The organism is Paenibacillus glycinis, from assembly GCF_009909185.1.
In the GTDB taxonomy this organism is placed as follows: domain Bacteria; phylum Bacillota; class Bacilli; order Paenibacillales; family Paenibacillaceae; genus Paenibacillus_Z; species Paenibacillus_Z glycinis.
In genome coordinates, this window is record NZ_JAAAMV010000032.1 from 57,672 (window position 1) to 114,890 (window position 57,219).

General features: G+C 53.1%; 42 protein-coding genes and 2 pseudogenes. 33 read left to right on the forward strand and 11 right to left on the reverse strand.

Translation table 11 applies throughout. From position 1 onward, the window contains the following. Window positions 1–333: 333 nt before the first annotated feature. From GT019_RS28705 to GT019_RS28720, 4 genes are read right to left on the reverse strand one after another with little or no spacing between them, the layout of a single operon-like run. The gene (locus GT019_RS28705) at window positions 334–1,812 is read right to left on the reverse strand and encodes an ABC transporter substrate-binding protein (protein WP_161746885.1); all 1,479 of its coding nucleotides are present in this window, start codon (window positions 1,810–1,812) and stop codon (window positions 334–336) included. A 29-nt stretch (window positions 1,813–1,841) separates the two neighbouring features. Then, a complete protein-coding gene (locus tag GT019_RS28710) occupies window positions 1,842–2,960 on the reverse strand; it encodes an efflux RND transporter periplasmic adaptor subunit (protein WP_161746886.1) in 1,119 nt (372 codons plus the stop codon). 22 nt (window positions 2,961–2,982) lie between these two features. After that, entirely contained in the window at window positions 2,983–3,840 is an 858-nt protein-coding gene (locus tag GT019_RS28715) for a carbohydrate ABC transporter permease (RefSeq protein ID WP_161746887.1), read from the reverse strand. A 14-nt stretch (window positions 3,841–3,854) separates the two neighbouring features. Then, window positions 3,855–4,736, reverse strand: a complete 882-nt coding sequence (locus GT019_RS28720; RefSeq protein WP_161746888.1) for a carbohydrate ABC transporter permease — start codon at window positions 4,734–4,736, stop codon at window positions 3,855–3,857. Between the two features lie 156 nt (window positions 4,737–4,892). On the opposite strand from GT019_RS28720, the gene GT019_RS28725 reads away from it, so the two are divergent. Both GT019_RS28725 and GT019_RS28730 read left to right on the forward strand, forming a co-directional pair. Next, window positions 4,893–5,555 (forward strand): response regulator transcription factor, encoded by a 663-nt coding sequence (locus GT019_RS28725; protein ID WP_201755639.1) that lies wholly within the window; start codon window positions 4,893–4,895, stop codon window positions 5,553–5,555. 68 nt (window positions 5,556–5,623) lie between these two features. After that, entirely contained in the window at window positions 5,624–7,177 is a 1,554-nt protein-coding gene (locus GT019_RS28730; RefSeq protein ID WP_161746890.1) for a sensor histidine kinase, read from the forward strand. Between the two features lie 856 nt (window positions 7,178–8,033). On the opposite strand, the gene GT019_RS28735 is transcribed toward GT019_RS28730, so the two are convergent. Then, window positions 8,034–8,312 carry a hypothetical protein gene (locus GT019_RS28735; RefSeq protein ID WP_161746891.1) on the reverse strand — a complete coding sequence of 93 codons (279 nt, stop codon included), beginning with the start codon at window positions 8,310–8,312 and terminating at the stop codon, window positions 8,034–8,036. 163 nt (window positions 8,313–8,475) lie between these two features. Further along, window positions 8,476–8,917, reverse strand: a pseudogene (locus GT019_RS32160) (bifunctional acetaldehyde-CoA/alcohol dehydrogenase); the annotation flags it as partial. A gap of 54 nt (window positions 8,918–8,971) precedes the next feature. Here GT019_RS32160 and GT019_RS32165 point away from each other — a divergent pair. The 5 genes and pseudogenes from GT019_RS32165 to GT019_RS28760 all read left to right on the forward strand — a co-directional run. Then, a pseudogene (locus GT019_RS32165) lies at window positions 8,972–9,289 on the forward strand (cytochrome ubiquinol oxidase subunit I); the annotation flags it as partial. A gap of 255 nt (window positions 9,290–9,544) precedes the next feature. Beyond that, window positions 9,545–10,081, forward strand: coding sequence for a DoxX family protein (locus GT019_RS28745; protein ID WP_161746892.1), 537 nt, complete (start codon window positions 9,545–9,547; stop codon window positions 10,079–10,081). Between the two features lie 27 nt (window positions 10,082–10,108). Then, window positions 10,109–10,666 carry a hemerythrin domain-containing protein gene (locus GT019_RS28750; protein WP_161746893.1) on the forward strand — a complete coding sequence of 186 codons (558 nt, stop codon included), beginning with the start codon at window positions 10,109–10,111 and terminating at the stop codon, window positions 10,664–10,666. 31 nt (window positions 10,667–10,697) lie between these two features. Continuing rightward, entirely contained in the window at window positions 10,698–10,805 is a 108-nt protein-coding gene (locus tag GT019_RS32745; protein WP_161746894.1) for a universal stress protein, read from the forward strand. A 43-nt stretch (window positions 10,806–10,848) separates the two neighbouring features. Then, on the forward strand, window positions 10,849–11,106 hold the full coding sequence (locus tag GT019_RS28760; protein WP_161746895.1) for a universal stress protein: 258 nt from the start codon (window positions 10,849–10,851) through the stop codon (window positions 11,104–11,106). A gap of 50 nt (window positions 11,107–11,156) precedes the next feature. Here the strand turns inward: GT019_RS28760 and GT019_RS28765 are convergent, their stop codons facing one another. From GT019_RS28765 to GT019_RS28775, 3 genes are read right to left on the reverse strand one after another with little or no spacing between them, the layout of a single operon-like run. Then, complete coding sequence (locus tag GT019_RS28765) at window positions 11,157–12,266, reverse strand: PAS domain-containing sensor histidine kinase (protein WP_161746896.1); 1,110 nt, start codon at window positions 12,264–12,266, stop codon at window positions 11,157–11,159. Beyond that, entirely contained in the window at window positions 12,259–12,912 is a 654-nt protein-coding gene (locus GT019_RS28770) for a response regulator transcription factor (protein ID WP_161746897.1), read from the reverse strand. The genes GT019_RS28765 and GT019_RS28770 overlap by 8 nt, the downstream gene beginning before the upstream one ends. A 46-nt stretch (window positions 12,913–12,958) precedes the next feature. Next, window positions 12,959–13,423 carry a GAF domain-containing protein gene (locus GT019_RS28775; protein ID WP_161746898.1) on the reverse strand — a complete coding sequence of 155 codons (465 nt, stop codon included), beginning with the start codon at window positions 13,421–13,423 and terminating at the stop codon, window positions 12,959–12,961. A 271-nt stretch (window positions 13,424–13,694) separates the two neighbouring features. Here GT019_RS28775 and GT019_RS28780 point away from each other — a divergent pair, with 271 nt between their 5' ends. The 8 genes from GT019_RS28780 to GT019_RS28815 all read left to right on the forward strand — a co-directional run bounded on the left by GT019_RS28780 (window position 13,695) and on the right by GT019_RS28815 (window position 24,464). After that, entirely contained in the window at window positions 13,695–14,231 is a 537-nt protein-coding gene (locus GT019_RS28780; protein WP_201755637.1) for a DoxX family membrane protein, read from the forward strand. Window positions 14,232–14,273: 42 nt separating this feature from the next. Beyond that, the gene (locus GT019_RS32750; RefSeq protein ID WP_161746899.1) at window positions 14,274–14,399 is read left to right on the forward strand and encodes a universal stress protein; all 126 of its coding nucleotides are present in this window, start codon (window positions 14,274–14,276) and stop codon (window positions 14,397–14,399) included. A gap of 905 nt (window positions 14,400–15,304) precedes the next feature. Next, entirely contained in the window at window positions 15,305–17,224 is a 1,920-nt protein-coding gene (locus tag GT019_RS28790) for a family 43 glycosylhydrolase (RefSeq protein WP_161746900.1), read from the forward strand. A 301-nt stretch (window positions 17,225–17,525) separates the two neighbouring features. Next, window positions 17,526–18,470: an ABC transporter permease gene (locus GT019_RS28795; RefSeq protein ID WP_161746901.1), complete on the forward strand. Its 945-nt coding sequence runs from the start codon at window positions 17,526–17,528 to the stop codon at window positions 18,468–18,470. After that, complete coding sequence (locus tag GT019_RS28800; RefSeq protein ID WP_161746902.1) at window positions 18,464–19,360, forward strand: carbohydrate ABC transporter permease; 897 nt, start codon at window positions 18,464–18,466, stop codon at window positions 19,358–19,360. Before GT019_RS28795 ends, GT019_RS28800 begins: the two co-directional genes overlap by 7 nt. Window positions 19,361–19,471: 111 nt before the next feature. After that, window positions 19,472–21,076, forward strand: a complete 1,605-nt coding sequence (locus GT019_RS28805; protein ID WP_161746903.1) for an extracellular solute-binding protein — start codon at window positions 19,472–19,474, stop codon at window positions 21,074–21,076. A gap of 115 nt (window positions 21,077–21,191) precedes the next feature. Continuing rightward, a complete protein-coding gene (locus tag GT019_RS28810) occupies window positions 21,192–22,631 on the forward strand; it encodes a response regulator transcription factor (RefSeq protein ID WP_161746904.1) in 1,440 nt (479 codons plus the stop codon). 165 nt (window positions 22,632–22,796) lie between these two features. Continuing rightward, the gene (locus tag GT019_RS28815; RefSeq protein WP_235949575.1) at window positions 22,797–24,464 is read left to right on the forward strand and encodes a sensor histidine kinase; all 1,668 of its coding nucleotides are present in this window, start codon (window positions 22,797–22,799) and stop codon (window positions 24,462–24,464) included. Here the strand turns inward: GT019_RS28815 and GT019_RS28820 are convergent. After that, window positions 24,394–26,418, reverse strand: coding sequence for an MGH1-like glycoside hydrolase domain-containing protein (locus GT019_RS28820; protein WP_235949576.1), 2,025 nt, complete (start codon window positions 26,416–26,418; stop codon window positions 24,394–24,396). The genes GT019_RS28815 and GT019_RS28820 overlap by 71 nt on opposite strands. Before the next feature lie 876 nt (window positions 26,419–27,294). On the opposite strand from GT019_RS28820, the gene GT019_RS28825 reads away from it, so the two are divergent. The 12 genes from GT019_RS28825 to GT019_RS28880 all read left to right on the forward strand — a co-directional run bounded on the left by GT019_RS28825 (window position 27,295) and on the right by GT019_RS28880 (window position 50,360). Continuing rightward, the gene (locus GT019_RS28825; RefSeq protein ID WP_161746907.1) at window positions 27,295–28,203 is read left to right on the forward strand and encodes an AraC family transcriptional regulator; all 909 of its coding nucleotides are present in this window, start codon (window positions 27,295–27,297) and stop codon (window positions 28,201–28,203) included. A 246-nt stretch (window positions 28,204–28,449) separates the two neighbouring features. Next, window positions 28,450–29,520, forward strand: a complete 1,071-nt coding sequence (locus GT019_RS28830) for a Gfo/Idh/MocA family protein (protein WP_161746908.1) — start codon at window positions 28,450–28,452, stop codon at window positions 29,518–29,520. A 12-nt stretch (window positions 29,521–29,532) separates the two neighbouring features. Further along, window positions 29,533–30,678, forward strand: coding sequence for an SGNH/GDSL hydrolase family protein (locus GT019_RS28835; protein WP_161746909.1), 1,146 nt, complete (start codon window positions 29,533–29,535; stop codon window positions 30,676–30,678). A gap of 44 nt (window positions 30,679–30,722) precedes the next feature. Beyond that, a complete protein-coding gene (locus GT019_RS28840; protein WP_161746910.1) occupies window positions 30,723–33,137 on the forward strand; it encodes a hypothetical protein in 2,415 nt (804 codons plus the stop codon). After that, complete coding sequence (locus tag GT019_RS28845; protein ID WP_161746911.1) at window positions 33,137–33,928, forward strand: sugar phosphate isomerase/epimerase family protein; 792 nt, start codon at window positions 33,137–33,139, stop codon at window positions 33,926–33,928. The genes GT019_RS28840 and GT019_RS28845 overlap by 1 nt, the downstream gene beginning before the upstream one ends. 71 nt (window positions 33,929–33,999) lie before the next feature. Then, on the forward strand, window positions 34,000–36,336 hold the full coding sequence (locus tag GT019_RS28850; protein ID WP_161746912.1) for an AraC family transcriptional regulator: 2,337 nt from the start codon (window positions 34,000–34,002) through the stop codon (window positions 36,334–36,336). A 188-nt stretch (window positions 36,337–36,524) separates the two neighbouring features. After that, window positions 36,525–37,427, forward strand: coding sequence for an ABC transporter permease (locus GT019_RS28855; RefSeq protein ID WP_161746913.1), 903 nt, complete (start codon window positions 36,525–36,527; stop codon window positions 37,425–37,427). A gap of 11 nt (window positions 37,428–37,438) precedes the next feature. Next, complete coding sequence (locus GT019_RS28860; RefSeq protein ID WP_161746914.1) at window positions 37,439–38,347, forward strand: carbohydrate ABC transporter permease; 909 nt, start codon at window positions 37,439–37,441, stop codon at window positions 38,345–38,347. A gap of 76 nt (window positions 38,348–38,423) precedes the next feature. Further along, a complete protein-coding gene (locus tag GT019_RS32570; RefSeq protein WP_161746915.1) occupies window positions 38,424–40,067 on the forward strand; it encodes an ABC transporter substrate-binding protein in 1,644 nt (547 codons plus the stop codon). Between the two features lie 92 nt (window positions 40,068–40,159). Further along, on the forward strand, window positions 40,160–46,270 hold the full coding sequence (locus GT019_RS28870) for an Ig-like domain-containing protein (protein ID WP_161746916.1): 6,111 nt from the start codon (window positions 40,160–40,162) through the stop codon (window positions 46,268–46,270). A 34-nt stretch (window positions 46,271–46,304) separates the two neighbouring features. Then, entirely contained in the window at window positions 46,305–48,872 is a 2,568-nt protein-coding gene (locus GT019_RS28875; protein WP_161746917.1) for a beta-mannosidase, read from the forward strand. Between the two features lie 42 nt (window positions 48,873–48,914). Continuing rightward, window positions 48,915–50,360, forward strand: a complete 1,446-nt coding sequence (locus GT019_RS28880; protein WP_161746918.1) for an L-fucose/L-arabinose isomerase family protein — start codon at window positions 48,915–48,917, stop codon at window positions 50,358–50,360. A gap of 279 nt (window positions 50,361–50,639) precedes the next feature. On the opposite strand, the gene GT019_RS28885 is transcribed toward GT019_RS28880, so the two are convergent. Then, the gene (locus GT019_RS28885) at window positions 50,640–51,875 is read right to left on the reverse strand and encodes a hypothetical protein (protein ID WP_161746919.1); all 1,236 of its coding nucleotides are present in this window, start codon (window positions 51,873–51,875) and stop codon (window positions 50,640–50,642) included. Between the two features lie 697 nt (window positions 51,876–52,572). Here GT019_RS28885 and GT019_RS28890 point away from each other — a divergent pair. The 6 genes from GT019_RS28890 to GT019_RS32575 all read left to right on the forward strand — a co-directional run bounded on the left by GT019_RS28890 (window position 52,573) and on the right by GT019_RS32575 (window position 57,147). Then, a complete protein-coding gene (locus tag GT019_RS28890; protein ID WP_161746920.1) occupies window positions 52,573–53,295 on the forward strand; it encodes a hypothetical protein in 723 nt (240 codons plus the stop codon). Further along, the gene (locus GT019_RS28895) at window positions 53,292–54,038 is read left to right on the forward strand and encodes a hypothetical protein (protein WP_161746921.1); all 747 of its coding nucleotides are present in this window, start codon (window positions 53,292–53,294) and stop codon (window positions 54,036–54,038) included. The genes GT019_RS28890 and GT019_RS28895 overlap by 4 nt, the downstream gene beginning before the upstream one ends. A 25-nt stretch (window positions 54,039–54,063) precedes the next feature. Then, window positions 54,064–54,534, forward strand: a complete 471-nt coding sequence (locus GT019_RS28900; protein WP_161746922.1) for an NUDIX hydrolase — start codon at window positions 54,064–54,066, stop codon at window positions 54,532–54,534. 160 nt (window positions 54,535–54,694) lie between these two features. Then, the gene (locus tag GT019_RS32755) at window positions 54,695–55,171 is read left to right on the forward strand and encodes a VanZ family protein (RefSeq protein ID WP_407945113.1); all 477 of its coding nucleotides are present in this window, start codon (window positions 54,695–54,697) and stop codon (window positions 55,169–55,171) included. A 273-nt stretch (window positions 55,172–55,444) separates the two neighbouring features. Continuing rightward, window positions 55,445–55,954 (forward strand): DinB family protein, encoded by a 510-nt coding sequence (locus GT019_RS28910; RefSeq protein WP_161746924.1) that lies wholly within the window; start codon window positions 55,445–55,447, stop codon window positions 55,952–55,954. 452 nt (window positions 55,955–56,406) lie between these two features. Continuing rightward, complete coding sequence (locus tag GT019_RS32575; protein ID WP_201755638.1) at window positions 56,407–57,147, forward strand: barstar family protein; 741 nt, start codon at window positions 56,407–56,409, stop codon at window positions 57,145–57,147. The last annotated feature ends 72 nt before the right edge of the window (window positions 57,148–57,219 follow it).

Sequence of the window (57,219 nt, forward strand, 5' to 3'; positions counted from 1 at the left end):
ATTGGATGGTAACGTTTCGTTTGAGAACGGTGAATACGCCGCTACATGGATACCGAAGGCCGAGAACTATTGGATGGAGGGCGAGGACCATTTTGGCTTCTGGCTGAGCCCTAAATCTGAACAGTTCCAAGAGACGGCAAGGGCATTCCTACTGCGGCATTCGCCCGAAAGGTAGAACGCCGGAGCACGACGACGACAAAAAAAGGAATGGCTGTTGTCAGGTGACAAAAGGTAGTAACAGTGAAGCCGTATCAGTTGCGACACTGACGCCATTCGCCGGCCGTCTGGAGTTATCCTCCAGACGGCCGGCGATCAGATGCCCAGGCGTCCCGGCTACTCGTTCAGATAGGTCGAGACCCGGTTCTGGATCGACTTTGCAGCGTCCTCCGCCGATTTTTCTCCCTTGAAGAAAGCGTCCGCCTCATCTTCGACGATCGTCATGACCTGCGCATCCTCATAGACATAAGTGCCGACCCTCGCGACCGTCTCCTCGACCAGCTTCTTGTCTTCGTCGGTGATGGTCGGCGCCTGCGATGAGGAACTTTCACCGTCTTTGGTCCGGATCTGGACACTGCCGCCGCCGAGCTTTGAGGCGAAGGTGTCCAGCATGTTGCGCAGGGAGGACTGCCGCACGGGAATACCCGTCATGCCGGGGTTCGACTGCACCTCGTCCGAGAGCAGAAATTGCAGAAACTGCCACGCTGCATCCTTGACCTCCGATTTGCCGTTCATCGCGAACATCAGATCGGGCATAAACGTCAGGCTGCCGCCGCTTCCCTCGCCGGGTGTGGAATACACCTGGCTTTTTCCGCTGTAATACATTTGCGGGAAGAGCATCAGCGTCATCGGCGAAGAAACATTTAGCCGCTTGAACAGATCGTTAGCCGCTTTGTCCATCCCTGTGTGAATGAGCCCTTGATCGACCATCTCCTTGATCGAACCGAGCATGGCGGAAAATTCCGGAGAGTCGAAGCTTGCTTTCCTAGCTGCGGCGTCCACGTAGCTGCCGTAGCTGCTGCGCAGGATGGAGGAGAAGAGCTCGAGTTCGCTGCCCACCGTCAGTATGGCCTGCGGCCCACCGCCGGCGTCGATGATCTGCTTGCTGGAATCGAAAAATTGGTCCCACGTCCAGCCCGCGTCGTCGATTTTGACGCCGGACGCTTCGATCGCCTCCCGGTTGCCGAGCAACAGGTTCAATTCAAAATTGATGGGCAGTGTATAAGTGTGCCCGTCTCGCTTCATTGCGTCCAGCACCGGCTTGCTGACGTCGCCCTTGCCGATTTCCCCGTCCCCATCGATATAGGGTCCAAGGTCGGCGAGCAGCCCCTTGTCCGCATAGGCGCCGTAGTTCAGATCTTGGACGGTAAACAGATCGTCGGCCTTGCCGGACATAATGGCGGTGTTGACGGTCGTCCGATATTTCTCGACGTCTGGATTGACTTGGCCGGGCTGCTTTACGACGTTCATGACATTCTGTTTGTCGACCGTCTCTGTGGAGATAGCGTCAATCCGGATATCGATATCCGGGTGAGACTGCTCGAACGCTTGCTCCGCTTGCTGCATGAGACGGTTGTTCGTCGGTACGGCCACGGTGACAACCGTCCTGCCGTCGCCGCTTGAAGCTGTCGTTGACGACGGGCTTGGCGCATCCTCGCCGTTTTCGGACCCGGCGAAATCGCCCGAGCCCCGGACGGAACCGGCTGAATTCGCGCTGCTGTCGGAGTTCGCGCCTCCGGAATTAGAGCCGCAAGCCGTAAGCGCCATCGCCGCCGTTAGCAGCAGAATGGTCGAAAACTTCGCTTTATTATTCATCTCGTACCCTCCATAAAATAAAATGCAAATTATCCTGCTCGCACCCGATCACCGTCGCTCAGCGGAGCGGAGCTGTCCGTAACGATCTTCTCGGTTGGCATCAGCCCGCCGGTTATCGCGGTGCTCGTACTATCCGAATCGCCAACCGTCACATAGGCAATCTGTACGGTGAACTCATCGCCGAGCGGCTTCTTCTCTTCCTTAAGCACGAAGATATATGTCCCTAGGTCATCTTCGTGAAGAGCACCCTTCGGTACGAGGATGGTTCGCTCGCCGCCAGACTCCGTCCATTGGAAGCTGGCTTGCTCGCCGCCGAACAGCGAAGCGTCCTTCACGGTCAGTGTCATCAGCTTGCCGCCTGGGGAGGATGCTCCAGAGGCCGGGGCATCCTTCAGCTCGGTTACGGTCGCCTTCACGCTGCGCGGCTTTTCGTCCTGCAGCATAAGGTTCACTGTCTTGCCGAGCTGAATGTGCGCTGCGAGATCTGTGTCAATCGTCGTAATCAGGTCGAAGCCCTGCGATAGGTCGGAGACGACTACGACTGGCTGTCCCTGCGAATTAGGTAACCCTTCCACTGCGTTGATGGAGGCGATAATTCCGTCGAACGGGGCTTTTACCGCCGATTCGGTGTCAATCTGCTCCTCCAGCTGAACGATCCTCCGCTGCTGAATCGCCATGTCGTCCTGCAGTGACTCGATCTGTAGTTTCGCTTGGTCGATCGCGTCCTCACCGCCGCTCATAGCGTTCTGCTTCAACTCGAGCTGTAGCTGCTCCAGCTGAAGCTCGAGCTTGTGGTAGCGCGTACGCTCGTCCGCCAAATTGTCCGTTGCCTGCTCCGTATCGAGCTCGGCCAGTGTCTCGCCTTTCTTCACCGGATCGCCTTCGAGTACGTTGACGCTTTTCACGGTCCAGCCCGTCCTGTCGTAAAGGGGGACCAGACGGTGAGCGGAGAAGGTGCCGTTTCCCTCAATGGTGTACCTCAGCGCCCCCAGCGACGGGACATCCGTCTGCACCTTCGGCAGCGTCAGCCCCTGGTACGTGTTGGAGAAGAATGTCAGCGCCAGCATGCCGCCGAGGAACAGCGCCGCCGCGAGGCGAACGCTCTTTTTTTTGTTGCCGGTTCCCGTTTCCTCCAGAACCTCCTGCACGTGGCTTCTCTCCTTCTTTTTGTTATCCCTTCATGCCCGATAGCTGGATCCCTTGGATGAGCTCCTTCTCCCCGTTTAAGAAGACGAAAAGCATTGGCGCCATATACAGCACTCCGGCGGAGAAGGCGACACCTTGCTGGCCGTCGACGATTCGCGAGAGAAACAGCGATAGCGGCTGCTTCAGCGGGTCTTGCAAAAATAGAAGCGGCTGCTCCACCATATTCCAATTGTCCACGAAGGCGAGCATGAACAGCGCCGCGATGCCCGGCATCGCCAACGGAACGACGATCCTTGCAAAGATAAAAGCCTGCCCGGCTCCGTCGATCTTAGCCGCCTCGATATACGCCCGGGGGACATGGCTCAAGAACTGCCGCAACAGGAACACCCCGAATGCGGAGAAGATGCCGGGCAATATGATCGCCGCGGCGCAGTTCAACAGCCCCAATTTGTCGAGCGCGATATAGTTCGGCACGAGCGTTACCTGGAACGGCATGAGCATCGTCACGACATAAACGAGAAACAGCTTATCCCGCCCGGGGAAATGCAGTTTGGCGAACGCGTACGCCGCCATAGCCGATACTGCGGCCTGTCCGAGCACGATCGGCAGGACGAGCCCCGCCGAATTCCAGAACATCCGCAAATATTGCGGCTGTTCAAGCAGAATCGCTTTGTACTGCTCCAGGCTCACCCGGTCGGGTATCCACTTCAGATTGGCAAATACGCCTTGAGCGGCGTCCGGTCCGATCGCCCCGTAATCGATCGCGATCTCGGTCTGGCTCATGAACGAATTGGTGAAGGTGACGATGAACGGAACGAGCATCAGAAAGGCGAGGGCGCAGAGTGCTGCAACAAGCCCATACTGCAGCGCGCGATTGTTCATAAGCGGACCTCCTGTCATTCAACTGCATCGCGGAACTTTCGCTCCGCGCGCAGCAGCAGTGCCGCCAGCAGCGCGACGGCCGCCGCCATTACGTAAGCCGCTGCTATAAGATTTTGGTAATCCAGCGCTTGAAATTGATTGTTCATGTAATGCTGCAACTGATAGATGTCGCTCTGCGGGTAATCGCCGGCGATCAGATACGTCTCGCGGAATAGCTTGAACACGTTCATAAGTGACATCATCAGAACGAACACCGTCGTCGGCGTCAAATAGACGAGCGTGACGGAGCGGAATTTGCGGACCGTTCCGGCTCCGTCGATCGAGGCCGCCTCGTAGTATTCCTGCGGAATGCTCTGCAGCCCGGCGAGATAGAGAATCATCATGTAGCCGGCGTTCTTCCAGACATAGGCAGCGACAATGATGAGCCTCGCCCAGCCGCTCTGCATCCAATCGACCGGGGCGGCTGCCGCGGCATGCATCAGGGCGTTGATCCAGCCCTGGCGGTCGAAGAGCACCTGCCACACCATTACCACGGACGCCACCGGTATGACGAGTGGCATGACATAGGCGGTGCGGAGCCACCTGCGCAGCGGCAGCCTGCGGTTCAGCACAATCGCAAGCACGAGCGAGAACGTCATAAGGACGGGGACGCCAACAGCGACGAACCAGCCCGTATTCCGCGCCGCCCTGCGAAACGAGCTGCTGGCGAGTACCTCCCGGTAGTTGGCAAGGCCGGCGAAATGGCCGTTCACCGGGCTGTCGACCAGCGAATAGTACATTCCGGCCGCGAACGGAATGAGAAAAAAGACCGAAAATCCAATCACGCTCGGAGCCAAAAACACGGCTGCGGCAGCGCCGTCCGAGCGTCTCAAGCGCCGCAGCCTTAGTAATAGCATATTGACTCTCCTTTCTAACCGGTCAATTGACCTGTACCGTTAGGGTAAAGGCGCAATGTGACGGTCATGTGACAAACCGTCGTTTTTCTGCTTAAATAAAGAACATGAATTTTTATCAGGAAATGGGACCGGGAGGCGGTTGTGTTGACACGCGTCATGATTGTCGAAGATGAAGCCCGTTTGCGGGAGCTGCTTTACGATTATTTGTCAGAGGAAGGGTTCGAGGTGGCGGAGGCGAGGAACGGCAGCGAGGCGCTGGAGCGGTTCGCGCAAACCCCGGCTGATGCGGTTATTCTCGACATCATGATGCCGTTTCTGGACGGTTACGCTGTCTGCAGGGAAATTCGAAAACGCTCGAACGCAGTGATTGTCATGCTGACGGCCAGGTCAGAGGAGATGGATAAGCTATACGGTTACGAGCTCGGCGCCGACGACTACGTCACGAAACCGTTCAGTGCCAAAGTACTGATTGCCAAGGTAAGGGCGCTACTGAAGCGAGCCGGCGCGGGCGCGGGGGAGGAGCCGGGCTTCCGGCTGGAAGGACTCGAAATTCGCGAGCGCGCCTGCGAGATGTATGTGGACAATGAGCCTGTTAGCCTGACGCCGAAGGAATTCGAGCTGCTGCTCCATCTGGTCAAGAACCGGAACATTGTCCTCTCCCGAGACGCCATTCTCGATCAGGTATGGGGGATCGAGTATGACGGCGACGGACGCACGGTAGATACCCATATCAAGCGGCTGCGCCAAAAAATGCACCGCTATGCGGCGCATATCGCCACAGTCCGCGGCAACGGCTACGTCTTCCGGGTGAAGCTATGAGGATGAGAAGTATCTCCTTCAAACTGTTCGCCGTCTCCAGCCTTGCGCTGATCGGATTGATCACGGTCATGATGCTGCTGCAGCTCTTCTTCTTCGAGCGGTATTACGACTATCAGAAAAGCGCTGCTTTCCACCGCCGGTTTCTGGAGCTTTCGGAGAGCCTGCGCAATACGTCTCCGGCTTCGATGCAAATTCCGGATTCGTTCGCCCCATTCGAGAGCAAATATTACGCCCTTGCGGCGATTGGTTCGATTCAAGGCGGACGGTTGATGCTGAGTCTCGGCAAGGGAAGCATCGATGACGGCCGCGACAATGTCGTGCGTAAAATGATTAACGTGATGCCGAAGTCCGGACAGGGCGGGGGTGCGACGCTGCCGGACAAGTTGCTGTACACAGCCATACCAAACCCCGAGCTGGCAAATCTGACTCACGCGTTGTCAACCTGGATGCACGATACAGCCGGATTTAATGCCGTGATGAAGGACGGCAAGCCGTATTTTCTGCGGACGAACCCGGCCAGTGCTGAAGCAGGAAGCTCGAAGCAGCTTGTCGCCGTCGCTCCGCTTGGAGCCGCTGAGGGCGAAGGCAGATTCATGATCGCCGTCTCCTCGCTGCAACCGGTCGGAGATGCGACGGCGGTGTTTCGCAGCTTTTATCTGTACCTGTACGCGATTGCAATCGCGCTTATCCTGCTGCTAGTCTCACTGTACTCGAGGATGATTACGAGGCCGCTGCGCATGCTGAACAAGGTGGCGCTGAAGATGGCGCGGATGGACTTTTCGCAGAGGAGCGCGATCCGGCGCAGGGACGAGATCGGCAATTTGTCGGATACGCTCAATTTTCTCTCGGTCAACCTGAAGGCAGCGCTGGAGGAGCTTCAGTCCGCCAACGACAAGCTACAGGAGGATGTGGACAAGGAGCGGCGTCTCGAGCGGCTCCGGCGGGAATTCGTCGCCGGCGTCTCGCACGAGCTGAAGACCCCGCTCAGTCTGATCAGCGGCTACGCAGAGGGGCTAATCGACGATGTGCAGCAAGGGAGAAAACGCGAGCGGTATGCTGGAATTATCCGCGAGGAAGCGTCGCGCATGGCGGAGATGGTAGGAGATATGCTCGACCTGTCGCAGCTGGAAGCCGGGCAGTATCGGTTGGATCCGGAGCGATTTGCCCTGGATGAGCTGCTCCGCTTCGCCGCCGACCGGCACGAGCCGATGCTTGCAGATATAGAAGTCGAGCTTGCGCTGTTGCCGGTCTACGTCAATGCCGACAAACTGCGAATTAGCCAGGTGATAGACAATATGCTGAATAATGCGGCACGCCACACAGCCCCCGGCGGGCGGATCCGGGTTGCGATGCGGGACGCAACGGTGAACCGCGTGGAGGTAAGCGTGTGGAACGAGGGACGACCGATTCCGGAGGCGCTGCTGGATGGCATCTGGTCCCCTTTTTATAAAGCGGAGCATGGGGGAGGAGAGGGGAAGCCGGGTCGGGCTGACTTTCCCCAAGGCTCGGGTCTCGGTTTGTCCATCGTCAAACAAATTTTGCTGCTCCACGGTAGTGAATACGGCGTACGCAACGAAAAGGGCGGCGTACGGTTTTTTTTCACGCTGATTCGGGCGCTTTAGCGTGGTTATTATATACAACTTTTTGTCCTTCTCAAAAGACAAGAAATTGAAACCTTCTTAAGGGTCGGCTTCATGGAAGGCGGTACTTGAAAAGCCTTCGATCGAATACGTTGATCGATATGTGTCTAAATTTACAATATAAGCTATAAGTCCGATAGCTCCAAACATACAAAAAAACCAAACATACAAAAAACCAACGTCGTTGCAGATGGTTTTTTGTATGTTTGAGACAATAATGAATAGTTCGGTAAGCCAGCGAGGCATGCAGCAGCGAGGGGAATGATATCAAGTTCTTGTCATTTATGTTATCAAGTTCTTGTCATGTCCTTTCCAAAAGACAAGAAATTGTATTGTTTCCAATAATGTACGCTAAGAAGATACCTTCAATGCAGCTGCTAAAAGATACAGATTATTGGTCTAATTAACATGATACAATACATTTTTATATCCCAACATTCGGCTGACGTTACATGTTACTGTTTGAACAAAGAGATGCGAAAAACAGTCACAAACTGAATACAAAAGTAACTTTGTTTAAATCGGCCGACTTTGTTCAACAGGCAGCAATGTTAGGAGCCTGTGGTAAATAAAGGTTATTACTGCATGGAAACGGTTTGAGATCGCAAGCTCGATAGACAAAGGTTAACTTTATGAGCCATCTGAGGCTTGTATGAAAGCGTGATAATTGCTTCCGGGAAGATGATAAAGACGAAGAGCTGCCGCATACGCCGGCACTACAGCCGATGCCTGCCCGGAATCGCCGTCTAATCGGTATAATTGGAACAGGTTAATTATGCTCGAACAATCTATGACCATGATTGACCTGTTTTGTTATATTTGCAGACTGATTCTAATTCTAAATCAAGTCTTTGGCATGATGTTCAATACTTATATCGTCTAAATTGCCTTTCTCGTCCTTCAAAACGTGGATCAAATATGCTTCTCCTGATCGAAAAGCTTTAAAAATCAGATGTTCTCTGTCGATGAGTATAGTTTCATGACCGCATTCTTTCAGGCATACTTCAACATCATGCAAAGTCGGCATTTGGTTTTCTTCCAGAAAGACGATTCCTCTCAGCAAAGAAGTTTTGTCTCGGTGAATAACTTTAAAATGGATGAACTTTTCTTTTATCATGGTAACGTTCACTCCTTCTCTCGTGTGATGCTCTGTATGTTCATATTAATGTGTCTACGTTCAAATTGGTTATCGGGGAGTTCGCTGATCTTTGAAGTGCAAAATCCCTATTTTAAGCCCTTGTAAGTGCGAAAATTGGCGCAAGCAGTGACTTTTATCGCCTAAGGTTCATCGCACTGACGTTGGAGGTCGTGGAGTTATGGCCGTACGAGCGCAGCCGAGCGCGTTAACGACGGCTGGTTCGTGTTGTAAATATCGCCGATCGCGCCATGGGTCGATGGGAATTGACGATGACGCGGCCGGTCTGCAGACGGTTGGAGAAATCTTGAATAATGTCTGGATCGTTCGAGTGGATAACCGAAGAATGGTCCATGCCGCCGAATTTGACGATTTCAATCGCCCGCTCGACGCCCTGCTTTCACCGTGTAGCAGGCCAACACCGGACTCAGCTTCTCGGCTGAAAGCGGGAACGGTTCGACTACGCCGCTAAGCTCCGCTACCAGTATCTTTGTATTCGATGGAACTTCGCTGCCGGCAATTGCAGCGATTTTGGTCGCGGGCTGCTCGACGATTACCGCGCTTACCGCGCACTTCTCGGGATTGATAACCAGACTGTATACCGCCTCTCTTGCTGAATTGTGCAGTTGGCGTCGTCGCCCAACTGGTCTGATTATTCAAGGTTTGTAGGCGATGCATTCGGGGTGCCTCTCGCGTTGAAGCGCTGGTCGCTTTCTCCTGGAATCCACATATCTCGGCTTATGGATATTCGGTTGGGAGAGGCTTCCGAAAAAAATCCATTTTGCGTGCATCTGGCTTGTAGCGATAGGAACGACGATATCGGCGTATTGGATATTGCTTGTGAATTCCTTCATGCAAGAGCCGCTTGGCGTTACCGTGCGCAACGGAGGGCTGAAATGACCAGCATTTGGGCGCTGATGACGAATCCGCAGCCTAGAGTGGAGTTTCCGCATGTCGTGCTCAAGGACATGCCCCCTATCAGAAAATTCATACCCTCATCCTCTTTCTGCCCGCCTCTTTGTTTATCGGGGGATTTCCTGATCTTCCGGCGGGAACATCCCTACCTTGGAATAAGAACATCTCTCCGGCATTCTTCGAATTCCTTAGACCAAAGATCAGGAAATCGGCCTCACCAAATCAGTAGTAATCCCGATAACAGACCGCTTCCATTGCCGATATGATAAAAACAAATAGAACTTAAGGAGCTGGTCGAAATGATTATGAATTGGCTTAGAGGGAACCGTTACGCAGCCATTCTGCTTACCTTACTGAGAGTATACGTAGGTTGGGAGTGGATGACAGCCGGCTGGCATAAGCTCACGGGAGATAAGGCATTCGATGCGGCGGGTTTCATTCAGGGGGCGATTAGCAAGCCTGTAGTCGATATGGGAACTCATGAGAACATATATCCCAACTTCGTATGGTTTCTCTCCCATATTGCGCTGCCGCATGTCGGGCAGTTCAACGTCCTTGTGCCATGGGGAGAGTTTCTGGTTGGCCTCGGGCTTATTGTCGGCGGTTTGACAACAGCCGCTGCATTCTTCGGTCTGCTGATGAATTTCATGTTTATGTTCGCAGGTACGGTCTCGATGAACCCTTGGCTCGTGCTGCTTGGCGTCATCCTTCTCATAGCGGGGGCCAATGCAGGGCGTGTCGGAGCGGATCACTATTTGCTGCCGGTTACCCGCCAAGCTGTTAATCGTCTAAAACACGTTCAAATCAAGAAGAAATTCAAAAAAATACCTATGTAATGAAGAGGGAAGGGAGACGTGAGGAACATGGGACCGGATGAAATCGTGACAAGTGTGGACCCAAAGCCGATTATGCTGCAGTTGCTTGAAACTTTACAGGCTGAGCACTTTGAGCTGGCGCAGCAGTTCAATCAGTATTATATAAAAGTATCCGAAGCGGACGGTAATAACGGCTTCCACGATGAGGAACGGAAGGTGTTGATTCACTCACTGCGGGAGCGTGTCCGTGAATTCGTCAAGATGATGGAGCGGCATGTCGCCAACGAAAACGAGAAACTGTTCCCAAGTCTGGCTGCATGCTTCACGGAGGAAGAGGTCGTACCGTCATTCCGCTTTTCTTCCCTGCTCATGGAACAATATTTTTGCTCCGCACGCTCGTATTTGAAGCTGTTTCTCGATGTGTCGGAACCCGGAAGCGATCAGTTGACAAAGAAAGAACTGAATCGAACGATATCACTCTTGCGGGAAGGGCTGATCTTGTTAACGGAGTATTTCAAGATCGAGAAGCAGCTCGTTCTACAGCAAGCGGCACAAAAGCTGCAAACAAAAGACGTCAGCATTTCAAGCGCGAAGGAAGGCGGATGAGAGCAATGGCTATCAGCAATTTTATAGGATATTGGTTGCTTACGACGGATCGGAGATGGCTGAGAAATCGCTCAGGCAAGCGATAAAGCTTACGATGCACAACAATAGGGCAGAGCTGCACGTGCTGCATGCGATCTAAGACGCCGATTTTTGAAGAGACTGCATACAGGGAAGTCGGTGGAATGAATTATTTGCGGAAAAGCGCGGAATCGATGATGAGAGAAGTGGAAGAATCGCTAGAAGGCTTAAGGAATCCGGTGTTCATTCGAATCGTTGAAGGGCGTCCGGATAAGAAAATCATTGAATACGCGGAGAGACATCATATTGATTTGATTCTAATGGGCAGCAGGGGATTGAGCGGATTGAAAGAACTGGTCCTTGGAAGCGTCAGCCATTATGTGGTACGGCATGCTAACGTTCCGGTTTTTATTTATAAATAAGCTGTAGAATGAAGGACGAGCGCCAGTATGCATTCGGCGCTCCTTCAGGCTTAGAATGACTTCGGACAAACAAGGACGACACGCGTGCCCTGACCCGGCAAGGAATCAATCGTTAGCTCTCCGCCGACCCCTCTTGCACGCTCCTCCATGCTGAATAAGCCGACTCCTTTCATTTTTTGATTCCGGATAAAACCTTTGCCTGTATCTTCAATTTGAACCTCCACTTGGCTCTCGGACTCAATCAACCGGACCTCTGCGGAAGAAACATCGGCATACTTGCTAATATTCGTCAACGCTTCCTGGATGACGCGGTAGATGGTCGTCTCGGTTGAGGCGTTCAGACGTTTACGCAAATTGGATTCGAATTTGACCTGTATGGCAGAGTGCTGGGTGAAGTTCTCGATATAGGTGCGGATGGCAGGGACGACGCCTAAATCATCAAGCACGGACGGGCGCAGCTCCCAAGCCAGGCTGCGAACCTCCTCTATTACGGAGGAGACGCTTCGGCGAAGCCTTTCGAGCTCGGGGTTGCCCTTATCCGCGATGATTCGATCCAGCTGGATAAGGAGGGAGAACATGTTCTGGCCGACACCATCGTGAAGCTCGCGGGAAATGCGCTTACGTTCTTCTTCCTGGATCTGCATGACCTTCGTCATAAGAAGCTTCAGCTCTTCCTCGATTCGTTTAAGCTCCGTCACTTCGTTTCGAATCGCCAAGTATTGATACGGGTGTCCGAATTCATCAATGAAAGGGACAATTGTTGTGTTGACCCAGTAATAGGTGCCGTCCTTCGCTTTGTTCCGGATGTCGCCCTTCCACACTTGGCCGGCGGAAATTGTTCCCCATAACTCCCGGAAGAAACCTTTGTCATGGTATCCCGAATTAATAATTCGATGATCCTTCCCAAGCAACTCTTTGCGGGCATATTTGGAGATTTCGCAGAATTTGTCATTTACATAAAGAATGACGCCGCGCGCGTCCGTCACGACGACAATGGAGGATTCATCCAGGGCGAACCTGATATCGTTCAGCTGTTTGAGCGATTGCTGAAGGTGGTGGCGGAATGGAGTTTCTTCCAGCTGTGCTTCGATTTGTTCGAGAAGCTCTCCGACATTTTGTCCGATTACCGAGGAGAAGAATCTGTTCACTTCTTTATTCAAAGTTCAACAGCCCTTTCTTCATCGCAAATTTGACCAATTCCGGTCTTGTCTTCAGGTTGAGCTTTTCCATCAGGTTGCTCTTATGCGATTCCACCGTTTTGACGCTGATAATCAGATGCTCGGCGATTTCCTTATTGGAATAGCCTTTGGCGATCCAGCTTAAAATTTCTTTCTCCCGTTCGGATAATGAGTTGAACGTGCTGGAGCTTTCACCATGCTTGGCTCTGTCCAAATATTCGCTCATGAGCCGCTTGGTCGCTGTGGGATAGAGGTAGGCATCCCCTTGGGCAATCGTTTGAATCGCGTTTATCAATTCTTCGTGGGGCGTATTCTTTAATATATAGCCGGATGCGCCGGCATGAATCGCTCTGAACAAATACTCATCGTCATCATGCATGGTCAACACAAGGATGGAACACGCTGGAAGGAGCTTCTTCAGCTCGGAAGTTGCTGTGAGGCCGTCTTTGCCGTGAGGCATGCTTAAATCCATAAGAACGACATCCGGTACAAGGCTGAGCGCTTTCGCGATGCCTTCATCGCCATCCGCGGCTTCCCCGATGACTTCCATGCCGTTGTTCGCATTTATGAGTGTCCTTAATCCGGATCTTACAATTGCGTGATCGTCGACGATTAAAATTTTTATCATGATGCGCCTCCCGATAGTAGCTTTTTAACTAACCGTATGCTGCTTGTTATTTTCTTAGCTCCTCGCGATTCATTTGAGAAAGCATAGCGTTCAACCGATTTGCTGCCTCCGTGATCAATGTCATATCAATCTTTTCATATATGCGGTCGCAGCGGTCCCCAATTAAGAGCGCGCCCTGAGCTTCGCTGCAAATTGTAATAGGAACCGCTAGTGCTGATTTCAAATGCTCCACGCTCATGATGGCATATTCGTGTAGAAGCCTGGTTCTCTCCGCAATACCCATTGCTGCATCGACGCGGACGGAGCGACCGAGCTTTATGACGAGTCCAGCAATGTCGTGGTTCGGTCGAATAAGCAGATCCTTATAGCGCTGGCTTTGGTTGCCGCATACAAATGCCCATCGGATGCGGGTCGGTTCGTACTCTTGCAGAGCCAACGCGCAGTAATCGCTACTTGTCTCGATGCGGACTGTAATTAATTCATGTTGGATTTGTTCATGTAATGGGCTCATTACGTATAGTCACCTCATTTCCATAAGGCATAGAGCGTGTTGCAGGGCTACTATAAGTATATTGGTTTCTGCTGTAATTGTAAGTCAGGGAATCCCCTGAATCTATGAACGCAAGGCTTTCATCCATATCAGGGAAAGCTTCGTGCCGCGGGTGCTATTTCCTGAATCCATGTTCAGGAGTTCTTCCCCCCATTATCCGTGTTTCTCCCGATAACAAGAAGAGCTGGCCGGCGGTATGATGGAATCAACAAATAACGAGGAGCTGGTTGAAATGATGAAATGGCTGAGAGAAAATCGATATGCGGCTGTCTTACTGACTTTAGTTCGATTCTATGTAGGCTGGGAATGGCTGACGGCAGGCTGGCACAAGATCAACGGCGGCAAGGCATTCGACGCGGCAGGCTTTGTCCAAGGGGCGATAGCGAAGCCGGTCCTGGACAGCAAGAGTCACGAGGCGGTATATCCTCATTTCGTAGCTTTTCTCAAGCACGTCGCCTTGCCGAATGTGAAGCTCTTTAATGTCATTGTGCCATGGGGCGAATTGTTAGTAGGTGCGGGTTTGCTGCTGGGAGCGTTAACGACGACCGCTGTACTGTTTGGCTTGCTGATGAACTTTATGTACATGTTTGCTGGTACGGTTTCGACTAACCCTTGGCTGATTCTTCTTGGTTTCATCATTGTCGCCGCGGGGGCCAATGCGGGTAAGTTCGGGGTGGATCATTATATCCTTCCATATCTCCACGAACGCCTTAAGAAGCATGACCGCCGGGTACCGAAGCTTCATACGAAAGGACGCTTGCATTCGTAAGATTTAACGGTATACTACATTCCTTAATAAGGAGCGATTTACATGACATATACTGAAATTCTAGTTGCTTACGACGGCTCAAAACAATCGGACAATGCATTAGAGCAAGCTATGTTACTTGCACGCGATAAACCGTTACACAACAGTATTCTGCTTGAATTACTATGACTTTGGATATAGACAGAGTTGGATAACCGGGAAAGGTAGATTGGGCAGAGATTCGATTCTAGTGGAGCAATACGTAAATATAAAAAATTACAACGATGAAATATAAAATGAAAGTGCCCACCTGCACAAGGTGGGCACTTTTTTTATTTGTTGCTTCTGGATGATTCACTGGCTTTTTGATCGGGGGTTACTTATGTTTTTTCGTGTGAGTTGAGACATATATACGTATGCATAAATATACATTTTACCTGTGGCGGATATTCTCATCAATTATGAATAGCGGTGGTTTCCTGAGTGTTCGAACTAATACTTCTCTCACTAATTATGAAAACGACTTTTGATAAATCAACGTTTTCTTATGTGTTTTCTCATTAATTCTGACACACACACAAAAAATGATGTGCTAAATACAAGCATTTATCTGTTGAGGCGATCGATGGACTGCTTACCCTGCAGAATTTTTCAACTGCAAAAAGCAGGATTTGAGGCAAGTCAAGTGCTCTTTTTTGTCATCATCAAATTTTTAATTTCTTCCAAAAACCATTTATGAAATGACATTTTTAATAAAAATACATGAGCGTATACTACTTTACATGAGATCTCTGTTTAAGATTACCGACAGAGGACTCCTTCCGAATCGCATTTGTGCTGAGCGGAGACCACATGGCCGTAGAGAATGATTTCAAGGAACAATGGGTGTCGATTCATAATTGGGATTACAGGGACAAGACTACGCATCCATAGCAGCCAGGCACAGTGGCGAAGACAGCTTCTAGGAGGAGGTCAATATGTAACGATTGATTCAATAGGGTGATTCAGTAATGAACCATTCAAATTTAATTAATTTGAAAGCGCTTTCCAGCAATGAGAAGAGTAGACTGTCAATTACAGAAGGAGGTTGTATGATGAAAAAAATCAAAAAATCCAATCATGTCTTGTTTTGCGTTTCGATTGTATTTTGCTTGATCGTATCTTTGCCCGGACTAGCAAATGCTGCTCCAATTCACGCTGGTCCGCAATTCGTGGATGGCTACTATGCAGATCCTGACGTACAGATTTATAATGGCACCTATTGGGTGTATCCGACTCGTTCGACTCAAGTCGGCGAATCCGACACCGGCGCGAAATCCGTGGACCTCTTTTCTTCAACGGATATGGTCAATTGGACAAAATACTCGAATGTCATAAGTTCGGCCAATATATCATGGTTGCAACATTCATTGTGGGCGCCGAGCGGAGCTTATCGCAACGGGAAGTACTACCTCTATTTTGCTGCCAACGCAATCAATGGCGATGGTCAATTAGGCGGAATAGGCGTTGCAGTCGCCGATAATCCGCAAGGTCCATATACCGATGCGATCGGCGCCCCCCTTATCAACGTCGTACGAAACGGCGCAGGCCCAATGGATCAAGACGTATTTATAGATGATGACGGTCAAGCGTACATGTATTACGGCAGCTGGGGCGAGTGTAATGTTGTAAAACTTAACGCGGACATGAAGTCTTTGGGAACATGGTCTGACGGAACCGTCTATAAGAAAGTCACGCCCGCTAAAACGGGCGATAATGATTATTTTGAGGCGCCTAAAGTGTTCAAGAGAAACGGGACATACTATTTGACTTATGCTGCGGGCGTTTGGGCAGATTCATCTTATAAGGTCATGTATGCAACGTCCAGCTCTGTAACGGGACCATTCGTACCGCAAGGTATTATGCTGCATACCGATACGACTACAGCAGATGGCCCTGGTCATAACGGTATTGTTCAATCACCCGCTACAAATGATTGGTACATTTTTTACCATAAGCGTTATCTGAGCAGTTCGCAACGCGTACTGGCATTCGATAAATTTGAGTTTAATGCCGACAATACGATTAAACCAATCGAAATGGCAGAAGAAGATACCTTCGATGACGGTACCGATACGGGATGGACCAAATATGGCGGCGCATGGACCGTATCCGGCGGCCAGTATAGCGTAGCGTCAAATCCGGGTGCCAAGGCGCTGTTGGATACCAATTTCTCGGACGTGATTTATGAAGCCGATGTGACGCCGGGGTCAACCGGCAATGCGGGTCTGGTATTTAGAGTATCCAATCCTGGAACGGGTACGGATGCTTACCAAGGCTACTATGCCGGGCTCGATGTTCCCAATCAGAAGGTTTTGATCGGAAAGGCTAACAACAACTGGACCTCGCTTTCCGCTGCTTCTATGAGCTTAACGGCGAATACAAAGTATCATGTTAAAATTGTCGCACAAGATGCTTCCATTAAGGTCTATGTTGATGATATGACGATACCTAAGATTAGCGTAACGGATTCAACCTATATCGGGGGCAGCGTAGGTGTCAGAACCTATGATTCAGCTGCCAAGTTTGATAATATTTCCGTTCAAAGCAGCCGCTATGAAACAGAAAATCTATTCGTAAGCGCAACCTCAGGCGACAAACACAGCATGTTTGGGAATGGAACCGGTCGAGACCTCAATTTGAGCGGCGGATTTGGAACTGCACTGGACGCCAATGCAGTCAACGACTTTGTGACATACACGGTGAACGTGCCCGAAGCGCGCAGCTATAGTGTAAGGGTCGGCGTGAAAAAGGGAGCGAACCGAGGGCAGTTTCAATTGTCGGTCAACGGTGTCAATCATGGTCTGGTTCAGGATTTATATTCCTCTGCATTTAGCTACGTGGAACTGAATGTAGCTACGATCACCTTCAGCTCGGCAGGCGATAAATCGTTTACGTTTAACGTTGCAGGCAAAAACGGCTCAAGTTCAGACTACGATCTGTCCATGGATTACATTAAACTAGTGCCAAACTGATGCAAAACAGGGGGATACAGTTGAATGCTGAACACAAAGAGTTCAGCGTTCAAAGCGTAATAAAAGCGCAGCTGGACCTGACCCGAAATTCACACCATTTAATTGACTGCCTATAAATATATGGGAAAGAAGTTTTTCTGAAGCCTTGAGCAATCAAGGCTCTTTTTTTATCCGGATTACCGATATCGATACGATTTTAAGTTAGTACCAATTTCATTTAAATGATTACATTTTTATAATTTCCCCGGTAGCTATAATGAAAATATAATAGCTCCTTTATACAGCCGGAGGGATGAGAGAAATGAAAGCGGTTTTAGCACAAGACTACGCTTCAAAAAAGAAGGAAAACAAATTTCTACCCAACATCAAAAGAGACAAATGGTTATACGCTCTCTTGCTGCTGCCCTTTGCATATATCCTGATCTTCCGATATGCCCCGATATACGGCATCGTTATGGCATTCCAGGATTACAACATTTTTGCGGGCATCAAGGGGAGCGAGTGGGTTGGGATGGACGTGTTCCGGTTCATCTTCCAGCAGGACAGCTTCTACCGCGCGCTTAAGAATACGCTGCTTCTGAATGTGTATGACTTGATCGCGGGCTTCCCGGCGCCTATTATACTAGCGGTACTGCTCAATGAAGTGAGAGCGGCAAAATTCAAGAAAATGACGCAAACGGTGTTGTATCTGCCTCACTTTTTGTCCTGGGTTATTATAGGCGGCATGGTCTATCTGATGTTCTCCAATAGCGGGATGGTCAACTCGTTCCTGGCCGACCTCGGCCTTGCAAAAATCGAGTTTCTGTCGCAGAAGGTACCTTGGTTAACGACGTATATCTCCGTTGGCGTATGGCAGCAGATCGGCTGGGGTACGATCATCTACCTGGCGGCCATGACGGGAATCAATAAAGAATTGTATGAAGCCTCCGATATTGACGGCTGCAGCAGACTTCGCAAAGTATGGCATATTACGTTGCCCGGCATGAAATCGACGATTAATATTTTGCTGATTCTCCAGATTGGCAGGATGGTGTCCATCGGCTTCGATCGACCGTTCGTAATGGGCAATTCATTAGTGAACGACTACTCCGACGTTATCAGTACTTTCGTATACAGAGTCGGCATTAGTTCGGGGGATTTCGCCCAGGCAACCGCGGTAGGATTGTTCCAATCCGTCGTTGGCTTGATTCTGCTGATCGGCGCCAACTATATCGCGAAGAAATTAGGTGAGGATGGGATATGGTGAGCATGGCGAGCAGCTTGGGCAAAAAGAAAAAAACGAGCGTGGCGGATATTGTCATTATCGTATTTATCGTGGCTTTATCGTTCACGTGCATCGTTCCGTTCCTCTATATGATTGCGCTTTCCTTAAGCTCCAACGAAGCGATTATTTCTCAAAAGGTAGGGTTGTGGCCGGTAGGCTTCACGCTGGAAACGTACAAAACGATCTTAAGCGACGCGGAGATGCTGTATACGCTTGGTTACAGTATTCTGCTTACGGTATTTTACACCGTGGTGTGTATGTTCCTCACCATTTGCGGAGCGTATCCATTAACGAAAAAAAGGCTGATGGGAAGAAACTTTATGCTGTCCGCGCTAGTCTTCACGATGTACTTCAGCGGCGGTTTGATTCCCTCTTATATATTGGTTAAAAACCTCGGGATGATGAATACGGTTTGGAGTTTGGTGCTGCCGGGCGCCATGAGCGTGTTTAACTTAATCATCCTGAAGACGTTCTTCACCAGCCTTCCGGAAAGCCTGGAAGAATCGGCCGCGATCGACGGCTGCACGGATTTGGGCATTCTGATGAAAATCGTGCTTCCATTGTCGCTGCCCTCTATCGCCACGTTGAGTTTATTTTATGCGGTGGACAGATGGAACGGATTCCAGGATGCGCTGTTCTACATCACGGACAAGAATCTGTATCCGATGCAGATGAAGCTGTACCAGATCATCTCGGCCAATCAGCAGCTGGACAGCCAACAAGGCGGAGAAGGCAGCGCCGGCTCCTTTATCGTGCCGGAGTCGCTGAAGGCGGCCAGCGTTATGTTTACGACCATCCCGATCCTGCTCATCTATCCCAAGCTGCAGAAGTATTTCGTAGACGGCGTGATGACGGGAGCTATTAAGGGCTGATAAGGATAAAGAGCGGATTGAAAGGGGTGATTCCGGGCTGAGCTGGTGGATGTAAAGAGGATTCGCGGTAGGATTCATTTCAATATCTATCATTTGAAAGGGTGGTTTTAAGTGAATACAGGTACAAAGAAAAAAGCAGCCATTCTGCTAAGCACAGCGTTACTGGCCGGCGTTATGGCAGGATGCGGCGGAAATAACGGCAACAACGAACCAGCGGCATCAAGCGGCGAATCTCCGGCAGCGGAAGCAACTTCCGGTCCGGTAGAAACCTTGACGGTAGAAGTGTTCGACAGAGGGATTCAGGGTCAGCCGGACTTGAATAACAACACGTGGACCAAGTACGTCAACGAGAAATTCGGCAAGCCTAATCATGCCGTCGTAAAATACGTTACGGTCCCTCGATCCCAAGAAGTCGACAAGCTTAACGTGTTGATGGCTGCCAACGAAGCGCCGGATATTTCCTTCACGTATGACGGCACGACCGTAACCCGTTTTGCCAAAACCAACGGCCTATATACGCTGGACGAATTGCTCGAGAAGCACGGCCAGCAATTGAAAGCTTATCTAGGCGATACCGTTCTTGACTATGGGAAATACGAGGGCAAACAAGTCTCCATCCCGGCGAAGCGGACGTTGCTTGCCTGGAACGGATTGTTTATCCGCAAAGATTGGCTCGATAAGCTGGGAATGTCCGTTCCGACGAATAAGGACGAATTGTACGATACGCTCGTTGCCTTCCGCGACAAGAACCCTGGCAACGTAAATGGCGTCATTCCGTGGGCGACTGCGGCTTCCGGCATGAACTACACGTTTGGCAACCTGGTTCCATCCTTCTGGGGCCCCATGTCGGAGGAAGAATTCGTTACCACCACCAACTGGCTGAAGCCCGGCAACAAGGACGCGTATAAATGGCTCAACAAGCTGTACTCGGAAAAACTGATCAGCCCCGACTTCGCATTGGACAAAACGGCTAAGCAAGCGGATGCCGACGTCACGAACGGCAAGGTAGGCTTCTATGGGGCCAACTGGGATTATCCGATGGTGCAAAAAATTCGCGAGCCGCTGAAACAAAATGCGCCGGATGCGAACTATGTTCCTATCGATGCCTTCAAGAACGCGGACGGGAAATATATAAAAGAGACGTATAATGAAAACGGACTTTTCTCCTTCATTCCGAGAAGCAGCAAACATGCGGAGCTGGCCATGAAGTATCTGAACTGGATGGCTGATCCGGAAGTATTGTTCTTCCTGCAGTTCGGCGAAGAAGGCGTCAACCACACCATGGTGGACGGCATCCCGCAAGGGATTCCGCAAACCGGCGAAAATATGCAGATGAGCAATCTCAATCTGGATTATACGCTGGTCGTAAACGGCGCGGAGCTGGGCGACACCGAGAAGAATGTCAAGACGTACGCGGCAGCCTTGGCAACCGGAGATAAGGCCTATGAGAAATTGGCCGTCGATTCTTACAAGATCAATACGACAGACGGCTTTACCGCCTTCTACTATGGGGTTCCGAACGAAGCCAGCATCAAATACGGCAAAACGCTGGGTGATATGAACAAGCAAATGACGGATAGGCTGATCGTTGCCAAGCCGGCAGAATTCGACGCCTTGTATGACAAGCTCGTGAAAGAATATATGGACGCTGGCGGCAAAGCCGTTCAAGACGAGAACGTCAAGCAGTACGAAGAAATAAAAGCGGGCAGCAAGTAAGTCGTCAGATACGGATAAACCATCGTACGCCATGGTTTATCCGTATTTTGAATTGCTATTGCCGGGAAGCTCTGCTATTATTCGATAGAAATTCATATGTTCGGGGGGGATACCCGTGCACAAGGTCATGATCGTAGATGATGAGTCGTGGGCGATTCGAGGAATCCGCAACGCCTTTGACTGGGAGAACAACGGTTTTGAAATCATCGGCCAATTTACAAGCGCTTACAATGCGTGGGATGCGATCCTGACGGAAAAACCCGACTTGGTAGTTACGGATATCCGGATGCCGGACATTTCCGGACTCGATCTTATGCAGAGGGCCAAAGCGCATGAATTGGACACGGAGTTTGTCGTCGTAAGCGGATATGCGGAATTTAAATACGCGCAGGAAGCGCTGCGCTACGGCGCGCTTAATTATTTCCTGAAGCCTCTGGACGTAGATCTGGCAGATTCGTTCATTGCGGAGCTTGCCAAGCATTTCTCCAAAAGAAGTGCGGCGCGCAATCAACTTCTCCTGGATGCGCTTACCTCTCCCAATGAGGAAGAGATCAAACGTTATCTGCCTCTTCCCGAAGGTGCGGATGAATGGTACTACCAAGTGCTCGCCATCGATTTCGAAGGCGACAATCCGGATTTCAGAAAGCTGCTCTCTTTGGAAGGAAAGCCTGTTACGGCTATGGAAGTTGAAGCCGGAACGAATAAAAAGTTGATCGTTCTGATGACGGAGCATAAAGCTTGTTTGGTCTGGGATGAATTGGTTTTGAAAAATACCGGCCTGAATACGGTGGGCATCAGCAGCGTTTCCAGCCAGCTCGCGCATATGAACAAGCTGATTAAAGAAGCGGATCTGTCCTCTTCCCAGGCTTTTCTGGACGAAGGCGCGAGGGTCGTTCATTACGAGCCGAAGGTTCAATTGGTGAAACCGTGTATCGATGAGATTCATCGGATCATACAGGGGAACCGACTTAGCGACTTGGATGCGTACATCAACGGGCTGCAGGCTTACTTCAAGGATCGGCAGCTTGGCATGAGCGAGGTTGTTTACTTATGGAATCAGGCCGTCGGGATCCTGATCAACGCTTATGCGGAGGAATTGAAAGACATGGAGATGGATTTCCTTAATTATGCCGAGATTAAGGAACGGTTCGAGCACTTCGAATCGTTATGCGGCTTTCTGCATGACGTTCTCGCCTCCATCACGCAAGGGAACAACCGCTCTTTGCACGAAGGAGACATCTTGTCTTGCTTCAATAAGATGGTCGCCTATATCGACGGCCACTATGAACAGAAATTGTATTTGAAAGAGTTGTCCGCCCAGTTTTACATTAACCAAGTGTATTGCTGTCAATTGTTCAAGAAAAATCTCGGCAAAACCTTCTCCGAATACGTGTCGGAGCTCCGAATCAAGAAAGCCCGCGAGCTATTGAAGAAAACCGATTTGTCGATCGAGGAGATCGCCATTCGGACCGGGTATGCGGAATATTACTATTTTAATAAAGTGTTCAAGAAGCATTGCGGGATCACCCCTTCAAAATTCAGAAAAAGCAGTTAACGATGAACGGAGCGGCAGGCCATGAAGACCAGTAGACTGAAATTAAAACATCAGATATGGCTTATCTTTTTTTTCGCTATCGTTATATTTACAGCTATGGTGTTGTATTTCTTTTATAGCTTTTCTCATCTCACCCAGAATAGGGCTGCCAATTTCGGGAACCAAATGATCGAGCAAACGCGAAGCAAGATCGATACCGTCTTTCATGATATCCGGGTCAGCACCGGCATTGCGGTCAACAGCAGACTGATTCAGGAATATACCGTCGTGGATGATGATTACAAGAGGGCGTTCGATAGCGGTAATTATGCACTGGATCTCATGGATTATATGAGATCCTTTAATTCGTATGTGAGCGGCATCGTCATTGACGACGTTCGCGGGAAGCAGCTTTACAGCCTGGATTCCTCGGGCGGGGATATTTTCTTTCTCAAACGTTACGACAGCTTCATTCGAACGTATAAGAAGGACCCTTCGCTTCGGGAAATGGGGCAGTTCACCACGACGTTAAAAGACGATAACGGCGGATCGGAACAGTTTTTTTATATCGAACCGATCGTCGAATCGATAGGGGGAATCCATTTCTCCGAAATAACGGGTTACTTCACCATCATGGTCAATATGGACAAGCTGCAGGGGCTTGTGGAAAACACGGAATTGACGCCGCGCTCCACGTTGTACATTCTGGACAGCCGGGACGAGGTCATTGCTTCCACGAATGCGAAAGCTCGCGGCACGTTGTTCAAGGATGTATTGTCTATGGATAAGGACAATCTGCTTAACGGCGTGAAGACAACCATCGACGGAGAACGAATTCTCGTTCAGGTTAAAGGTTTGGAGCAGGCGGACGGGTGGCGGATCGTGAGTATGATACCGGTTCGCGAATTGACTTCGGACATGAACCCCATGCGGAAAGTCAGCATTATCGTGGGGATTGGCATAATTCTCATTTTGATCATCATGGGCATTTTCTTCATGAACAGCCTGATGAAGCCGGCGATGGGGCTTGTTTTGGATATGAAACGGGTAGGGGGAAGGGACAGGAGCTTCCGGATTAAAGTCCGGTCTACCAATGAAGTAGGGTCGCTTGCCCGAGACATCAATCGGATGATGGACGAGATGGAGGAAATGACCAGGGATAAGTTGAATACCCAAGCCAGATTGTACAAATCCGAGCTCAGTCAGAAGCAGGCGGAGTTTTCCGCCCTGCAGAGCCAGATCAACCCGCATTTCCTGTATAATACGCTGAATTGCATCAGCAGCATCGGATTGGATTACGGAAGCAGGGAAATTGCGCAAATGACGTCATCCATGTCCAAGATTTTCAGGTACAGCATCAAACAAGACGAGCTTGTACGGATCAAGGAAGAAGTAGACTGTATTCAGGCCTATATGAAGATTATCTCCATTCGTTACGAGAATAAATTCGATATGAACATCGATGTCGAAGAGGGCCTGCTCGAGATGAGCACCCCAAAAATGATTCTCCAGCCTATCGTAGAGAACGCCGTCTATCATGGGCTCGAGCGGATGGACCAAGGGGGGAGGCTCGAGGTTGCCGGGCGCATGGATGCGCAGGGAGATGCGTGCTTCTGTATCCGAGATACCGGGAAAGGAATGGAGCCGGAGGCGCTGGCCGCTTTGCAGGCCAAGCTGGACATGGAGTATCCGGAACGCGCGTTAGACGGCCAATCGTCGCAGAGCATTGGACTTACCAATATTCACAATCGGCTCCGGCTGCTTTTTGGAGAGCGGTACGGGATTACGATTGAAAGCCGGATCGATCATGGGACGACCGTGACCGTGAAGATTCCGGCATTGGCCGAATCCTGAATGACGCATGCGGCAAGCAGTTGCTGATGATGAGCTCCACGCCTCCGCCAGGATGACAGGAGCATACTACGTCGCATCCCGTACCGGCAGCCTCGTATGACAGGCCTTCGGCCAGATTGACCCTGATATGAAAGGGCTGATCGGCCTGTCCGGCATAATGAAATTCCGAGTCGTATTCCGTGTAGTCAGGCTTGCAATGTTGCCGAAGCATCCAGACGTTAAAGCCTGTCGTGACCTTGCCCAATTCATAATAGGCCGCAAACCAATTAATCACAGGGGCCGATAACCCGCCGAAATGATGCCAGCCAGCCCCCCTACCCGATTGCACGATAAAATGCTCGTAACAGTTGTAAGTGGCTTCGGTCTCGCGTTTCCATAATTCCAAAGCCGTGTTTGCAATTCGGTAAGCGAGGTCCGGGTAACCGTAATCAAACATGGTTTTCCAGAAAAACCATTGATGGGGCATCCAGACCGCACCGTTCCAATAGCCGTCTGCCCGATAATAAGGGGCGCTTTGATCGACGGTGGATAAGCCGATCGGCGTCCAGAAACGTTGTTCATCAAACAAGGCGTCAATGAGACGCCGAGTGCGTTCTTTATCGCAGACGCCTGCCAGAAGCGGGTATAGGCCGTCCAATCCGCGATTGTAATTCGCTTCGGAGCCGTGGCGCAGGAGCCCTTCGTATTCTCCTTCTTCATTATGCAGCACATAGCCGTAACAGCCGGCTTCCTCATCCCAGGCATAAGCGTTGAGGGCATCGCTCCATCTTCGGATGTCCTTGTCGTATTCCTCGGTATCCAATTGCCGATTATCGGATGCTGCCGCCGCCATCCTGAGGATTTTGGCGATTCGAATGAGCTGACTCGTCGTAATGACGGGAGCGGCTTTAGGTTCTAATTTTAGCTCATGCACGTGTTTCTGAGGAGGGTAATCATCCCAACCCCCGGAGTTATAGAAATAATCCCAGGTTTGAAGCAGTCCGGTTTGAAATACGTCCGTCGTGGAACCATTGATTTTGCCTGCGAGGAATAAGTAGTATTGCCGTAATCTCGGGTAGAAATAGTTCAGGAACTCGGGAGATTGCTTGCGGTTCCACAGCTCCTGGAACAAATAATGCTGCACGGGAACCGGGCTGCCGTGATGAATAAAAGCCGCTTCAGGATCTCCCGGCTCCGTCATATAAGCATTCAAGCAATCGATGGCCCGGCTGTCATCGAGATCGGCGAAGCCAAGTCCGATAAACCCGGAATCCCATGTGTACAGGGAATCCCACCATCTCCCGGGGGTGTTGTGGCGAATGAACGTACGCTTGGTATAGACCGGGAAAACCGTATTGGTCAGCAAGGTTGCCCGCATGAGCTGCTGGCTGAAGGCATAACGGTCGCCCGCAGCATAAGCAGGAGGAGACTCCAGCTTCCGGCGTTCCGCTAGATAAACAGACTCGCAGCTGCCGGCATCCAACGCAAAGCTTGCCAGTCGGGCATGTACTTCTTCCAAAGTCCCGCCGCACACCATGCCGTGAAGAATAAGAGAGGATGCCGGGTTTAGGGCAATCGGACGCATAAATACATTCGTATAATGTCCTTTTCCGTTGCCATGCAAAATCGGACTCACATGTTCGTGCACCGTATGGCGGGCGAAGTGATCCAGCTCGTCGCTTAGGAACTGTCTGATCTCCGCGCCGGGATAATTCCACGACAAGCCGTAATAGCAGGGACTATCCGGATAATGAAGAATCAGGCTTCCGGGAATGGGCCCTTCCATCAGTTCCGGCTTGATGCGCCAAGGGAGATCCACGAACGCGGCCGCTTTGGAAGTCTGCTGCTCGACAAGCGTAAAGCCGTCAAGTACAAGCGGGTTAACGCTCCGCGCGCGTAGACTGACGGCAACTTTGCCTGCAGGCAAGCTCCCAATATGGATTTCCGATAACGTTAAGCTGCCCGATGGTTCCATTTGAAGCCGGTACTCGTACTCCCCGATTCGCAGCTCGAGCTCCGCGCCCCGTACGGCTTGACCGCGCAGCAGGAAGACGGCGTCCTTCAGAGAGGTCTCGACGTTGATCTCGTAGCGGAGCAGATCTCCGGCCTCCGTTCCGAACGGGGAGCCGATTGCCGATCCTCCCGTAAAATGCTGTCCGCGAATTTCTCCGCGCGACAATCCGTCGTACACCAGCCCGTTTGCAGGCCGCGGCTTGGCAAAGGTCAATTCCTTATAATCCAGCGCATCTACCCACTTGGCTCCATACGGAAGCCGCGCTTCCGCGAAGATTTGGACTTCGCCGTGTCCCGGCAGCCGGGGGGGCTGGAGCGAAGCCATGGCGTGAAGCACCAGATTTTGCGGTTGCTCCGTTTGATTGGCGAAGTTCACTCGGATAAGCCGACTCTGCTCATCGATCCGGCTGAACGCTATATCCGCGTAAACGCGGTCCTTCCATTCCAGCTCATGGCGGTGGGAGAAATGGCTGAAATCCGGCGAAGCCTCCCAGGGATGATAGCCGGATTCCCATAAAACATTCGGAATGTCTATTTTTCTTCGATAGAATCCCGGCATGAAGCTTAAATCAAAACGAACGCCTTTCGAGGGATCGTTAATATGGGAGATGCCTATATATTGCTTGGCATAAGGTCCCCAGGAAGGTAAATTCAGGTCATGATTACGGGAAAGACGCTGATCGTCACTCATGTTCGGACGGCTCCTTCGGGTTTTGGCATTTTCTCACTATTGTAAAGTCATGCCCCTGAAAAAGCCTCTTGATTGCCGATCCGTTTGTCTTGAAAACGGACATTCATGGCGCGATAAAAGCACGATAGCCAATTTGGAGGCAGGAAAATGACAGCGAGTTTCAATGCTTACGACAGGGAAGCGGTCGATTACGCAGATCCTCATTTTCGGATGAATATATGGTCGATCGACCACAAAAGTCCAGCCTCCGAGGAGTATGGTCCATGGCACTATCATGAGGCCGTGGAGTGGATTGCCGTTCTGAAGGGTACGATGGCCATCGAAACCACGAATCATGATTATCCGCTGCAGGGCGGCGACGTGATGCTGCTAGGTTCAAACGAGCTGCATCGATCCCGTAAATACGGACCATCCGAACTGGTTTACATCGTATGCCACGTTGATATGGGAGCTTTTATGGACCCGTCCCTGCTGACGTATTATGCGGCTTTCACCGGTAAATCCGCCAATCTGACGATGCTGAACGAGCCACTCGGCCGATCCGTGTCAAAGGGACAAGCCCATGCTCTGCTCGCCAGGATGCTCCAGGATAGTACGGCCAAGAAAAGGGGGTATGAGCTCGCCGTCAATGCCAGCTTCAAAATGCTCTTGCATACGCTGATTCAGATCGATGAAAGGAAGGTTATCGCGCCGATGGACCCGCATCTGGCGGAAAAACTGCGGCCTGCGTTAGCCCTGATCGAGCAGCGGCTCGAGACCTCCTGCCTGATCGCCGATATCAGCAGGGAGCTGAACTACAACGGCGGTTACTTTGCCAAGCTGTTCAAGAGAGGAATGGGAATGACGTTTACGTCTTATGTGCAAATGCGAAGAATGAAACGGGCCGCGCAGCTCCTGCTTACGGTGACTTGGTCGGTAACCGAAATCAGCGGCAGCGTGGGATTTGCAAGCCCCGCTCAATTTTATCAGTTGTTTAGAAGGCATTTCGGCTGCTCCCCGAAGCAGTTTGCAGGCCGTCATGGACGGGATAACGGATCGATAGGGGAATATTCGTAGAGTAACCTCCTCATTACCTCGCTTCTGCCCGTAAGCCATTCCGCCCTATCAGGGCGGGGCGGCTTTTTGCATGTATGAGATGGATTGCGAATCCCAAAGCCGATAATTGGAGAAATCGACGTAATTTGAAGTGTACACTGCCGGATGCGGCAGTTAGATTTAAATTGCCGGGGACGGTAGCCGGTTGGTTCATGATTGGGATCAATCCGCCGTGCTCGAAGGAAACCGATAAAAGGGGATCGCGCAATGACGAAGTTGAAGGTCGGTATTATCGGCGTGGGAGAGGTCGCCCAGATCATTCATTTGCCTATTCTGGCCTCGTTGCCGGAGCTTTACGAGATAGTGGCGTTGTGCGATATTTCACCGAAGCTGCTCGCGAAGATGGGAGAGAAGTATGCGGTCGGGAACTTGTATTCGAATGCCGAGGAGATGCTCGATCAGACCGAGATGGACGCGGTATTCATCCTGAACAATATGGAATACCATACCGATTGCGCCGTGGCCGCATTGCGAAGGAACATTCACGTCTTCGTGGAGAAGCCGATGTGCGTGACCGAAGCGGAAGCCGAGGCGATCATCGAGGCGCGGGATGCTTCCGCCGCCCAAGTGATGGTCGGCTACATGCGGCGCTTCGCTCCAGCTTATCTTCGGGCGCTGGAAGAAGTCCGGACGCTGGGACCGATCAATTTCGCTCGCGTCAGGGATATCATCGGTCCGAACGCTTTCTTCACCGGCCAATCGGGCACGCATGTGTACCGATTCGACGATATCCCGGCCGAAGCCGCGCAAGACCGCAAGGCGAGGAATGCCCGTCTGATGAGGGAAGCGATCGGCGAGCAATCTCCCGAGACCTATGCGGCATACGGCCTATTGCTTGGATTGAACAGCCACGACATCTCCGCCATGCGGGAGCTTCTCGGCGTACCTATAGGGGTGAAGGCGGTCACGTCCTCGCGCGGCGGCAGATTCAAAACCGCCATTCTGGAATTCGGCGATTATGATGCCGTCTTCGAGACCGGCGTAGACGGGCAAGGACGTTTCGACGCCCATATCGAGGTATTCGGGGAGCGCAAGTCGCTGCTTATCCAATACGATACGCCGTATTTAAGGCAGTTGCCGACGACGCTGCGGATCCGGGAGACGATCGGCGACTCGCTCGAGGAGACGATCATCCGGCCGACGTACAAGGACGCGTACACGTGCGAACTCGAGTATTTTCATGAAGTCGCAGCCACGGGAATGCCTCCCAAGACGACGCCGGAGGACTACGTCCAGGATCTTCGTATATTCGCAATGATGATGGATGCCATCAAGTAGGGAAGTGACGGGATGAGCGGGGCGAACCGCGGTAAAGCAGCAGAGGACGATCATGAGGATAACAATTTAAGGATTGGCGGTCATTGTTCATCGGACTTGAAATGGCTGTCGGCGCTCGAAGCGCCGCTGCGCGTAACGGGGTTGCCATGGCTGGAGCGAGACGGCGTATATCGCAGGTTGCCGGTGAACCCCAGCCATGCGATTCGGCCGGAAGTGGATCGGTTAGCGAATTATACGACCGGCGTGCAGGTCCGTTTCCGGACGAATTCGCCGAAATTGTTCGTAAGGGTGAAGCTGGCTGCTCCCTATAGCATGTATCAGATGACGGCTACGGGTCAGTGCGGCGTGGATTGTTATATCGGAGCGATCGGGGATCAGCGGTATATCAACACCTCGCGTTTCGACTTTACGCAAGCGGAATACGAATCCGTGCTATTCGATTCCCTCCCGAGGCAGATGCGCGATATCACGCTGAATCTCCCTTTATATCAGGGCGTAACCGAACTGCACGTCGGCATCGAGCCTTCATCGGAGATCGCGGCGTTTCCGGGATTCCCCTTAGGCAAGAAGGTGCTTCTCTACGGAACGTCGATAACGCACGGCGCGTGCGCGACCCGGCCGGGCATGGCGTATCCCAATATTCTCAGCCGCTTGTTTCCGCTCGAATTCGTAAATCTGGGCTTCTCGGGCAATGCCCATGGGGAACCCGAGCTCGCGCATCTGATTAGCCAGATCGAGGAGCCGGGTCTGCTCATTCTGGATTACGAAGCCAATACGCCAAGCACCGAGCGGCTCCGGGAGTCTCTGCCGGAATTCATCCGAATCTATCGCCGGCGCCATCCCGAGGTTCCGATTCTCGTTATCTCGCAAATTCGTTTGGCCAGAGAAGCATTCGACGATGAGCAAGCTTCCCGAAGGGAAGAGCGCAAGCGGATCCAGCGGGAAGAGGTCGGGCGGCAACGCTCCGCGGGAGACCGCAACGTGCATTTCTTCGACGGGGCGCTGCTGCTGGGCGATGATCCCCAGGATTGCACGACGGACGGCATCCATCCCTCCGATCTGGGATACGATCGCATCGCGAAGGCGCTTCGGCCGGTCATCGCGGATCTGCTGCAAGCCATCATCGCGCAAGCAACGGGAGGGGACGAAGGGAAATGAGCCAAGGGCGATCGAACAAACGACTACACCGAGTCACGTTGGAAATGAGCTTGAAGCCTTTTGCGAGCATGGAGCCTACCGCCATCGAAGCGACATGCGAAGAAGCGATTCGGCAGTGGCTGCCGTTGATCGGCATGGCGGATAGCTGTTCGATGCTCCTATGGGTTGCGGACGGCAGCGAAATTCTGACTTGGGACGGCAATTGGGAGCGCGAGATCGAGTGGGGGCGCTATATCGGCTTCGCGAACGAGGACAAATTCGGCCATGAGCCGAGCGACCCTCGTACCGCCAAGCTTTACCGGCCCGATGCTTGCGCGATTACGTACGCCGATCTTCGGTTCATCGTAGGGGCTTTCAAGCGAATCGCCGCCGAGAACTTCGCCATTCGGATGGAAGTCGGCGCCACGTTCGACGCCGGACCCGAATTCGCCTATTCCGATTTCAAATACAAGCTTCATCCGGAGATCAATCATGCCGAGCTCGGGGGCAAAGAGATCGCGCTGAAGGCGGATTACAACGTGATCTGCACGTGGTCGAAGCTGCGCGAAGATCGAAACGCCTATGCCGCTTATCCGGAAGGTATACCCGTAGGAACGCCGTTCGGCGAATATCTGGGAAGGCAATGCGCAAGCTTTCTTCCGGAGCTCGGCTTCGATTATATCTGGTTCTCGAACGGCTTCGGCTTCTCTTACTTCCCTTGGACGTACCTCGGAGCGAATTACGACGGGACGGCGTTGCCGCTGGCGGATTACGAAGAGCTGACGGGCAGAACGCTGTCGTTCTGGGAGCATTTCAAGCGGGAATGCCCGGATTTCCGCACGGAGGTGCGCGGCACCAACTTCGGGACGGGGATGGACCTGGCGAAGGACTTCATACCGCTGGCCGAGCTGTACGGGAGAAAATATATCGCTTACCCGCCGCCGAACTCGCCGTGGGGAGCGCTCAACTTCGACTTCGGACTGGAGATCGCGTCGCACATGTCCAGAATCGCGGTTCTGCCGGGCGAGACGTATCCGTATCGCTTCTATCCGAACGATCCTTGGTTCTGGCAGAATCCCTGGTGGGATCTCTACGATCGGGAGCCGCACGACATCTATTGTCCATTGACGGTCGCTCGGATGAATCGCGAAGGCGAGCTGCAGAATCCGGGCATTATCGAGCTTCTGACGATCGATACGGAGAAGGGCGAATTGAACGCGGATTGTCCCGCGGAAGTCATTCCCCATCTTCGGCGGGCGATCCAAGACTTCCCCGATCGGGCCGGCATTCTGACCTGGCTCTATCCGTTCGCGGAATACCATGCGGCGGTTGCGGAATCAACGAACGAATCAAAGACGATCTTCTTCGAAGAGTGGTTCGTGCGCAATGCGGTCAATCAGGGATTGCCGCTCAATACCGTGCTCAGCACGGATGAATTCGCGGCGATGACGGCCGAAGCGAAGACCAAGCTGCGGGATACGATCGTCTTCGCTCCGGCTTCCGGGTTAACGGGCGAGAACGGCCGCCTCCTGGCCGCGTTCGTCCGGGAAGGGGGCAAGGCGATCATCTACGGGGCGGTAACCGATCCGCGGTGGCAAGAGCTGCTCAACCTCCGGCAGGATCGCGGCCTCGAAGGCGAGCTGACGCTGAATCATACGATGCAGCCCGACACGTTACTAGACGAAGAAGCCTCGACATCGAGACTATTCAAGCACGATCCCCTAATTGGAGGCGGCGCCCTTTACGAGGTTCTGAACGACGGGGACGATCGGGCCACGAAAGTATGCGCGACGGCGATATCCGCCCGGGAAGACGAGGTTCGCATCCTCGCCTTGACCCGGGAGTTGCCGGAGTGGAACGGCGGCAAAGTCGGTTGGGTCCGGGGTTCCCTGCCGTTCGAGGGAGGAACCGTTACGCAGCTTCCCGTCCGGCAAGCCGAAGCTTACTCGGACCTCTCGATTCTCGCCCGGCAGCTCCTCGCGGAATTCGGATACGAGCTGCGGCAGGCGAAGCCGGAAGAGGCGAGCAAGTCCGCGCTCTTGTTCGTCTCGCGCCGCGACAACGGGTTCATCTTCACGGGCTGCCGGCAGGATACTTCGGTATCGCTCCGCATGCGCTTCCCGGGCGGAGTTCCGGTCTTTACGGGCCAGACGATCCGAGCCGGACAAGGGCACGCCGCTTATTCGTTCGATCGTACGTTCCACGACGAGTGCCGCATCTTCGTCGATCAGCAAGAGACGACGACCGTCTTCTGCCGGGAATACATGCCGGTCCCTACGCCGAGGAAGAATTCGGTTCGCTTCATCCACGTCACGGGCCTGCGCGAGGCTGCAGTGACGATATACCCGCCGCTGGCGAGTCTGGCCGCGGGAAGCGTCGAGGTCAAGGCCGATAACGTCTACTTGGAACTCCAGGGCTGCGTATTCGGCGATAAATTGGTTATCCCGCATGTAAGCGGGGAGATGGAGGTTACGTGGTAATGCAAGGAGAAATTGAATTAAGGCGCAAATTCGCCGTTCAATTATACACGCTGCGCAAGGAATGCGAGCAGGACTTCCCCGCTACGCTGAGAACATTAGGCGAGATGGGCTGGGCCGGGGTGGAGACCGCCGGGCTTCACGGGCATTCGGCGGAGGAGATCGCGGAGGTGCTGAAGGAAGCCGGGCTGAAGACGGCCGGCATGCACGTCTCCGCGGAGCAATTGCGAGCGAACGCGCGGCATGCGATGGCGGAGGCGAGAATTCTGGGCACGAATCGCCTGATCTGCCCGTCCGTGCCCCATGAATGGCGCAACGAAGAAGGGTACGTCAGGTTAAGGGAAGCGCTTAACGCGGCGGCCGCGGAGGCGGAAGGCGGAGGCTTCACGGTCAGCTTTCACAACCATGCCTTCGAGTTCGATACGAGCGTCGATGGGATGGACGCGCTGAGTTACTTAATCGAGCCTTCGGCTGCTAATGCCGTGTTAGCGGAAATTGATGTATACTGGTTGACGAAAGCCGGCTATGATCCGGCTGCGTTCATAGACCGTTATGGCGGCCGAATGCCGACGATGCACCTGAAGGACATGACGGGCGACGAGCGCCGAACCTATGCCGAGATCGGAACCGGGATCATTGACTTCGAGCCTCTGCTGCTATGGGGGGAGCTACACGGCGTGGAATGGTATGTCGTCGAGCAGGATCTATGCGAGGGCGACGCGCTGGACAGCGTTCGAATAAGCCTGGGCAACCTGCACGCGCTCTCCGATCGGCTGCGGGCAAGCATGCAATAGGATAGATTGCGAGAGGGACTGGCGGAGGCCAGTCTTTTCGGCATTGTTCATGTCAAGGGGAGGACCATCGCATGAAGCGATTCGGGGTCAAGATGTATTACTTCAAAATGTTTCTTTGGATCAGCATCGCCATCCTGCTCGTTGTCGTCTTGCTGTCGGCGGTCGTCGGCATCAACACCCAGAAGCTGCTCGTGAAGAACGAGTACGTCTCCAACCAGAAGATCCTGTACCAAGTGAAATACAATATGGCGTTCATGGACGACGCGATCGCCAGCTTGTGCAAGTCTCTGTATCTAAACAGCGACGTGGACGCGGTGATGTACGCGAAGCAAGAGGATATGGTCGACGTGGCCAATCGGCTGAATAAAGTGACCAGCTCCATCACGTCGACCAACGCGTACATACATTCCCTGACGATCTACAATCGCCACTTAAACCAGACGTACAACGCGGGAAGTCCCTTGTTCTTCGAAGACCAGATGATAGACGCGCTCAACCGTTCGGAGCGACTGCCTCCGAAGATGGAGCCGATCTTCCGCGACATCCGGAAGCTGGTGAACGGCGAGTCCCGTCCCGAGCGCGTCTTCTCGTACTTCATGTACGAGACCTCCCCGGAAGATCTGAAGCCGGAGGGCGTTATCGTCATTAACGTCAGAGCGGAGTGGCTCTTGGACAACATCCGGCAGATCAACATGATCGACAAGCGGAAGGGCGACACGATCTTCCTCTTGGACCAATCCGGAGCGTATCTGGCCGACGGCTCCGGCGATAACGGAATCATGCAGGCGTTGAAGGCCGACTTCGTCGATTATCGAGCCGATCATCCGGACGGCGATCCGGACGGCTTCTTCCAGAGCAAGCACGGCGGGACCGAGTACCTGGTCACGTACTCGAGCGTCGAGAGCGCAGGCATGACCCTGCTGAAGGCGCAACCGGTCGCAGAAGTCTATCGGTCGATCGCGAGTCTGCGCGCAAGCCTGATTCTCATCACGCTCCTTATGCTGCTGCTCGCTCTCGTCCTCGCGATCGTGATCTCCCGCCGAATCTACCGGCCGTTCGGCAACCTCGTGAACGCGGTCAAGCGAGATCGGCTGCGGGGGACGGGAGAGGACGAAGCCGTCGACGAAATCTCGTATCTGAACGCCGTCTTCCGGCAGTCGATGGAAGAGCTCGAGTTGTTCTACAAGGAGAAACACGATAACAAGGATTTAATGAGGCATTATTGGCTGCGGCGATTGCTCGACGAACGCCTCGCGATTTCGCGGGAGGAGCTCGCGTCCCTATTCAAGGAGATGAGAATTTCTTTGTCGCCGTCAGGCACGCATGCCGTCTGTTTGTTAAAGATCGATAATTACAAGGAGTTCCAACAAGCCTTCAATGCCAGGGACAAGGAGATGTTCCGGTTCGCGATGCTCAATATCGCATCCGAGACGGTGGCCAAATCGTTCCCTAACGAAGGAATCGATATGAAGGAAGACCACGTGCTGCTGCTCGTGAGCGTTCCGGATCGGGACGGGGCTTATGCCGCCGAACTGGCCGGGCTGCTCGCCGAAGCGCAGGACAATTTCACCCGGTTCTTCAAGGTCACCTTCACGGCGGCGATCAGCGGCCATGCCGAAGAGATAAGCGACCTGCATGCGCTGTACAATCAGACGTTGGATCTGTCCATGTACCGGCTGCACCTCGGACACGGATCCCTCATTACGCATTCGCGCGTTCGCCGGAACGTCGAGAACAAGAAGGCCGGCTACCCGAAGGAATTGGAAGAATGGTTCGCGGAGGCGATCAAGTCGGGCAACGTGGCCGGGATGAAGGAAGTGCTGGCGAACCTGTTCGGAGAGATGGAGACGCTTAACTACCACAATGCCTTGGTCTCGATCATAAGACTGTTCGATACGGCGGTCGAGGCGTTGGAAGAAGCGAGGATAACCCCGGCTCCTTCGCTGCAGATCGCCTCGTTCGGCAGGCACGTCATGGAGAAGGAGACGATGGCCGAGATCCATCGGATCCTCCAGGGAGGCTTGTTGGATTCCATCAACAAGGAGACGGCCGAGAATACGGATACGCTGAACGATTTCGTCGTGGACGCCGTCACGGAATACATTCATAACCATTATCGCGACTTGTCCCTGAGCCTGCCCTCGATCGCGGCCATGATGAAGATCTCCGCCCGCAACTTGAGCAAGATCTACAAGCAGGCGACGAATCTGTCCATCGCGGACATGATTAACGACGTGAGGCTATCCCGGGCGGCGGAGCTTCTCCTGCAAGAGGATTTAAGCGTGAACGAGGTCGTGCAGAAGGTGGGCTTAACGAACGAAACGTACTTCTTTAGCCTGTTCAAGAAGAAGTACAAGGTGACGCCGAGAGAATATGCGCTGCAGCGGAACTTGAACAAAATCAATTAGCCGATAACGGAGCTCAAGCGAGCAATCGCCGGGCTCCGTTTTTGCTTTTTTGCTCCGAACGGTGCCCGTTGCGGCCTTTTGCGGCGCGATTTTGAAGGAAAATACCGGATTTAAACTATACAGCGGCCTCGGCCGCGCCTAAAGTTGGGGTAGGACGACAACAACGAGAAGAAGGAGGTGCGGGACGCATGATCAGGATGGTCAGGAAATCCGCCGGATTGTCGATGCTGGCTCTGCCGGGATTTCTGCTCATTATTATTTTCAACTACGTGCCGCTTTACGGGCTGCTGCTGCCCTTCAAGACGTACCGCTACAACCTCGGGATATGGAACAGTCCTTGGGTGGGGCTGGAGAACTTCGGCTATCTGTTCAACGGGGACGCGCTGTACCGGGTACTGAGGAATACGATTCTCTACAATATGACGTTCATCGTGCTCGGCACGACGCTCTCGGTCATCGTCGCTCTGCTTCTATACGAGTTGAGCCGCCGATTCGTGAAAGCGTACCAGACGATTCTGTTCATCCCCTACTTCATCTCCTGGGTGGTGGCCGGATTCGCGTTCCGCTCGTTATTCGACATGGAATACGGCGTCGTGAACCGCCTTCTGGTCTCCCTGGGCGAAGAACCGATCATGTGGTACAGCGATCCGAAGTATTGGCCTTATATCATCGTGATCGCGGCGGTGTGGAAGGGGCTCGGGTACAGCTCGGTCATCTATTACGCCGCGCTGATGGGCATCGATTCGGAATATTACGATGCCGCCAAGATCGACGGGGCGAGCAAGCTCCGCCGGGCAATCTCGATCTCGGTGCCGATGATCAAGCCGATCATCATCATGCTCGTCATTCTGCAGATCGGCAGCATCTGCTACAGCGACTTCGGCCTGTTCTATAACGTGACGCTGAACTCTTCCCTGCTCTACGAGACGACGGACGTCATCGATACGTTCGTTTATCGGTCGCTGATCGACCTGGGCGATATCGGAATGGCTTCGGCGGCGGGGTTTTTCCAATCGATCGTAGGCTTCTGCCTGGTCCTCGTCACGAACGCCATCGTCAAAAAAATCAATCCGGAAAACTCTCTCTTCTAAGGGGCGAAACCATGAAAGCGTACGCGAAGACGCTCGCAAGAAGACCGTTGCCTGCCGGCAAGGCGATCATCCATCTGGTCTTCCTCTTGCTCTGCGTTGCCTGCCTATTCCCGTTCCTGGTCATTATAGGGACCTCCCTGCAAAGCGAGAACGATATCGTGAAATTCGGCTATTCCATTCTTCCGAAGCACTTTACCTGGGACGCCTATCGCGTCATTCTGCACGATCCCAAGGCGTTGTTCCGATCGTACTTCGTGACGATCGCGACGACGGTCATCGGTTCGATAGTCGGCATGTGGGTGACGACCTCCTACGCGTATGCCATCTCGCGCAAGGATTATCGCTTCCGTTCCTTCCTCGCCTTCTTCGTGTTCTTCACGATGCTGTTCCACGGCGGGATGGTTCCTTCCTATATTCTGATGGTCAAGTGGCTGGGCTTGAAGAACACGATGCTTGCGCTTATTCTGCCTTACTTGATCAGCGGCTGGTTCGTCATGCTGATGAAAGGGTTCCTGCAGACGATTCCGGAAGCGATCATCGAGTCGGCCAAAATCGACGGAGCGGGCGAGCTGCGAATATTCGCGCAAATCGTGCTTCCGATATCCAAACCGGCGCTGGCGACCTTGAGCTTATTCTTTGCCCTGCAATACTGGAACGATTGGTGGCTGACCTTGCTCTACGTCGATCACGACAACCTGATGAAGCTGCAATACTTGCTTATCCGCGTCTTGAAGAACATGGAGTACTTGAATTCGGCGGAAGCGATCGAATACGGATTGGTCAAACCGGGAATGCTCGTGCCTTCCTTGAGCGCGCGAATGGCGATGTGCATTCTGGCCGCGGGTCCCATGCTTCTCGTATTCCCGCTCTTCCAGAAATATTTCGTGCAAGGCTTGACCGTGGGCTCCGTTAAGGGTTGATAATTGACGCTATAAGACTTCGAGCTTATAGTCGCTGATTATAGAAGACATGCAAATTACAGGGGAGGCAATCCAAGTGAGTCGTGTAACAAACGAAGCATCAAAGAAACGGATGTTGTCGGGAACGGCCTTAATGCTTGCCGCAATGGTTATCGTAAGCGGTTGCAATTCGAATTCGAGCTCGAATTCGAACTCGAGCTCGAATGGAAACTCGAAAGGGAACGCGAACGGGAATGCAGCTGCCAGCCCGGACGGCAGCCAAGAAGCCGCGGAGTCCGCATCCCAAGGCTCGGAGGCCGCTGCTCCAGAGGATACCGGCGGCGAGACGAAGGACTTCGTCAAGCTCAGCTGGTACATGCCGAAGCCGATCGACAACATGAAGGATCAGGAAGCCGTCGAGGCGGAAGCGAACAAGATCATCAAGGATAAAATAAACGCCGAGCTGCACCTTAACCTCATCGACAATGCCGGATGGGAAGACAAGATGAAGCTGATCTCGGCGGCGGGCGAGCCCTACGATATCGTCTTCTCCACGTACTCGTCCAATCGGATCAGCGATAACGTGCAGAAAGGCGCCCTGCTGCCGCTCGACGATCTGCTCAAGAAGTACGGGCAGAACATCTTGGCCAAGGTCGATCCCCGCGCTTGGAAGGCGGTGACCTACAACGGAAAGATCATGGCGATTCCGGCGCAAACGCCTTACTCTCCGGCGGGCGCCCACGTCTTCAAGAAGGACTTGGTCGAAAAGTACAACTTCGATTACAAGAGCGTCAAGAGCATCCAGGATTTGGAGCCGTTCCTGGCGGAGATCAAGAAGAACGAGCCCGACATGATTCCGCTCCTGGCCACGGCCAACGGAACGGCTTCCGGGGTGACCTTGTACGATTACACGACGATCAGCCCGGGGATCTCGTATAGCGAAAAGGACGGCACGATCGTCAAGATTCTGGACGTTCCGCAGAACAAGGCCAACTACCAAACGATCAACGACTTCTACAAGAAGGGCTACATCGCGAAGGATGCCGCCATCAAGACGGATTACCTGGCCGAAGCCAAATCGGGCAAATACGCCGTCATGCGCGATTCCGGCGGCTATACCGAAGACGGCTCGAAGTCGACGGCGACCTATGGCTTCCAGACGGTGGAGACGCTGTCCGGCTACCCGACCATCTCGACGAACTCGATGACCTCGGCCGCGACGGCCATTAGCGCCACGTCCAAGAACCCGGAAAGAGCGATGATGCTTCTGAACCTGATCTGGGGCGACAAGTACTTGTTGAACACGCTGGCGTACGGCGTCGAAGGCAAGAACTATACGGTGAAGTCCGGAACGGTCAAGGACGACGCTCCGACGATCGAAGCGACGAGCGGCTCCGAGCAAACGTGGGCGATCTGGCACAACTGGCTCGGGCCATTGTGGGATCAATGGGATTCGAACTGGAATTCCACGGCCGCCCTGGAAGCGATGAAGAAGAACAACGACAACGGCAAAGCCTCCGGCATTCTCGGCTTTATCTTTAATCCGGAGCCGGTGAAGAACGAGATCGCGCAAGTGAGCGCCATTCAGAAGGAATCGAATCCGATCCTGACGACGGGCTCCATGCCGGACTTCGAGAAGTATTACACGGATCTTCAGAAGCGGTTGGACGACGCGGGCATGGACAAAATTCTGGCCGAAGCCCAGAAGCAGTTCGACGCTTGGAAAGCTTCCGACAGCTGATTGGACGGAAGAGGGGTCGGCGGCTCTGCTACGCGGTAGTAGGGTCGCCGATTTTGCTTCATGCTTCTAATAACGATGCAAAGGGGAATCCAATGATGATGTTTACATCCAAGTTTGGATGGACCGCTTTAAGCATTGCCGTGGCCTTATGTTCGCTCCTGATCGTCGGGTACTCCCGGACGACCGTCGCCGAGGGCGCCGAAGCGCCGGCGGGCGCGACTTATCTCGTCGACGAGAACTTCACGTTCCTGTCCAATCTCGTGCCCGGAGAGAGCCAGCCTTCCGGTTGGGACGTTCGGGCGGCGGGCGGCGGGCTCGTCAGCCTATACGCCGACACGCTGAAGGTCAGCGACACGAGCGACGTTCTTCCCGTATCGATGAGCCGGAAGTTCCCCGAGCAGAGCGGAGGGGTCGTCACGATGGAATTCCGCTTCAAGCCGCTGGCGATCATAGACGGCCTGAAGTGGCAGCTGCTGGACGGCGATACCGCGGGCGTCAGCATCGTAACGAGCGGGAACAATCTCGTGCTGCAGACGGCCGGCGGAGGCGCGGTGACCTTGCAGGCCTACGAGGCCACTAAAGAATACGGCGTAAAGGTGATCGCGGATTTGTCCGCCGGCCAGACGGACGCGTATATTAACGGCGTTAAGCGAGCGACGGCGAAATCCTTCGCGAATCCGGTCGATTCGTTCAATCGGTTCCTGTTGACGACAGGAACCGTCTCGAAAGGCGACTTCAACTTTACCCCTCTCAAAATCTATAAAGGGTATGCCGTTAACGAGCGACTGTTATCGGTGATCGGCGGCTCCGTTCCGGGAGATTGGGTATCCGCCGCCTCGGGCGGCACGATCAACGTGGGGCAGATGTCCGGCTTAGTGGGCGGAACTTCGCGCAATTACGTCATGTCCCCGAAGCCGGATATCTACAGCTTCAAGATGGATGCCGCGAACGCCGCGGGCGCCATGTCGCTCTCGAAGAGCTTCGCATCTCTCGAGGGCGAGGTGACGGCGGGATATAAGATCTTTATTCCCGCCAAGACGAACGGCCTTGCCGCTGAGCTCACGGACGGGACGAATACCGTTCTGAAGCTGGTCACGTCGAACGGGAGGCTGGCTTACGTCGATGCGTCCGGCAGCCCGGTCAAGCTGTGCAAGGACGACCCCGACAACCCCGAGGATCAGGGCGAAGTGTGCAACTACAGGGCCAATCTGTGGTACGACCTCAAGGTGAAGCTGAGGCTCGATTCCTCCGAGGCGGACATCTACGTTAACGGCAAGCTCAAGGCGGAGCATGTCGCGCTGGCCTCGGGCGTCTCGTCCGTGGACGGCATTCGGTTCTCGACTTCGGCCGCCGATAAAGGCACGATGTGGCTGGACGACATCGTCGTGAACGCGGATACTCCGCTGCCGTCCGACTACGTTCCGGCTCCGGCCGCCGTAAGCACGGGAGACCAAGTCGTCGGCGTGCAGAGCTGTCCGATGTGGAGGGAAGGCACCCACCTGGGCTGGGATATGATCAATCCGTATCCCGATCGTACGCCGCTGCTCGGGTTCTACGACGAAGGCAATCCGGAGACGGCGGATTGGGAGACCAAGTGGCAGGCCGAACACGGAATCGGCTTCCAGATGTCATGCTGGTTCCGCCCGATCGGCGGCGAGAACTCGCCGGTGAAGGATCCTTTCCTCGGCTCCGCCCTGCACGACGGTTACTTCAACTCGGCGTACAGCGACCGGGTAGACTTCGCGATCATGTGGGAGAACTTGAACTCCAAAGCGGCCGACAGCAACGACTTCCGCAGCAACCTGGTGCCTTACTGGATCGAATACTACTTCAAGGACCCTCGGTATCTGAAGATCGACGATAAGCCGGTATTCACGATCTACAACTACGATCAGTTCGTGAATCTGTCCACCAAGACCTCCTTGTCCGACAGGATCGCAGATGCGAAGGCCAATATCGCTTATCTCCGGAATGAGGTGAAGGCGGCAGGCTTCGACGACTTGATCCTATTGAACGTGTATAACGGGATGAATGCGCAAGACTTGATCAATCGCGGAGAAGTAGGCTTCGATGCGGTATACGCTTATTCTTGGGGCTCCTTCGGCGGCCATCCGGATTATCAGAAGCTGAAGCTTACGGCGGAGAACGCATTCGGAGGGCTCGACGTTATCGCCGGATTGAGCATGGGCCGGGACGATACCGCTTGGGGGCTGAGCGCCGGTTATTACGCGACGCCGACGGAATTCCGGTCGCTCGCGCAGTGGACGAAGGACACGTACATTCCTTCGCTGTCCTCGGATAATCTCGGCAAGAAGCTCGTCATGCTGGACAACTGGAACGAATTCGGGGAAGGCCACTTCATCATGCCGGCCGGGCTGGCCGGATTCGGATACGTGGACGCTATTCGCGACGTCTTCGCGGGCAGCTCTACCCATGAGGATATCGTTCCGACTCAGGCGCAGAAGGATCGGATCGGCGTGCTGTATCCGGCTGACCGAGTCGTCCTTAACCGGACGCTGACGGCTCCGGCCTACTCCGGCAATTCCGTCGCGTCCTGGGAATTCAATGCCGCCGGCGACAAGGAAGGCTGGACCGCGCTAAGGACGGTAGATTCCGTCAGCGTCTCGGGGGGCAGCTTGACGGCGGTGTTCAACAACACGGATCCGGGCATCGTCTCCGGCGACCACCTCGGAATCAAAGCGGAGGATGCTCCGTATCTCAAGATCCGCATGAAGAACAATGCCAACGATATCGAAGGCAGGGTGTTCTTCACGACGGAGCTCGACGGGGATTGGAACGAGACCAAAGCGATGGGCTTCTACGTCAATCCGCAGGACGACGGATACACCGACTATTACGTGGAGATGTGGCGTAACAAGAGCTGGGCCGGCAACATCCGGCAGATTCGGATCGACCCGGTATCGGCCTTGGGGACGGTCGACATCGATTACGTCCGGGCGGTCGCGAACGACTCCGCGGACATCAAGCTATACGTAGACGGCAAACGCAAGACGTTCAGCCAGCCGCCCCTCGTTCAAGACGGCGTCGTGATGGTTCCGATCAAGGATATTTGGCTTCAGTTGGATATCAAATCCGAATGGGATGCCGCGAATCAACGATTGATCGGGGTGAAGAACGGCAACGTCCACGAAGTGACGGTCGGCGCTTCGTCGGCCGGCAAGAACGGCCAGCCGATCGCGCTGGAGCACGCGCCGACGCTGCTGGCGAACGGAACCGTTCTCGTTCCGCTCTCTTATCTGCATGACGCTTTGGGAGCGACGGTTAGCTGGGACGAGACGGCGGGGAGCATCCGGATCTATCCCTCGGGCGTGGTCTGGGACTTCGAATTCGCGGACGGTTGGACGGCGAACGGCCAGGTCGCGGGAGGCGAAGCGCAAGGCGGCTTGTTAAGCGGAACCGCCTTGGGAACGTCGGGAGGGCTGGAGCCGGCGATCGAATCGCCCGAGCAACTGAACGTGGACGCTTCGTCCGTCAAGCGAATCCGCGTGAAGCTTCGCAACGGGACCGGCGGCAACGAAGCCCGGGTGTACTATCAGGCGAACGGCGACACCGCTTGGAACCCGATGCAGCAGCTCTCTTCTTACATTCTTCCTAACGAGCCGTTATTCCGCGAGTATGTCTTCGACGCGACGAACGCGACCGGCTGGACGGGGACGATCGATCGGATCAAAGTCGTTCCCGCGCTTGAGGCAGGACCGTTCGCCCTCGATTCCGTTCAATTGGATACGGCCGCATCCTTGCCGATTCTCGGCGATAATCTCGTTCAAGATCCGGGGATGGAGGAGAGCAAGGTTCCGAGCACGACGGTAACGACCAACTCCGTGCTCAGATACGTCGATTCGCAAGCCCATAGCGGCCACCAGTCCCTGAGGGTCGCCAAGACCGACAGATACAGCGCGGCGATGTTTAAGCTGGCCGACCTGGAGTCGGGCAAAACGTATCATTATTCGGCTTGGGCGAGGCTGGCTAAGGCTCCTACGCTAAGCGAACCGCTGCGGCTGTGCCTGCAATATAACATTGGCACGACGCTCTATCAGAAGATCATGTTCACAAGCCCGGGGTTAAGTAATCAGGGCTGGACACAGGTACAGGGAAACTTTACGATTCCGGAGACGGGCACGGCCACCAAAGTTTATTTGTACGTCTATACCGAGGTCTCCGCGAACAACAATGATTTCTATGTCGACGACCTCGAGGCCAGGCCAATCGATTATACGACGAGTCCGGCATGGATCCGCGCCACGGGCTTAAGCTTGCCAAGCACGGCTGCCGTACACTTCGGAGAAGCATCGGCTTTGACGGCGACGTTCCAACCAAGCGGCGTCATTAACAAGGAGCTCCGTTGGACGTCGGATAATCCGAGCGTGGCGGTCGTCGACGATAACGGCTACGTATTCGGAAGGGACACGGGCACGGCGCATGTTACCGCCCTGTCTATGGATGGCGGCTATACGGCGACGACGACCGTCACCGTTGATGCGGGAGCGGCCTATCCTGCCAATTCGACGCTCGGCAGCAATCTTATCGTCGATCCCGGAATGGAAGGCAGCGCGCTGCAGCCGACCTATTACGGCACCAGCTCGACGGTGTCGCTCTCGACCGCCGAGCACAGAAGCGGCGCCCAATCGTTACGGGTGGTCAAGAACGGCAGCATGTTCGCTAATATCTACATGCCGACGGCGATCGAGCAAGGCAAACCGTACTACTACTCGGTATGGGGAAAGCTGCATGCCGCTCCGGTCAATGCCGCTAGTCTTCGAATCTGTATCCAATATAAGGTGACGGGCAAAACGGATCCGGTGACGACGATTTTGTTCAGAGGCGATCCTCTCAGCGCCCAGGAATGGACCCAGGTGAAAGGGTTCTTCGTGATTGACGAAGCCGGCGTCGTATCGGACACGAAGGTGTTCTTCTATACGGACCAAGCGGGAGACCTGCAAGATTTCTACATTGACGACGTTCAAGTGCGTCCCGTGGACTACGCCGCAACAAGCGTTAGCTTGAATAAGAGCGATCTTACGCTTGCGATCGGGCAGAGCGAGACGCTGGTCGCGACGGTATTGCCGGCCAACGCAACGAACAAGACCGTCTTCTGGACGTCCGGCAACCCGGCGGTGGCGACGGTGGATGCCGGCGGGACGGTCACCGCCGTCGGCGAAGGCGTAGCCGTTATTACCGCGACGAATCCGGGCGGTGCCTCGCAATCGGCGACCGTCTACGTGGACAGCGCCGCTCCCGTTACCTCTGCCGTCTTCGGTCCGTCGTCTCCGGACGGCCCGAACGGCACTTATATCGGCCCGCTTACGGTATCGTTTACGACAGCCGATAGCGGAACGGGCGTCGTGCAGACGACGTACAGCTTGGATAACGGTTTAACGTGGAAGCCGTACGCGACGGAATTGGCGTTCGACAAGCAAGGGACGTACGCCGTGTTATACAAGTCGATCGATCAAGCCGGTAACGAGGAAGCGGCGCGAACGGCAAGCTTCGTCCTCTCGGCGACCGCAACCTCCGTGGAATTGCGGGATAGCGCGGGGCAGCCGCTGAGCGGAGGCGTCGTGAAGTATTACGATGGCGTCTGGAAGGATCTGGGAACGACGAATGCTTCGGGCAAGGCGACCAAGTCCCTGCCGGAGAAGAGCTACCTCTTCTCCGTGACCTACGAAGGGACGACGAAGCAGCTTACTCAGAATACGGCCGTTAACCCGAATGTCGTCTTCCAAACGGTCAAGGCGATCATCCTGCTGAAGGACAGTCAGGGCAATGCCCTCGCGGGTTGCCTCGCGAAGCTGTACGCGGGCGGCTCCTGGCAGACGGTCGGCACGACCGGCAGCGGCGAGTTGAGCAAGGAAATGCTCGCGGGCTCCTACACGTTCGGCCTCACTTACGAGGGAGCTTACAACCAAAAGGCCCAGAATATCGGCGAGGATCCGGTCGTCGTCTTCCAAACGGCAAGCGTGCTGATCAAGCTGCAGGATGCGCTGGGAGCTCCGGTCGACGGCGGCGCCGCCAAAGTATATTCGGGGGGCATCTGGAGGACGATCGGACTTACGGTCAACGGAGAAATTCGCAAAGAGCTGCTCCCGGCCGGCTACACGTTCGGAATGACTTACGGGACGGCGCTCGCGAATATTCAGAAAGATACTTCGACGGATCAGACGATCGTCTTTCAACTGCCGTAACCATTAGCGGACGAACGAAGAAGGGACAGCGACGATGAAACGATCGATTTCATTGACTGGCGTTTGGAAATTAACGGGCGAAGGCGAACGAACGGGAGGCGGTCCGGGAAGCATCGCTATCGATGCTTCCGTGCCCGGACACGTGCATCAGGACTTGCTCGCGGCGGGGTTGATTCCCGATCCGGGTTACCGCAAGCAGGCGGAGGAATGCGGGTGGGTCGAGCATTGGCGATGGTCCTATCGGCGTGAATTCGAGGTCGATCGCTTGGAGGACGGCCGCGCGACGCTCGTATTCGAAGGACTGGATACCTTCGCCGATATTTATCTGAACGGAACGAGGCTCGCGCGGACGGACAATATGTTCGTCCGTTACCGATTCGATGTGACCGGACAGCTGCGAACGGGGACCAACGAGCTCGAAATCAGGTTCCGCCCCGTCGCGGAGGGCATCGGGGATAAGCCGTACGCCGGGCGCGGCGCGGCATTCACCAGCGAGAGGCTCTACGCGCGGCGCATGCAGTGCACGTTCGGATGGGATTGGGTCGGACGCCTCGTCAGCTACGGCATCTGGCGCCCGGTCCGCCTCGACTTCGAGGACGTCGCGACCATCGACGATCTCTACGTGCATACGAAGGCGATCGACGGGCGCGGGGCGGCCGTCGGCATCGCGTTGGAGGCGACTTCGCGTTCCCGTTACCCGCTTCGGGCGGAGCTTGCCATCCTCGATCCTTCCGGGCAACCCGTATGGCAAGCGACGAGAAAGCTGCTCGGCCCTAAGCTGGAGCTGACGGCGGATCTGGCGGAGCCGGAGCTTTGGTGGCCGGCCGGGTATGGCGGCCAGCCCTTGTACAAGGCGGTCGCGAAGCTGCATGGAGCGTCGGGCGTCGTCGATGCGCGGGAATGCTCGTTCGGCATCCGGACGGCGCGCATCGAGCAGCTCCAGGATCGGCCCGGAAGCTTCGAGGAGCGAATGACCGGCAAGTTGCGGGCGCGCGGCACGGAATGGGACGACAACGGAGATCGGCCCGGAAGCGGGTTCGCGCTCCTGGTGAACGGCGTTCCGATCTATTGCAAGGGCGCCAATTGGGTACCGTGCGATCCGTTTCCCGGACGCATCCCCGATCCGCATTACGACAATCTGCTTCGCCTTGCCCGCGAAGCGGGCATGACGATGCTGCGCGTCTGGGGGGGAGGCATCTACGAGCCGGAAGCCTTCTGGGACCGGTGCGACAGGCTGGGCCTTCTCGTCTTTCAGGACTTCATGATGGCCTGCGGCACTTACCCGGAGGACGATGAGGAATGGATGTCCTCGCTCGTCTCCGAGGTCGAGGGCGTCGTTCGCTCGCTGCGCAGCCGCCCTAGCTTGATCTGGTGGAACGGCGATAACGAGAACGGCATGTTCGACGGCGAAGAGGATCCGGGCTACCCGGGAAGGACGATCTCCGAACGCATAACGGGACGGTTATGCGCAGAGCTGGACCCGCATCGGCCGTTCCTGCCGACAAGCCCGTTCGGCGGCAACAAGAACAACTCGTTTACGATCGGTACCGCTCACTACACGGGATCTTTGCTGGAGATGTTCGACGTCTTCCACGGGACGGACCTTCGCCATTACCGCTCCTACTTCGCAAGCTTGCTGAGCCGCTTCTGTCCGGAGTTCCCCATGTTCGGCACTCCGGAGATCCACACGCTGAGGCGGTTCATGAGCGAGGAGGATCTGAACGATCCGACCTTCGACATGTTGGAATATCACACGAGGAATCATCCCGCCTTGGTCGATTACTCGCTCTTCCGGGCGTTGCTTACGCTTGCCGACAAGCTGATGCCTCCGGCCGTCTCGACGGTCGAACGAATTCGGCGCATGTCTTACGCGCAGCATGAACTCACCCGTCTCGTCGTCGAGATCTACCGGCGCAACCGGCCTTACACGGGCGGCATTCTGTTCTGGATGTTCAATGATTGCTGGCCGGCCAGCGGATGGAGCCTCGTCGATTATTACGGGTACCCGAAAGGCGGGTATTACGGCTTCAAGAAAGCCGCCCGTCCGGTCATCGCGTCGATCGAACGGCAGGAAGGGGAAAGCCGGTACGCCTTCTGGGTATGCAACGATATGCCGGAAGCGATCCAAGGCAAGGGAATGCTTCGCATCTTAACTCTAAACGGTTTGATAGACGAGGCAGCCGTATGGACGCGGGCGTTCGACTTCGCGGTCGAGGAGGGGACCTCTTCGCTCGTCATGACGCTTACGCTGGAGGAACTGGACGTATTGCTCGATCATCGTCGCGTTCTCGTCATGGATATCGTCGGCTCGTTCGGGGAAGACCGTTCTGTTCATCACGCGGGGATCCCGGCCGACTTGGACCTTCGACCTTCCGGAGCGCGCATCGCATCCCGGACGGAAGGACCTGACGGAGGAAGCTTGGTCGTTGCCGCGGACCGTTATGCCAAAGCCGTCCTGCTGCATGGCGAATACGTTTTCTCCGACAATTACTTCGATCTGTTGCCGGGAGAGCGCAGAACGATCGACTATCGAAGATTGACGACGGGAACCGGAGCGAATGCCCAGGAAGCCCGGGAAATAGAATTGATCAGCTGGAATTGAGACATTCATCAACTTATAATTCGTATAAAGGTGGAAGCTGAAATGAGTATAACGACGTTCGCAAGAGCCAAAGCCCGCGTCGGCGTCATCACGGTGGGACACGAGCCGTATTGGGGGCAATTTCCCGGGCTGCTAGAGGAATTGGAGGGTTACGGTCGCGAGTTCGAGCGCATGCTGATCGGCTGCGACGTCGAGGTCGTGTCGGCGGGCTTCGTCGATAATCTGGACCGGTCGTTCGCGGCGGCCGCCAAGCTGAGAGCGCAGGACGTTGACTTTTTATTCGTCAATCTCAGCACTTACGTCACCTCGTCATCCGCGGCGACGGCCATCTTGAATCTCGGAGTCCCTACCGTGTTGGTCGCTTTGCAGCCGCTCAAACGGCTGGACTACCGGAACACGACGACCTATATGCAGTTGGCGAACGATAACATTTGCTCGCTGCCGGAGATCAGCGGCGTGCTCGTGCGCGCCGGCAAGCCCGCGGCGGGCATGATCGTGGGAACGCTCCGCGACGATCCCAGGATCGCGGACGAGTTGAAGATGTGGTGCCAGGTCGCGAACGCAAGGCGGGCGTTCAAGTACGCTCGGATCGGATATTTGGGCCATACGTACGAAGGCATGTACGATATGAATTCCGACCCGACCGCGTTCACGGCGGCGTTCGGCTCCCACGTCCAGATGCTGGAGATGTGCGACCTCGCCAAGCTGGTGAACGACGCGAATCCGCGCGAGATCGCGGACAAGATCGAAGAGATCACGCGCGTATTCACGATCGCCGATCCTTTCATCGATCCGATTACGAGACCGATCAAGCAGGAGGACTTGGAATGGTCGGCCAAGGTGGCTGTCGGACTCGACAAGCTCGTAGCCCTGAACGGATTGACCGGACTCGCTTATTACTATCGCGGATTGGACAACAACGAATACGAGAGAATCGGCTCGAGCATGGTCCTCGGCAATTCACTGCTCACCGGCAAGGGTATCCCGCTCGCGGGAGAGGCGGATCTCAAGACCTGCGCGGCGATGCTGATCATGGATCGGTTGGATGCCGGCGGCTCCTTCGCCGAGCTTCATCCGTGCGACTTCGTGGACGACATCGTGCTCGTCGGCCACGACGGTCCGCATAACGTCAAGATCAGCGACAGCCGACCGGTCATTCGGGGGTTGGATCTGTTCCATGGCAAGAGCGGCTCCGGCATCGGCGTGGAATTCAGCATTCAAGCCGGTCCGGTTACCTTGCTCGGCATTTCCCAGACCGCGGACGGCCGATACAAGATGATCGCCGCCGAAGGCGAATCGATCAAAGGCGAGATTCCGCGGACCGGCAACACGAATACGCGCTGCAGCTTCGATTGCGGCGTCGCCGACTTCATCGAGAGATGGTGCGCCGCCGGTCCGACGCATCATTTTGCGCTCGGCGTCGGTCACGTAGGCACGCAGATCAAGCGATTGTCCAAGGTGCTCGGCATGGAGCTGGAGACGGTCTGATGCTAGTCTAGTTACACAATACAGAGAAGGCGATGCAGTTATTCTGCATCGCCTTCTCTGTATTGTGAGCAGCAAGACCGTATTGATTAGGGGAGGGGCGAGCGGTTACGGCAATCAGATCGCGATAACCTGCGCGCATCGGGAGGCCGCGTCTACATGACGTGCCGGGAAAGGGGAGTTTAGCGCAGCAAAGACTATCCAGCTATGTTATTTCAAGGCACTTGCCGGAGTTCCGGGTCTTGCTGTTAACAGAATGCGGCGGATACCAGAGCTTAACACTTATCCGTGATAGTCAGCCGGTTGAATCCACTGAATGCCGGTATTTGTGTAGCCGGCGGCACGTATGGCGTCGATTCGGACGAACAAACGGCTGTTATACATCAGGCTGTTCGTCTTGTCCGCAAGCAGCTCTCGATGACTCGTCTTGATTGAAAAGCTGTATTCATTTCCGGGGACATCGGTCACCTTCCAGCCAAGCGCCTGGGCAATAGGCTGTATCGGTACATAGAGCTTGGAGTCCAAGCCGAAGAAGCTGTACGGCACCGAAATCGTTTTGTCGTCCACCAGCACATTTGCTTCAGATAGCTGACGGGATGTCGTTGTCATTACTGGCAGCGCATCGATATCCAGATCGGCAGGAACTGCTGGCGCATCCGGTTTGCCGCTGGTATTTGTCTGGGCGCTCTGATAGCTCTCCATCAACGCATTTGCCTCGTTCTTACCGGCAAGGCGAGTTTTCCCTGTCCGAAAGTCATAGATTTGCGGCGTGCGTGTCGATTCATTGCGCGCGAACAAAATCTCATTTTGTCCATTGCTGTACGCTTCAAGCGAACCAAGAATGAGCCGTTTCGCCAGCCCGTTATCCGGGTTGATCCGGACAATTTCGTTCTGCCGGTCCTCTTTGCTGAAGCGCTGCTCCATAAGCGAGCCATCCGGAAGCCAGAAATACTGCGGCATGAAAGGAAGGTCGCCGATTTGACGAATGACGCCGTTCTGGTTGTTTTTCAGCAAGACGGCGACCCTCTTCGCGTACCCGTAGCCCTTGCTATATCCGCCCTCCGCGGGAAACTTATCGAAATGCAGGATATACTTTAAGCCCCACTTCCCGCTCGGCGAGTTCTGATACAGACTTCCCGTTACCAGTTCAGCCGAATCCGGGTCGTAATAGGCATCGTCGAACCGCTTCAGCGACTGGACCTGTGAATAAATGGCGGCGTAAGGGCTCTGAATTGGCTGGGACAAACCGGCGATTTCATCGGGGAGCATCTCCCATTGCCCGTCCTTCGTTTGTAGAAGCACGCGGCCCTTCCAAGTACTGTCGCTCCTATTTTCCATCACATTGAAAAAGGTGTCGCCCGTACCTGCATTTGTGTACACATAATGAAATTGAATGTCCGTTACGGTAGGCGCTGCATATGCGGCTGTTCCTGAGGCCAGCGTTGCGGCAGCTGCCGCAGCCAGCGCGGCGCGGACCATTATCCCGCGTCTGCGTGTTTGTGTATTTCGCTGCTTCATTAGTCATCCTCCTCGGTGCATTCTGTGTTTGAATGCGGTTGTCCGGTTGTCCGACAGTCTTTGTTCGTCTTGCCGAACGTATAGACGCTGTCTGGACTAACAAGGTTGCGGCGAGGAACGCAGTATTCCGAGGCCAGGATCATGTTATTGGTAAAGTCCAAGGAGAAGCGGAATCGAATTCGCGCGGAGGTTTACGGAATCGTCGACGGTATGGCGAAGGACGCCTATTTCATTGATATCGAAGACTAGTTAATCAACTCGAAGCTGCCAAACTAATAGATTGGCAGCTTTTATGATGGTAATGGGCAATTATCTACAATAAACCTACGTGGAAGAAAAAAGGCTAAAGAATATGGAACTTGTAAACGGGCTGAAAGTTTAGTTACGTGTCATTGAACGTGAACAACAAGGTCGAGATAATCTTGAGGATGCGGGGCTGACATTTTTGTCTTTGCTTAAATGGAAGAACTTATTGAGTCGAGCCTTGCATGCTGTTTGCATAAAATGGTAATTTAGTGCAACTTCCAATCGAAGGAAAAGTATATAGCTATATTGCAATTTCTGAGAGCACCTTAAATCCCGCAAAGCGGGGCAATCGAACGGAGCGCTACTTCTGCTCCAGTGGTCAGCCTTTCAATTATCCGATCGGAGGGTTAGTTTTTTTTACGACAACATTTGGACAAATTGAGGTGATGGCATGCAAATAGATTGGCATTATTCCTGGAATGTAGTAGATGCTGCTGCAGGCTTGCTAGGTTGGCTCGTGGTGCTTGCTCTGGTAATCCGCCAACGCCAAAAGCAAGAGACTAGGCGTCCAATCTGGAAGATACTTCTCGTAACACTCGCCGGCTTTTTTTCTTTATCGTTCAAATTCCCTTTATTCGGGCAAATCGTCAATATGGCCTTATTGCCCCTTGGTCTCGTGGTGACGTATCTCTTTTTACGAAATCGGTCCTGGACGGACTATCGTAAATTTGCTTGGATCGGCTTCACGGCAAATTACTTGTTTCTGGTGACAGCTCTGCTTGCTGGATTCATTCATGGTTCCTTCTACGACCGCAATGACCCTTCCACTTACTTGGCCCATTTGGAGAAAGCGAAGCTTGTTGCCATTCATCCGTCAGCAAGAGAGGCAACCTTTGATCAAGAGCTGTTCTCGAGCTCGTTGGCAGAGGTAAAGGCATCCGATATGTCGGGTACGCTGGACTGGTACCGTGAATCAAAATCAGAGGACGGCACACAGTACCAGCAAGAACGTTTCCCTTATGCACTGCTCGGAGCAGACGCTCGCTGGGGGAGCGGTCTGCATGCCTCAGCTTATTTGGAAGCTGATGGAAAGGGATTATTACTCGCTACAAAGGATCGGTATTACTACTACCGTTCTGAGAAGCCGATGTTGAGAATGGAGGTAAGCGAATGAGAGGAAGAAGGCTGCTAATAGTCGTAATTCTTATAATTGCGGCTGCGGTGATCGTCTTCTTTCGTACTTATGACGGTAAACCGGGGCCGCTTCCGAGTGCGGACGAAATTATAGTGGAGTTAAACGAGTACGACGCTGAAGCAGACGCGGCAGTCGTGCTCAACAATGTTAAGCTGACCGCACAACAAGTTTTTATCCCATTTGTATCTAGTCAAGGTATTCACGGGATGGGATTCCTGAAATGGGAGAAGCGGAAGTGGAGCGTGGCTAGAGTAGATATGAGCGGCAGGCCCGAAGTAAGAGTCACCGATCATTCCGATCCATCTGAGCGTTATATGGTATGGAATAATAATCCTGTTGAGAAAGTGAAGGAATTCCGCTTCTACCTTATTCGAGATCGACATGCCGGTATGTCGAATGGAGTATATTACTATGTACCGCGCGTGCAAATGGAAATGCTCGTCAATGTAACGGAGCATCCGTATGGAGCCATGCCGTTTCCTGAGGAATGGGCAGGCATTATGCGCGAGGACGAGAAGCTAGGCAGGGCGCCTGCCGCTAATATCATGGATAATATATTCTCGCAGTCTTTTTCTCGTCCATCCACGATATATGTCGGGTATCTTCCTGTCTACGCCAAAGACGCACCTCAGCTCGGCAGCTCCTCCAAGAGCGGCGATGAGGATACGGAGTTTTTAATGATCATGAACGAGACGGATTTGGAGAGGCCACAAATTGATTGATTCATCGATTAAGAGGGGGAATAGCATGTTAAATGAGCGCAATTATATTCGATTTATTCGAGAGAAAGTTGGACATGATTTAATTTTTCTGAACTTTTCTGGAGCGATTATCTATAATCAAAACAACGAAATTCTTCTGCAAAAAAGGGGAGACAGAAATGCTTGGGGATTTCCAGGAGGAGCAATGGAACTTGGAGAATCTGCGACTGAAACAGCAATCCGTGAGGTTTTGGAGGAAACTGGCTTAAAGGTAGAAGTTGAGCATCTCATAGGTGCGTACACTAAATACTTTGATGAATATCCTAACGGTGATAAGGCTCAGACAATCTCATTCTTTTTTCAATGTAAACCTATAGAAGGATCGCTCAAAGCAGACGGGAATGAAACTTTAGAATTGGCTTACTTTCCAATAACCCATTTACCTCCTTTGTTTGTAAAACAGCACCAAGATGCTGTTGAGGATTTTATTGCTCAAAGGAAGGGATGTATTAGATAGGTAATTGATTGAACTTACAGGGAACTATAATGTAACACACGATCGGCTGCCGTTGTCCGTTGAAGTAAATGGCAGTTTACGTAATAAAATGAAGATTAGAGGAAATTGGTTATTAGGTCGAGAAATGATATATACAATAATAAGGACGAAAGGAATCATCATGCGAGTTTTGAAAGTTCTAACAAGGATTTTACTGATAGGCTTAACACTCATTTATGTTTTATTTATTGTAAGAACCTTGTTTTTGGATAACAGACTATTGAATGATTATTATCTTTTGCGCTACGACTATAACCTAATCCCATTCAAAACAATCTCAACGTACTTAACAGGGTATAACAATTACAATTTTAACACTTGGTTTAACAATCTCTTCGGAAATATTATATTGTTTATCCCCTTTGGGTTTAGTACGCCATACTTTTCAAGCAAACTTAGATATTTCAAACGTTTTTTCTTGTTTGTCCTATTTATTATTGTTATTCTTGAAGTTTCACAAATGCTGTTGCACGCTGGTAGTTTCGATGTTGATGATGTAATACTCAACTCATTAGGGGCAATATCTGGTTATTTTAATTACAAAGCCTGTTTAGCGTTAATGAAGAAATTCGACGCGGTCTCTACCCATACAAGGTAAAGAAGGTTGTTGATTGACGGGTACGATAGCTCAATCATGACACCACGGCGACCGGCATCAGAACGATCGGATGCCATCGTTGCGCTAAAGGGTTTTTTAGCGTGGCGGCCAACCAACTAAGTGGTTGCTTATTCTCAATTGATGGAAGGCAAGTTCTATTCTTTCGCGAATTCATTAGATATGCCGAAGTTACGAATTTCGCAAAAAAATCCTAGTAGTGCAATTGGAAAGAGCATTTTAGTTATCTATATCTTCATAGAAAGGTGATTACGCATGAACCAAAGACCGTCAAAAGAAGAATACGCCGGGGACGCCGGCGAGTATATCCGGTTGGCCCCGGGAGGCAACATCATCGACATTCTGCTCGCCCAGGAAAAGCAAATGACCGAGTTGCTGGCATCGTTGACCGAAAGCCAGAGCGCCTATAGGTATGCGGAAGGAAAATGGACGCTGAAAGAAGTCGTGGGCCACATCGCAGACAGTGAGCGCGTCATGTCCTACCGCCTGCTCCGATTTGCAAGAGGGGATCAGACGCCTCTGCCCGGTTTCGACCAGGAATTGTTCATTCCTCCTTTCGGAAGCTGGACAACCGCGCAAGTGGCCGAAGACTACCGGGCCGTACGGCAATCGACGATCTCACTGCTGCGCGGGTTGCCGACGGAGGCGTGGTCCCGAAAGGGTACAGCCAACAACGTAAGCATTACGGTGCGCGCCCTCGCTTACGGCATGGCAGGACACGAGCTTCATCACATGAGGGTCATCCGAAATCGTTACTTGAGTTAGTCGTTCTTGTTTTATGGCACTCTTTCCGTCCCGTTCATAGACTGATATGAATAGAGGACAAGATGGGTAAAAAACAGCAGCGATTGGGTGCTGATCGGAGATTTGTCAAAAAAAGTAAAACATATTCTCAAATAAGAAAAAGTCATTCAATTCCCTCGGTACGATGTAGTTTTCTTACGAGTCCTCGCTTATTCGCAGGATCTCTCCAATGGATAAATCGTTATCCGGATAGAAAAGGGGATGTACCGTCAATTTCGGCAATCGAACCGCTTGCGGGAACAGAAGGGGCGAGTTTTCGCTCCTTTTTTGCTGCTCTGTTGCACGCTGCTCCACGTACCTAACGGGTAGATAAGGAATGTGAACAAAAATTAAGAACGTGGACTCGTGCTCGCGCACGGGGGACCTTTCTTTGAAGGGTAAGAAAGTCTGTTATCTATTTTTGGAGGGAATCCGTGAGTAATAAATTTTCGATTGTTGACGATGACACTGATCAAGTATTGGGTTTCTGTAAAGCGGTAGAGGTAGTACAACAAGAGATGAGAAACGATGAAAAATGCTATTCGCTACTGACTTTGCATAGCTTTACACTTTCAGAGGTGTGTAGGGTCATGCCTAAAATAATTTTTTCAAACTTCTATCTTAATTTCCTGAGCAAGGACGGTACGAGTCTAGGTGGATATTATTTCAGTCCGGATCAAATGGTTAAAATAAATCCATTAGAATTATCGGAAGAGACACCTATTACTATAGGGGGGTATTTTGGGGAAGAACCTTTGCCTTTAGCAAATAAAGTTTGGGATCAACTACGTGAAAACCCTAACGCCTATGGGCAATGGAAAAAGTTGGAAGAGAAACGAGCTTGGTTACAAATTGTCCGTCTAAGGCGCCTAATGGATGATACGATGCGAAAAGATCAAGTAGTAAGAATTGATGGTAAATATATTCAAGATGAAGTGACGCTGTATCTTGCCTTAGGTGAAGCAGTTAATGGCCCTTTTGGCTATTATGGTGCGAATCTGGATAGTCTTAGTGATTGTTTAAGTGGAGGGTTTGGTTTGGTCCCTCCCTTTACGTTAGAGTGGACGGACTTTCACTATTCATTCAAGAGTAAGCCGGAAAACCATGCTCGATGTATTTCTTTGTTGTTTCAAATCCTTACTAGCCGCGGATGCAAAATACTGTTAACTGATTAAGCTGATATGAACGAGGCGGTCAATACCTCTCTTCAAAAATCATTTTCTAAGGGGAATTGCTTTAAAATCTTG

Bases quoted from the DNA above. Each gene is read 5' to 3' on its own strand.
- GT019_RS28730 (WP_161746890.1), top strand. From the start codon at position 5,624: ATGATGCTGCTGCAGCTCTTCTTCTTCGAGCGGTATTACGACTATCAG.
- GT019_RS28720 (WP_161746888.1), bottom strand. From the start codon at position 4,736: ATGCTATTACTAAGGCTGCGGCGCTTGAGACGCTCGGACGGCGCTGCC.
- GT019_RS28705 (WP_161746885.1), bottom strand. From the start codon at position 1,812: ATGAATAATAAAGCGAAGTTTTCGACCATTCTGCTGCTAACGGCGGCG.
- GT019_RS28815 (WP_235949575.1), top strand. From the start codon at position 22,797: ATGATCGAGCAAACGCGAAGCAAGATCGATACCGTCTTTCATGATATC.
- GT019_RS28855 (WP_161746913.1), top strand. From the start codon at position 36,525: ATGATCAGGATGGTCAGGAAATCCGCCGGATTGTCGATGCTGGCTCTG.
- GT019_RS28835 (WP_161746909.1), top strand. From the start codon at position 29,533: ATGAGCGGGGCGAACCGCGGTAAAGCAGCAGAGGACGATCATGAGGAT.
- GT019_RS28840 (WP_161746910.1), top strand. From the start codon at position 30,723: ATGAGCTTGAAGCCTTTTGCGAGCATGGAGCCTACCGCCATCGAAGCG.
- GT019_RS28795 (WP_161746901.1), top strand. From the start codon at position 17,526: ATGAAAGCGGTTTTAGCACAAGACTACGCTTCAAAAAAGAAGGAAAAC.
- GT019_RS28910 (WP_161746924.1), top strand. From the start codon at position 55,445: ATGAACCAAAGACCGTCAAAAGAAGAATACGCCGGGGACGCCGGCGAG.
- GT019_RS28875 (WP_161746917.1), top strand. From the start codon at position 46,305: ATGAAACGATCGATTTCATTGACTGGCGTTTGGAAATTAACGGGCGAA.
- GT019_RS32750 (WP_161746899.1), top strand. From the start codon at position 14,274: ATGACATATACTGAAATTCTAGTTGCTTACGACGGCTCAAAACAATCG.
- GT019_RS28735 (WP_161746891.1), bottom strand. From the start codon at position 8,312: ATGATAAAAGAAAAGTTCATCCATTTTAAAGTTATTCACCGAGACAAA.
- GT019_RS28790 (WP_161746900.1), top strand. From the start codon at position 15,305: ATGAAAAAAATCAAAAAATCCAATCATGTCTTGTTTTGCGTTTCGATT.
- GT019_RS28850 (WP_161746912.1), top strand. From the start codon at position 34,000: ATGAAGCGATTCGGGGTCAAGATGTATTACTTCAAAATGTTTCTTTGG.
- GT019_RS28900 (WP_161746922.1), top strand. From the start codon at position 54,064: ATGTTAAATGAGCGCAATTATATTCGATTTATTCGAGAGAAAGTTGGA.
- GT019_RS28895 (WP_161746921.1), top strand. From the start codon at position 53,292: ATGAGAGGAAGAAGGCTGCTAATAGTCGTAATTCTTATAATTGCGGCT.
- GT019_RS28860 (WP_161746914.1), top strand. From the start codon at position 37,439: ATGAAAGCGTACGCGAAGACGCTCGCAAGAAGACCGTTGCCTGCCGGC.
- GT019_RS28770 (WP_161746897.1), bottom strand. From the start codon at position 12,912: ATGATAAAAATTTTAATCGTCGACGATCACGCAATTGTAAGATCCGGA.
- GT019_RS28745 (WP_161746892.1), top strand. From the start codon at position 9,545: ATGATTATGAATTGGCTTAGAGGGAACCGTTACGCAGCCATTCTGCTT.
- GT019_RS28800 (WP_161746902.1), top strand. From the start codon at position 18,464: ATGGTGAGCATGGCGAGCAGCTTGGGCAAAAAGAAAAAAACGAGCGTG.
- GT019_RS32755 (WP_407945113.1), top strand. From the start codon at position 54,695: ATGCGAGTTTTGAAAGTTCTAACAAGGATTTTACTGATAGGCTTAACA.
- GT019_RS28825 (WP_161746907.1), top strand. From the start codon at position 27,295: ATGACAGCGAGTTTCAATGCTTACGACAGGGAAGCGGTCGATTACGCA.
- GT019_RS28780 (WP_201755637.1), top strand. From the start codon at position 13,695: ATGATGAAATGGCTGAGAGAAAATCGATATGCGGCTGTCTTACTGACT.
- GT019_RS28725 (WP_201755639.1), top strand. From the start codon at position 4,893: ATGATTGTCGAAGATGAAGCCCGTTTGCGGGAGCTGCTTTACGATTAT.
- GT019_RS28830 (WP_161746908.1), top strand. From the start codon at position 28,450: ATGACGAAGTTGAAGGTCGGTATTATCGGCGTGGGAGAGGTCGCCCAG.
- GT019_RS28820 (WP_235949576.1), bottom strand. From the start codon at position 26,418: ATGGAACCATCGGGCAGCTTAACGTTATCGGAAATCCATATTGGGAGC.
- GT019_RS28885 (WP_161746919.1), bottom strand. From the start codon at position 51,875: ATGAAGCAGCGAAATACACAAACACGCAGACGCGGGATAATGGTCCGC.
- GT019_RS28845 (WP_161746911.1), top strand. From the start codon at position 33,137: ATGCAAGGAGAAATTGAATTAAGGCGCAAATTCGCCGTTCAATTATAC.
- GT019_RS28890 (WP_161746920.1), top strand. From the start codon at position 52,573: ATGCAAATAGATTGGCATTATTCCTGGAATGTAGTAGATGCTGCTGCA.
- GT019_RS28880 (WP_161746918.1), top strand. From the start codon at position 48,915: ATGAGTATAACGACGTTCGCAAGAGCCAAAGCCCGCGTCGGCGTCATC.
- GT019_RS28750 (WP_161746893.1), top strand. From the start codon at position 10,109: ATGGGACCGGATGAAATCGTGACAAGTGTGGACCCAAAGCCGATTATG.
- GT019_RS28760 (WP_161746895.1), top strand. From the start codon at position 10,849: ATGAATTATTTGCGGAAAAGCGCGGAATCGATGATGAGAGAAGTGGAA.
- GT019_RS28715 (WP_161746887.1), bottom strand. From the start codon at position 3,840: ATGAACAATCGCGCGCTGCAGTATGGGCTTGTTGCAGCACTCTGCGCC.
- GT019_RS28775 (WP_161746898.1), bottom strand. From the start codon at position 13,423: ATGAGCCCATTACATGAACAAATCCAACATGAATTAATTACAGTCCGC.
- GT019_RS28870 (WP_161746916.1), top strand. From the start codon at position 40,160: ATGATGATGTTTACATCCAAGTTTGGATGGACCGCTTTAAGCATTGCC.